Raw genomic sequence first — 56,493 nt, forward strand, 5'->3', positions numbered from 1 at the left:
AGACAACATGATCAAGGCGCTGCGCTACGACGCCTGCCTGCTCGGCACCGCGGGCGGCGCCTGCGGCAACAGCGCATTGCGCAACATCCTGGCCCGGCGGGCACTGGCCAGCAAGACCCACCTGGCCTCCGAGCGGATCGTGATCACCAACGGCGCCACCGAGGCGATCAATCTGGCCTTGCGTGCGGTCACCCGCCCCGGCGACACCGTGGCCGTGGAGTCGCCGACCTTCTACGGTCTGCTGCAAATTCTCGAAAGCCTGAACCTGCGCGTGCTGGAAGTCCCGGCCTCGGCCCATACCGGGCTGAATCTGCAGGCCCTGCAACGGCTGCTGCAAGGCCCCGAACGGGTCAAGGCGCTGATCGTCATCCCCAACCTGCAAAACCCGTTGGGCAGCATCATGCCCGACGCCAACAAGGCACGGCTGGTGAAGCTGTGCGCCGAGCACGACACCGTGCTGATCGAGGACGACACCTACGGCGACCTGGTGGACACCGAGCAGCCGCTGTCCACGCTCAAACATTGGGATAGCACCGACAACGTGATCTATTGCGCCTCGCTGAACAAAACCCTGGCACCGGGCATGCGCCTTGGCTGGATCAGCGCCGGCAAATGGCACGACCGCGTGGAGATGCTCAAGCATACGCAGTCGCGCGGGTGCGAGGCGTTATCGCAACTGGCGGCCAGTGCGTTCATGAAGACACCGTCCTACGAACGTTACCTGCGGCGGTTGAGGAAAACCCTGACCGTACAACGCGAGCAGATGAGCGCAGCGATCACCCGTTATTTTCCCATCGGCACCAGCGTGACCCACCCGCAAGGCGGCACGCTGTTATGGGTGGAACTGCCTCGCCGGCATTCATCGATGACGTTTTTTCACGACGCGTTGAAGGCCGGCATCCAGATTTCACCTGGGGATATCTTTTCCAATGCCCGGCGTTTCGATCACTTTGTGCGCATTGGCTGTGGCGCGCCGTATTCGCCGCGGGTTGATGAGGCACTGCAGACGTTGGGACGTATCCTGAAAAATCAGGGTTGACCGCGACCCTGTGGGAGCGAGCTTGCTCGCGATGGCGGTGTGTCAGACACATCAATTTTGAATGTACTGACGCCTTCGCGAGCAAGCTCGCTCCCACAGGGTTGTAGGTGATCTTCAGAGCGGATTCTGGTGCAGGCAAATGATATGCGGGTCGTCATTCCAGTGCGGAAAACGCTCGGCGATCAGCGGGTCGTGGCCGGGGATGACATGGTCTTCGCTGTCGGCCAGACGGTCGATCTCGGTGAAGGCTTCAAGGGTTTGCGCCAGGTCATCGAGGATCGGAAACGGACTTCGCCCGCGAATGTTGGCCCACAAATGCGCCGCATCCGAGGCCAGCACAATCCAGCCGCGCTCGGTCGCTACCCGCACCACCTGACTGCCCGGTGTATGTCCGCCTACCGGATGCAGGGTCACGCCCGGAACGACCTCGACAACACCGTCGTGCAAACGCATCCGCCCTTCGAACAGCGGCGGCAACGCCGACATCACGTCCTCGACTTCGTAGGTTTTGTTCACCGTGCGATGGACCATTTTCGGCCCGGTGCAGAAACGCAACTCCGCGTCCTGCAAATGCACGGTCGCCTTGGGGAACAACCCGAGGTTGCCGGCATGATCCCAATGCAAATGGGTAAGGATCAGGTGCTCGACCCGGGCCGGATCGATGTCCAGTTGCCGCAGGGATTCTTCCGGCAGGCGATACATCTGGCGATTGCGCCGGTGCGCCGTGGCCGGCTGAAAACAGGTGTCGACCACGATCACCTGCTGTTCGTTGCGGATGACCCAGAAGTAGTAGTCCAGCGGCATCGGCGCATTCGGATCACCGCAACAGGCGTCGTAGAGAAAATTCTCCCTGGCAGTGCGCTGGGCGTTTGCACCGACACGGATGGCGAACACTTCGTACACAGGCGTGGACATAAGCACCTCCAGGTTCAGGCGACCGCCGTGGTTTTGAGGGTCGGACGAAAGTCGAAATCGATCTGGTCGCTGATGCCCAGGTCATGGGCCAATTTATGCAGGCCACTGTAGTCACGCATGATGGTCGCGTTCCTGTTGCTCTCGCGGGTGTCGGCAATGATCAGCGCCGCCTCCTCGACCCCGAGCTGCGTCAGAATCGCCTCCCACATGGAGTAGTCCTGAGCGATAAAAGCACTCAGCGCCACTGACAGGTTGCGTGCGAAAAACTCCCGTTGCGTGGGCTGCATGTTGGCGTACATGACCTTCGCCACTTCGGCCAGCACCTTGCTGTGGGCGTACTCGTCGCGATTGTGCAGTTCGGCCACCCGGCGGTTCTGCGGCTGGATGGTCTGGTCATCTGCCAGCAAGTCCAGATAGGCGTTGACGCTGATCTCGGCCACCACCGCAAACGTGATCGCCGCCAGATCCCGCTGCCATTGCTCTGGCAGTGCTTCACGCTGGGCTTTAAGACGCAGGTAAGTGACGGAGGGTGGCAAGTCCAGATCCTGGTCCAGCGCCCGATCGAGTTTGGTCCGTTCGATGGCGCGCAGGTGCATCAGCGTGTGGTAGTGCTCGTCGATCAGGGTCTGTTGCATGGCCTCGCGAAAATGCCAGTCATCCTTGCCCAGGTACTGATTGGCGATGACACTGAGTGCCGGGTTGACCACGTGTTCTTCGGCGGTGACGGTGCGCAGGTTGTAGCCGATCCAGCCCCAGGTCACCACGCTGCTTTTGAGCTCGTCGCTCAAGGCCTGGAATTTCGGATGATGGAAGAACGGCACCATGCACTCCGGGTAGTCCGGCCGCGCGGGATCAAAAACTTCTTCCACCTGGCCCCTGTCCGGCGAACACACCGTGGCGCGCTTGGTCCAGGCCTGGTTGAGCCGCACGATCAGTTGATGATCGACCTGGGCGATCTCGATTGCTGTTTGCATGACGCGATACCTGTAAGGCGCGTACCCGCCAGGGGTACGCCAAAAGTATGAAGGGTGACGGAAATATCAGGCCAGCCAATAGCGGGTCAGGTTGCGCGCCGGGTCAGTGTAACGACTGCGGGCGTGAATCATCCGCCAGTTATCCCAAATCAGCAGGCATCCGTCGGGAATCAGCACCGGAACGTTGTGCTCGACGAAATACGCTTCGCCGAGCACGGCAAACCTGGCCAGCGGCGAGGTGTTGTTGGTCACCAGTGATTGCTGCAACGCTTCCTTGGACGGGTTCACGTCGCCGTAGTGAAACTGGTTGTAGCTGAAGCGGAAAATATCCCCGTCTTCCGTAGGCGTGAGGATGTACTCCTTGACCCGCCGCTGTCCCGGTTCACCCGGTTTGGCGGTGGCGACAAACTCTACCGGCGTGTCATCCAGCCACTCACGCAGTTCCGGTTCACTGCGCTCCAGGGACTTGAGAAATTCGTAGCCGTCCACCAACCCGGTGTGCCCCCCACCGCACCTGGCCTGTTTATGGCAATGCAACGCCAGATAGCGTGGCGGCGGCCCGTACACCGGCGCTTCAGTGTGCGGGCCGATGCCGTTCATGCTCTGGGAATACGGCAAGTCTTCGTAACCCGGCTTGCGGGTAATGGCAAAGGCCGTCTGGCCGTTGAACTGCGGAATGATCCGACCGAACTCCTGCAAGGTGCCTACGACATCATCGGCAAATTCGTCCGGGATCAGCACCGTCCAGCCCAACGTCGACAGTTCTTCGTGACGATGGCCGAGCGAAATGCAAGGTTGAGACGCAACAATCCCTTGGTCTGACATGGTGAGATTCCTGGCGGGTTATCCGGCGTTGACGGTTGAGGTGTAAGCGGCGATGAAGTCGCGGCAGGCGTCACCCGGTCGATAGTGCTGCTCATCGATGCTCTGCACCGGGGTGATTTCGGCGGCGGTGCCGGTGAGAAAACACTCATCGAAGTCGCCAAGCTCTGTAGGCAAAATCGTGCGTTCGACCACCTGGTAGTCCAGCGCTTTGGCCAGTTCGATCACGGTCTGCCGGGTGATGCCGTTGAGGAAGCAATCCGGCAGCGGCGTATGCAGCGTCCGGCCTTTGACGAAGAACACATTGGCGCTGGTGGCCTCGGCAACGTGGCCGCGCCAGTCGAGCATCAGCGCATCGTGGTACCCCGTGTTCTCGGCGTCGTGCTTGCTCAGCGTGGCTATCTGGTAATGCCCGGAGGCCTTGGCCTCGAACGGGCTGCTGCTCGGTGGCGGGCGGCGCCAGCTCGCGGTCTTCAAGCGGATACCAGCCATGCGCGCCGCCGGGTCGAAATAGCTCGGCCACTGCCAGCACGCGATGGCCACATGCACACGGTTGAAACGTGCCGAGGTGGAGATCATCTCGCTGCCACGCCAGGCCACCGGGCGCAGGTAGCCGTCGGCAACCTTGTTGCGTTGCAGCAGTTCATGGCTCGCCGCTTCCAGTTCAGCCATCTCATAGGGGATGGCAAAATCCATCCATTGCGCCGAACGATACAAGCGTTCGCTGTGTTCGCGCAGCTTGAAAATCCTGCCGTTGTAGACCCGCTCGCCTTCATACACGGTGCTCGCGTAATGCAGGCCATGGGTCAGCACATGCAACTGCGCCCGGGACCACTCGACGAACTCGCCGTCGAGCCAGATAACGCCCTCGCGCTGATCAAACGGGATACTGCTCATATCCATATCTCCCCATTGTTCGTGAATTTTCCTACGCCGTTTCCAGCAACACGGGTATCAATTCCGGCACGGCAGTGAGCTCGGTCTGAAAGAAGAACGCACGCTCGCCGAAGGCCGGTTGCAAGTCGTCGAACCAGGTCACTTGCGGATCGAAGCGCGCGTAGAACGTGCGCAACACCCATTGCGGATTGCGTGCCTGGAGGAACTGCAAGACGAAGACCTTTTCCCCGGCGACGGTCTCGATGCCGTTGATCAACACCTTGCCGTAGAAGGTGCTCATGGACGGCCCGCGCACCGTTCGCGCCAGCCCCGATACCGTGCGGTACGCCGCCTGGAAGATCTCGAAGGCCCGGGCCAGCGGCATCTCGAAGTAGTGGCTGGGCCCGGTGTCACGCTCGACGAACATGTAATAAGGCACCGCCCCGAGCCGCACCCCTTCGGTCCACAACGCCGCCCAGTCAGCGGGGTTTTCGTTGACGTGGCGGATCACCGGCGCCTGCATGCGCACCGTCGCGCCCGTCGAGCGAATACGCTCGATGGCCTGGCGGGCGATGACCTGGCGGATCTCCACCGGGTGGTTGTAGTGGCCCATGATCGACAGGTTTTTCCCCGCCGCGACGATGCGCTGGAACAGCTCCAGCAGCTCAGGTGCATCCTTGTCGCTGACAAAACGCTGCGGCCAGTACGCCACGGACTTGGTGCCGATGCGGATGTTCTTCAGGTGTGGCAAATCCAGCAGCGGCTCGATGTAACCGGCCAGGGAGCGGGTGTTCATGATCATCGGGTCGCCGCCGGTAATCAGCACGTCGGTCACTTCGGTGTGCACCCTCAGGTAACTGACCAGCTCCTGGGACTCACGGGCGTTGAACTTGAGCTCTTCCTCGCCGATGAACTGCGCCCAGCGGAAACAGAAGGTGCAGTACGCGTGACAGGTCTGACCGGCACCGGGGAAAAACAGCACGGTCTCGCGGTACTTGTGCTGGATGCCCGGCAGGACCTTGCCGTTGAGGGTGACTCCGTTGTGGGTCAACTGCCCGGCCGGATGCGGGTTCATGCGCCGCCAGATCGCCTCGATCCGACGCTTGATCGCCGCGCTGTCATCCTGCTCGATCAGTTGTTTGAGCGAGGCATATTCCTCCGCCAGCAACATGTCCTTGTGGGGAAAGGTCATGCGCAAAACCGGATCGTCGGGGATGTTGTTCCAGTCGATCAGCGTGCCCAGCACGTATTCGTTGGTGCGAAACGGCATGACCCGAGCCACCACGGTCATGGCCTCCTGCAACGCCGGCGTCAGCTTGTGCCAGTACGGTGTGTCGCGGATGGTGCGTGAGTTATAGGGTTTGTAGCGTTCGTGCTCCGACAGTCCTTGCATGGCCGCGCTCCTGGTGATTGCCCTGAGTGTTGTTACGCGATGGCCGGCGCTTTGCGCTCTATGTCCATCCACGCCCGAACGCTGTCGCGATCCCACTGGCGACGCACATATGCCGCGAGCCGTGCCGGCACCGGATCGCCGTTGGCAACCAGCCGGTTGAGCATGATTGCCAGGTCGGTGTCGGCAATGCTCCAGTCACCGAACAGATGCTCGGCGCCCTCTTCCAGCAAATGCCCGGCGACGAAGAACAAGCGCTCGACGGCGGCTTCGGCCTCGTCGGACAGCACGGTGTTTTTCTTGCCGAAGTACACCAGGTCAAACGGGCGCTCCTTGCGCACCACCAACAAGTCACTGCGCAACCAGGCCTGCAATTGACGGGCACGGGCGCGCTGGCGGATGTCCTGCGGATAGAGTTTTTTATGCCCCGGGGAGAGTTCATCAAGGTATTCGGCAATCGCCGATGATTCCGACAAGGCAAAATCGTCGTGAACCAGCGTTGGAATCTTGCAGGTCAGCGAAAGATTGCGATAAGTCGCCAGATAGTTTTCGCGTGCTTTTAGATCGACAGTAACAAGTTCAAATGAAAGCTGCTTTTCCTTGAGCGCCACAAAAGCCGACATCGCAAAAGCGCTGACATGATCGGCGCCGACATACAGTTTTAGCTTCCTGTTATCCATAGAACACTCCATTCACTGACTGCAGGGATTAACGTGCATTGGAAGTGATCGTAGTTAGTTGGATGAAAGCTGGATAGATACAGAATTTGCCTGTTTCAATCGATACAGAAAGTTGTTTTTTACCGACATATACGCAGCGAAAATCCCGGCAATAGCGCTGTAAAAGGCGATACCGGTGGCAGGTCTGAAAAACAAAAAAAGGGAGCCGACGATGGTTGGCTCCCTTGGCTGATGCGCTGGGAAATTACGGCTGGGTGGTGATCAGGCCATGGCTGTCGGCAAAGTTCGAGAGCAGTGCCATTTGCGGCATATTGCTCATGTTCAGCATCGCCAGAGGCTCGTATTTACTGGTGTTGACGAAGCCGTGTCTGGTCCACGCCGGTACCAGCAGCACGTCGCCGCTGCTGACGTCGACCCCATCGGCATCGCCGAGGGTCAGCACGCCACTGCCGCACTGAATAACGAACAGATGCCACCAGGAATGGGCATGACCGTTGAGCGTCACACCGGGGTTGAGCCATTGCATGGCGATCGCCATGCCAGGCGTCACTTCACAGCCTTCAATGCTCTTTTCATGAGCCAACGCGACAATATCAACGTCGCTGGCTTCAAGGGTCTGGCGCATATCCGTCAGTTCAGTGCCTTTCCATACCTTGGGACTTGGCGCTCGATGGTGCAGGCTTTGACGAAAGTCCTTATATGAAAAAAACGCACCTTGAAAGTTATCCATTCGCACGTCCTTTCTTATTATTTCCCATACTTTAGCGCTAAACCTTAAGTTAACGGCTCAGCGCTGTAAAGTCTGGAAATAACTTATAAAACCGATGGGCGCAAGGCGGCAATCATGTCCACTTCTATCGCGGCATTCTTGGGTAACTGATAAACACCGACCGTGGTGCGGGTATGTTTGCCGGCATCGCCCAGTACATGGCTGAACACATCCGAGGCGCCGTTGGCCACTTCGCTCAAATCGACAAAGTCCGCCGTGGACTTCACATACACCGTTACCCGGATCAGTGACTTGATCTTGTCCAGGGAACCAATGGCATCGACGATCAACGCCAGCCCCCGCATCGCACTGATGCTGGCGGCCGCCTGCGCATCAGCCATGGTGAGATCCAGTCCGACGCGGCCGGGGTAATGGATCTTGCCGTTCATGCGCGGCACCAGGCCGCTGATGTACAGCTCATCGTGATGACGGATCAGCGGCGCGTAATGCCCGCCTGCGGTGTTTTCGCCGTAAATGTCATAACCAAACTCTTTGGCCAGGGCGATGAAGCGTTCATCGCAGGTCATGTGCTGGATCATTGATCGAACCCTCTTGATCAGTAATGCAAAAAACGGGTGCTTGCTGGCTCAACACACGGCGCGAGTGACCGGTGCCAGGCAAGTCACCTCGATGCGTGACTCAATCACCTCGGCCAGACGCAACAGGTCGTTGCTCAGTTGCCCGTAGTGTTCGTTGAACAACACGATGTGCCCGATGAATGAGAAGTTGTCCTTGACCTGCGCGCTGACCGAGTCACCGATACGCTTGGCGTACTGGCCTTCCACCAGTTCAATGCGCAGCGAACGGGCCACGGTGGCGATGTCGGGCGTTGCCCGCAGGATGCCGCCGGCCGGCGCCCGCAGCAGGCGAATGCCGCAGTAGCCGCGGGCCACTGGTTCATGCTGTTCGGTCTTGCCTTCCACCGCCCAGCGCACCCAGCGTTCCCACGGATCGAAATTGACGAAGGCGCGTTTGGCCAGGTCCCAGATGTGCATGCCGCCGGGGCGCATGTTGGTTTCCACGGCCGAGGTCAGGTTGTCGCTGCGCAGGAACACTTCGTTGTGCCAGGCACCGTTGTCCTGGGAGACCAGCGCCGACATGTGCCGGCCAGCCGCCATCAGCCGCGCCTGCACGTCCACCGACAACGGCGCAGGCACCACTTGCTGGATCTCGGCGCGGTAGGCGCCTTCGGTGGTGGTTTTTTCCGTCACCCAGGTGCTGCCGGCCACACAGTCCCAGCTGTATTCACGGGCGTTCTGCACCAGCGCTTCAAGGACGATGCCGCCTTCGCGGTAAGGCTTCAGGGCCAGCCAGGCGTCATCGCATTCCGACGGGTGATGGATGACGCGACAGCCCCGGCTCGCACCTTCGCAGGCCGGTTTGATGAAGGCCTTGCCGCCCAGTTCGACGACGCGCTGGCGCAGTTCCGACAGGTTTTCGACCCGCGCGGAAAACACCGGCCGGTAATCTCCGGGGGAGTTGCTGGCCGCCGCTTCGAGCCGACGGAAGATCTGCTTGTCCAGGCCCGCCCGCGCTTCTTCCGGGGTAATGCCCGGCAGGCCGAAGTGAGTGGCCAGCGCTGCACCGAGCAGCACGCCGCGATCGGAGAACGGCAGTATGCCGATCAGCTTCCAGCTGTCGGCATTCAGGCATCCCACCACCAGTTCAAGGGACGCCGCCACATCTTCTTCCGCCAGCGAAGTGCTGCAGACGTGATCGGCCACCTGGTCGTCATGGGGCTGGATTTTCTCGACCAGCAGGATGAGCCTGGCGTTGTAGAGCGACTTGCACAGCTCGCGCAGTTTCTGGATGTCGTGCACCCGATTGCCGTTGTAACCGACCACTACTACACATGAAGTCGTATTCATAATGCCCCTGACCTGCAAAGTGAAAACCGCAATGGCAATGACTCAGTCATGCAACGACGCATTGGATTTACGGTTGAGCCAGTACCAGGCCAGGATCCCTGCGGCACCGATGGCGGCCAGTACCAGCGCGTTGTACGGCGCCGGCACCACCCGCATGATCAACACGGTCAGCCCGGCCCCGACGCCCAGGGACACTTCCTTGACGAACATGTTGTTCTGTTTGACGGAGAAGTAATCGAGGTAGCTGAAGGCGCATTCGGCAATGGACAGCAGCGCCACCCAGACCAGCGCCCCGGCGAGGGTTTCGACGTGGAACGCGGCAGGCGAAGACAGCACCGCAAAACCGCCGACGATGATCCCGATTACCGCCACGACCTTGTAGCGCCCGGTGCGCTCGATCAGCTTCATCACCGGCACTTGGGCGAAGACCACCACGGCGCTGTTGAGGATCAGCATCAAGCCGTACCAGGCCGGCAACTCGCCGGTCTTGAGCAGGATTGCCTGTGGCAGGATCGAGAACACCCCGAACAGCTTGATGCCCATGATGATCCCGGCGATCACCCAGGGCAGTTTGTTGCCCCAGTTGCTGCCGACCTGAGTGGCCGGGCGGGCTACCACCGGCTCGGTGGTGAATGTCGCGCCGAGGGCGATCGGCAGGCACAGCAACACGAACGCCGCCGCGCCGAGGAAAAACATCGTCGGCGTGAGAAGCGGCGACAGCAGGATCAAACCGGCCACCAGGCTGCCCATGTTCATGGCCACGCGGTTGTAGGCCGCGCCTTCCTTGGTCTGGGCCGCTTCGCTCTTGATCAGGTAACCGGCAATGGCAATGCCGTAGGCAAACAACGCGGCAGCAAACATCACCATGCCTTGATTGCTGGTCAACGCCAGCAGTACCAGGCCAAGGCCGGCACACAGCAGCGTGACGCTCAGGGAACGACGGCCAAGTACCAGTAAAGTCAGGGGCAACAGCAGCAACAAGGCGCGATATCCAAGGGCCAGGATGCTGTTGGTGGCCGTGTCGAGCCAGACGTTGGCCTTGCCCAGTACCGCGAACAGCGAGACGGCGGTGATGATCCGGATCGTGAATAACCGCAGGTTAATGACCGGTTTAGCCACCGCGACCGTTGTTTCGACACTCATGCAGCACCTCAGGAACCGGGTGAATGCCCGCCGACAACGGTGGACACTCAGAAAAGTCTGTAAGGGCATGGTAGAGAGAGAGGCGTGTCCTGATCAGGGCAAGTTCGTATAGAATCCAACGAACTTTACTGCCGGAGAGACCAGTAAAATGCAGGTTCAACGTGCAGTCATTGCCGCCATTGAATTCCAGCCCGGCGCGCCGCTGGTGCAGCAGATCGTCGATCAGCTGACGCATGCCATCAGCACCGGGGGCCTGCCCCACGGCGCCAAGCTGCCGCCGATTCGCGAACTCTCCGACTTGATGAACGTGGGCAAGTCCACGGTGGTCGATGCCCTGGACCGCATGCGGGCCAAAGGGCTGGTGGTGTCGCGCCAGGGCTCCGGGCATTACGTGCATCGCTCCGAAGCGGCGCTGAAAAGCGGCACCGGCCCGGACCTGCAACCCCAGGACACCCTCAGCGTGATTCGTCGCGCCTTGCTGCTGGACAACGGCGCGTTGCGCCCCGGCTGCGGTTTTCTGCCGACCTCGTGGCTACCCGCCGAAGAATTGCAGAAAGCCGTGCGCAGTACCCTGCGAGCAACGTCGTTGCGCATGGGCGAGTACGGCGTGGCCGGCGGTTACTTGCCGTTGCGCCAGGCCCTGCGGGTGAAACTGGCGACCTTCGGCATCGAAGCGCCGGTGGACCAGATCATCACCACCGCCAACACCATGCAGGCCATCGACCTGCTGATGCGCCTGCTGGTCAAACCCGGCGACACCGTGCTGCTCGACGACCCCTGCTACTTCAACATGCACGCCAACCTGGCGCTGCACGGGGCCAAGGTCATCACCATCGCACGGGATTGCGACGGTATGGACCTCGACGCCTTCGAGCAACTGCTGATCGCCCACAAACCCGTGCTGTACATGACCAACAGCACGCTGCATAACCCCACCGGCCACTCGTTCACCCCGGCCCAGGTTTACCGCTTGCTGGAACTGAGCCACCGCCATGGCTTCCACATCGTCGAAGACGACCTGTACTGCGACATCCAGCAACGCCGCACCCCGCGCCTGGCCGCCAGCGGGCTGGACAACGTGAGTTATGTCTCCGGCTTCTCCAAGACCCTGACCGCCAACAGCCGGGTCAGCTACACCGTGCTCTCGCCACAATTGGCGGCGCGGATGGTCGCGTTGAAAATGGCCTGCGGTGGTGTGACCTCAGAACTGGCGGAGCAGATCACCTGCACCATGCTCAGCGACGGCAGCTATGCCAAGCATGCGCGGCGCACGGTGGATCGGCTCTATGAATCGAACAGTCGTGTGGCCAGTTGGTTGGCGGAGGCTGGGTGTTCGCTTTCCTCGCTTCCCGGAGAAGGGGTGTTTATATGGGCGCGGTTGCCGGACGGCCTGCATGCCGAAAACCTGGCTCGCCAGGGGCTGGAGAACAATATGGTATTGGCGCCGGGCACCTTGCTGAGCAAAGGGCCGGATGCCAGCCAGTTCCTGCGCTTCAATGTGGCGCACAGTGACAGCTTGCAGGTGCGCGAGCGGTTTTTCCGGTTGCTTGATAAACAAAGCAAGTAACCGACGACCACCGATCTTGTGGGAGCGAGCTTGCTCGCGATGAGGCCGTCACATTCAAAATTGATGTTGCCTGACACGCCGCCATCGCGAGCAAGCTCGCTCCCACAAGGGTTCAGCGTCGTACCCGATATCAGCGATAACGTGGTGAAGGTGCTCGATACCCCCTGTAACAACCGCGCATGAATGAAAAAGCCCCACCGTTCTCTCGAAAGGAGGGGCTTTGCGCTGCAGGCCGTTTCAATTTTTGGGCCAAACGATGCAGCCTCTTCGCTGCAACCAGAGCTCAGGAAAACATGGCGCGCTGCTCAGCTTCGTAATGCCGGGTCTGAAAAGGCATGAGGGCTTGGGCTTTTAGGCCGAGGCCCTCACTCAACCCCCAAGAGACAGCGAGTTCATCACGGCGTCGACGCAGTGGCGTGACGGTTTGTAGCACCACGGCTTGCACGGAAGTCGAATGTGCAAAAAGCTCGAGGACATTGAGCGTTTCCGACACCCGGAGATCGGACAAGCAAGTAAATCGAGTGAATCGCTCGAGCAGATAGCCAGCGCGCCGAACCTCCACTTCGTCAGTGTGACGATTCAAAAAAGCGGTTACCTCGCTTTCAAGATTTGAGTCCGAGTACCAGACAGCTTTGGCGGCGCTCACGAGAGCAGCGTCATCCGCTTGATTTAAAGGTCTTTTTACCAGCGTGTCCAAGGCGGATGAGAGGACGTGGCCGCTATGGGGCTTCGTCATCTGTGCTCTCCAGATAATCATGCAAAATATTAGTGAGAACGGAGATTGGTGGCTCCTTGTTGCCAACATATACATCAATCGCCTGCAATGCCAGTCGACGGAACTCGGTAGTCAAGATGAAACCAGCCCTGAGAAGTGCCTTGATATCACCAATGTCCTGATCGGTCGCTCTGCCCAGTTTGGAGATGGCAATGTCGACAGGTGCTGCGATATGAACGTGCAGCGGGGACTCTATCGGAAACGCTTCAATAGGAAGGCTCCGCTCCCAATAGTCCTCATGTATTGGCCCAAAACTGGTGTTGTATTGCAGGTCGTAGTTCAGCTCCATCAATCGACCGGATCGCTCATCAACAAACTGTTCGGGTATCTCTGCGAGCATGGTTTGCAGGTGTAAACCTTCGGCAACATGAGCCTCATAAATCTCGGCATCGACGTCGGTGGAAACGCGATGATGGGTATAAAGGTGAACAGCGCAGCCACCGAAAACGATAATTTTGACGGCCCCTGGTCCTGCGTTCTCTAGCTCCAGTTCCGCTTCGACAGATTTGAATATTGAAATCAAAGCCTGCCCCAACGCTGTTTCCGTATTAACACGCGGGGTGATTACCTCTGGTAGCTCCATCGTAGATCCTCTGGGATGCTCGTAATAACGGCTCCCGAGGCTAGATAGGCGACTTCCGACCCTCAACCTGAAAAACCCGTGGGAAAGTTCAGGCAAATCCGTAAGCATTTTTGCCGGTCAGGCCCCCTATCGTAAGAGGCCTGTCAGTCCGCGTCGCGGCCATAGCAAGCAGGCTCGCGATGGCGGCAACGCGGTCCCGCAGAAAGCACCCAACAAAAAGCCCCGCTCTTCTCTCGAAGGCGGGGCTTTTCTTTACAGCATCCGACGCTTAAGGCGCGTACGTCAGCAACAACTCCGCCGGCACTTTGAAGTCCAGGGACATCATCACGCTCAACGCGGTAATGGTGAAGATCGAGAACACGAACAGCTTGCGTGCCCAGACCGTGTCATCCACTGCCTTGTAGCCGGTCCAGGCCATGTACAGCCAGTACATGCCCATGGCGGCGGCGACGGCGAGGTAGCTCATGCCGGCGTAGCCGCTGAAGGTCAGCATCAAGGTCGCCACGAGGAACGCCAGGATGTAGAGCAGGATGTGCTTCTTGGCCACCTGGATGCCGCGCTTCACCGGCAGCACCGGAATCGATGCGGCCAGGTAATCGTTGAAGCGGAAGATCGCGATGGCGTAGGAGTGCGGCATCTGCCACAGGCTGAACATCACCAGCAGGGTCAGCGCGGCCATGTCGAAGGTGTTGCTGACTGCGACGTAGCCAATCACCGGCGGCATGGCGCCCGACAGACTGCCCACCAGCGTGCCGTGAACCGACTTGCGCTTGAGGTACAGGCTGTAGAAGCCGACGTAGATCACGAAGCCGATGACTGCGAACAGTGCGGCCAACGGGTTGGCCACCTTGTACAACAGTGCAACGCCGGCGACACCCAGGACGGTCGCGTAGATCAGGGCCAGTTTCAGAGAGATCAAGCCCTGGACCAGCACCCGGTTCTTGGTGCGTTCCATCTTCAGGTCGATGTCGCGGTCGATGCAGTTGTTGAACACGCAACCGGAGGCAACCACCAGGGACGTGCCGATCATGGCGGCCAGGAAGATGGCCAGATCGACATGCCCTTTGGAGGCCAGGAAAAATCCGCCTGCCACAGAAAGCACGTTACCGAAAATGATCCCCGGTTTGGTGATTTGGATAAAGTGCTTGAGGGACATGCGGACTTACCTCACTTCGCCATCATGAACGTGTGGATGCTGAACATGATCCACAGCGACAGGCCAACCAGCAGGACAATCACGATCGCGGCGAAGACAAACGCAATCACGTTGTTTCGCTGCGCGGCCGAACGGTCCAAGTGCAGGAAGTACACCAGGTGCACCAGCACCTGGACGATCGCGAACGCCAGGACGATCAACAGGGTGATCGACTTCGGCAGTGTCGGGTACATCACCAGACCGAATGGAATGGCGGTCAGGATCACCGACAAGATGAAGCCGATGACGTACGACTTGTAGCTGCCGTGACCGGCGTTGTCGTGGCCATGGTGGGAATGAGCTGGGTTAGCCATTTACATAGTCCCCATCAGATAAACAACGGTGAATACGCAGATCCAGACGACGTCCAGGAAGTGCCAGAACAGGCTCAGGCAGCTCAGACGGGTCTTGTTGGTCGAGGTCAGGCCATGCTTGTTGACCTGATACATCATGATCGCCATCCAGATCAGACCGCTGGTCACGTGCAGACCGTGGGTACCGACCAGGGTGAAGAACCCGGACAGGAAGCCGGAACGGCTAGGGCCGTAGCCTTCGGAGATCAAGATGTGGAACTCATTGATCTCCATGCCGATGAAGCCCAGGCCGAACAGGAAGGTCATGGCCAACCAGCCCAGGACCTGCTTCTTGTTGCCCCGGTAGAACGCCAGCATGGCGAAGCCGTAGGTGATCGAACTGAACAACAGCAGAGCGGTTTCGCCCAGCACGTATGGCAGTTCGAAGATGTCGTGGCCCGACGGACCACCCGCTACGTTGTTAACCAGTACCGCGTACACCGCGAAGATCGACGCAAACAGAATGCAGTCGGTCATCAGGTAGAGCCAGAAACCGTATACGGTCATCTCGCCCGAGTCGTGGTGGTCATCGTGCCCATGGTCACCATGGGCGTGTCCAACATTGGTCACTAAATTCGACATGGTTTAAGCCTGTTCCAACGAGGTTTCAACACGGGTGGCGGTGGCCGGGATTTTCCCTGCCGCTACCAGGCGCTTGTGCTGCTCGGCTTCGATGCGCTCGATCACGTCGACCGGCACCATATAGCCTTGATCATCACGGGCCGCGTGGATCACGAAGTAGATCACGGTGCCGGCCAGGCTAGCGATTGCCAGCCACCAGATGTGCCAGATCATCGCGAAACCGAACACGGTCAACAGCGCGCCCATGACCACACCGGTGGCGGTGTTGTTAGGCATGTGGATCGGCTGGTACTTGGCCGGAGCCTTGTACGCGGTGCCGTTTTCCTTGGCTTCGGTGAACGGGTCGATGCAGTCGGCTTTCGGCAGCACGGCAAAGTTGTAGAACGGTGGTGGCGACGAGGTCGACCATTCCAGGGTGTGGGCATTCCACGGGTCGCCGTGTTCGCACATGTTTTCCGGCTTGTTGCGGTCACGCACGCTGACGTAGAGCTGGATCAGCTGGCAAGCGATACCCACGGCGATCATCACCGCACCGAACATGGCGACGTACAGGTACGGCACCCACTCAGGGTTGGTGGTGGCGTTCAGACGACGGGTCATGCCCATGAAGCCCAGCGCGTAGAGCGGCATGAACGCGACGAAGAAGCCCGAGATCCAGAACCAGAACGCAGCCTTGCCCCAGCCTTCGTGCAGCTTGAAGCCGAACGCTTTAGGGAAGTAGAACGCGAAACCTGCGATGTAACCGAATACCGCACCGCCGATGATCACGTTATGGAAGTGCGCGATCACGAACAGGCTGTTGTGCAGAACGAAGTCAGCACCCGGGATGGCCAGCAGTACGCCGGTCATGCCGCCGATGGCGAAGGTCACCATGAAGCCCAGGGTCCACAGAACCTGGCTGGTGAAACGCAGACGGCCCTGGTAGATGGTGAACAGCCAGTTGAACAGCTTCACACCCGTCGGGATGGAAATCAGCATCGTCGCCAGACCGAAGAAGGCGTTGACGCTGGCACCCGAACCCATGGTGAAGAAGTGGTGCAGCCAAACCATGAAGCCCAGGATCGAGATCGCGCCCGATGCGTAGACCATCGAGTGGTGGCCGAACAGTTTCTTGCCGGTGAAGGTCGAGATGACTTCGGAGAAGATACCGAACGCTGGCAGGATCAGGATGTACACCTCAGGGTGACCCCATGCCCAGAACAGGTTCACGTACATCATCGGATTGCCACCAAGTTCATTGGTGAAAATGTGGAAATCCATGTAACGGTCAAGCGTCAGCAGAGCCAGGGTAGCGGTCAGGATCGGGAACGAAGCCACGATCAGGACGTTGGCCCAGGTGCAGGTCCAGGTGAAGATCGGCATGTCCATCAGCTTCATGCCAGGGGTACGCATTTTCAGCACGGTGGCCAGGAAGTTGACCCCCGTCAGCGTCGTACCCAGGCCGGATAGCTGTAGCGCCCAGATGTAGTAATCCATCCCCACGCCAGGGCTGTATTGCAGACCCGACAGCGGCGGATAGGCAACCCAGCCGGTCTTGGCGAATTCGCCGACGCCCAGGGACAGGTTGATCAGCACCACACCGGAAACCAGCAGCCAGAAGCTCAGGGAGTTCAGGAACGGGTAGGCAACGTCACGCGCGCCGATCTGCAGCGGCACTGCAAGGTTCATCAGGCCGGTGAAGAATGGCATCGCCATGAAGATGATCATGATCACACCGTGGGCGGTGAAGATCTGGTCATAGTGTTCAGGTGGCAGGTAGCCAGGCGAACCCTCGGTGGCCATGGCCAGCTGGGTACGCATCATGATGGCGTCGGCAAAGCCGCGCAGCAGCATGACCATGGCGACGATGATGTACATCACGCCGATTTTCTTGTGGTCGACCGACGTCAGCCACTCGGTCCACAGGTAGGTCCACTTCTTGAAGTAGGTGATTGCAGCGAACAGCGCCAGACCACCGAGCGCGATCATGGCGATGGTCACCATTACGATCGGCTCGTGGAACGGGACTGCTTCCCAACTTAATTTACCAAACATCGTTTACTCCTCTGCCCCGGCAGCTGAATGCGAGTTCATGTCCATTCCTTGCGTAGCGGCCACTTCTTTCTCTTCTTTCTCGTGCTTCACTTTCGGACCCGGTTTCATGCCTTCGTACTTGTCGACGATGGTCTGGAACAGGTTCGGCGTCACCGAGGAGTAGAGCTCGACTGGGTTGTTCTGGCTTTGCTTGGCAAGGGCTGCGTATTCAGCTTGTTCAAGCTGCTTAGGTGCCTTTTTGACTTCACTTACCCAGGCGTCGAAATCTTCCTGGGAAGTTGCGATCGCTTTGAATTTCATACCGGTGAAACCCGCGCCGCTGTAGTTGGCGGAGATACCGTCCATCTCGGCGTTCTCGTTGGCGATCAGGTGCAGCTTGGTCTGCATGCCCGCCATCGCGTAGATCTGGCCGCCCAGCGCAGGGATGAAGAACGAGTTCATCACGGCGTCGGAAGTGATCTTGAAGTTGATCGGGGTGTGCGCCGGGAACACGATCTTGTTGACCGTGGCGATGCCTTGTTCCGGGTAGATGAACAGCCACTTCCAGTCCAGCGCGACCACTTCGATGGTCACAGGCTTGACGTCGGATTCCAGCGGCTTGTACGGGTCAAGGGCGTGGGTCGACTTGTAGGTGACGTAACCCAGGGCAATGATGATCAGCACTGGAACAGCCCACACCGCGATCTCGATCTTGGTGGAGTGGTTCCATTTCGGGGTGTAGGTAGCGTTGGTGTTGGACGCGCGGTATTTCCAGGCGAACAGGAAGGTCATGATGATGACCGGAACGACGACCAACAGCATCAGCAGCGTTGCGGTGATGATCAGGTTTCGCTCATCCAGACCAACCTGGCCCTTGGGATTGAGCAAGGTCATGTTGCAGCCTGACAGCAACAACGTGCCGATCAGCGGCAATAAGCCTAGTAGTCTGGGGTACCTGTTTTTACTCATCTCACGACCTCTAAAGCAGCTTGCGCAATGCAGTTGGGTTTTGATCGCCAACACTTCACCCTGCCAAGGGTTGGCATTTTTCTTGGATTGAATAAGGGCATGCCCGTCGTGCGTCAGACGCTGTACGACAAATCCCGGGCCTGCGGTGAGTTCTTATTCGAATACGTGGTCAAAGGCCTTGTTACAGACCAATTCCATTTGGTGCGGGTAATTGGAGGCTCCGACACCTGGGAATCGCATGAAGCCACCAGACCTCTCGACACCCTGTTTCTGCTCACCCCTGGTTAAGATTTGAGCAGTGCCGGGAATTCAGTGCGGGCGATTGTAGATATGTAACGTTCCATAAACCATGTCTCATCCCGAAATAATTTTTATCCGAACCGGCAACAATCATTAACCGTTTTCGCAAAAGTGGCGCATCTTATCGAAATTAATTCTCAACAAAAACACCAAAATAAGTAGGTCTTCCACCCACGGTTCAGACAGTATCGTGTCCCTCTTCTCGGCCCTTGACCTTGCCCAAGGCCCGATATGACGGGGGCTCTGGCCATTCGCCAGAGCCTGTTAAAACTGCCTGTTCGTGCCCGCAATGGAAAAAACCGGAAGCCTGCAAAACAAGCCAATTTCGTTACGTTTCCATGCACCAATCCGGCCTTCTCGAACGCCCTGCGGCGCTCACTCTGTGACAACATGTCGCACACGTGTCGCACCCTTGATTGCCACCCGTCACAGTCTTTTTACCCGGCCTCTGAAATGTGCTCTGCAAGACAAAAAAAACCCCGGCCCTCTCTTCGAGGACCGGGGCTTTTTTGTCCGACAATAGGAGGCGGCAGTTGACCTCAGCGCAGGGTTTTGCGGTTACGCGAAGTCAGCAACGGCACCAGCACCACGATCAGCACGAAGGCAACCAGCGCCCACTGCGCCAGCGACAGACCGAGGATCGGCGGGTATGGCGTGGAGCAGAAACCATCGACCTGGAAACCCAGCGGGAAGATCTTCGCCAGCGGCAAGTCATCGACAATCGGTTGCAGCACATCGATGCCGCAGCTGACCGCCGGATAGAACTGCGTATAGACGTGATGCCCGGCAACGCCTGCACCTGCCACTGCACAAATCACCACCAGGGTTTCAAACACCGTGATGCTGCGACGGCCGCGCATGGCCGCGCCGATGAAGGCAAAGATCGCGATCAGCAGCAACGCGTAACGTTGCAGGATGCACAACGGGCAAGGGGCCTCGCCCAGAACAATTTGCATGTACAGCGCGCCGCCGATCAGCGCCAGGCAAATGATGCCCAAAAACACCAGGTAGCGCCGTTCACGCCCCAACCGCATGGATTCATCGCTCATCGCGTTTCCCTTCAATATTTCGATTGCCCGTCAGTCTACACGCTGGCCCGGACCTTTGAGAGTCTGGCGCATGTGAGGGGGATTCGGGGGGAATAGACGATAAGGCGGTTAAGAAGGGATTAACTTTCTGACTTTTTTCAGTTCAGGACCGAGGTGAAGCAATCGCGGGCAAGCCACGCTCCCACAGGGGGGTATGTCGTTCACATCAATCCGGATCGACACAAATCCCTGTGGGAGCGTGGTTTGCCCGCGATGAAGGCGACGCGGTGAGCCTGCTGACCCACCGCGCCAACCCCTTACTCCAGCGCCGCTGCCGGCCCGAAGAACTCATAACGGCTTTGCTTCTCCGGCACACCCAATGCTTTGAGGTGGCGTTTGATCGCGACCATGAAGCCTTTTGGCCCCAGGAAGTAGGCATCCAGATCGCGCTCTTGCGGCAGCCATTGATGCAACTGCTGCTGGCTCAACAACCCCATCTTGTGCGCCGCCGGGCTCACGCCGTCGTCCTCGGAATAGCAGTAAAAGCGTTTGAGTTGCGGATGACGCTCAGCCAGGCCATCGATCCAGTCGCGGAAGGCATGGACGCTGCCGTTGCGCGCGCAGTGGATGAAATGCACCGGCCGCTGGGTTTCCAGCGCCGCTTCGAGCATCGCCAGGGTCGGGGTGATGCCCACGCCACCGCTGATCAGAACCAGTGGCTTGTCGCTGGCGGTCAGGACGAACTCGCCCGATGGCGGGAACAACTGGATGCTGGCGCCGACATGCAACTGGTCGTGCAGGAAGTTGGAAGCGCGGCCACCGGCCTCGCGTTTGACGCTGATGCGGTACTGGCCTTTGTTTGCCAGCGCCGACAGCGAGTAGTTACGACGGATCTCTTCACCGTCGAGGATCAGTTTCATGCCGATGTACTGGCCGGGTTCTGCCAGCAGGATCGGGCCTTTGTCCGCGGGTTCGAAGTAGAACGAAGTGATCTCGGCGCTCTCCTCGACCTTGTCTGCCACGATGAATTCCCGCGCCCCGCGCCAACCGCCCGGTGCCTGTTCCTTCTGGTCGTAGATGCTGGTTTCGGCACCGATCAGGATGTCCGCCAGTTGACCGTAGGCCGCGCCCCAGGCCGCGATCACTTCAGGAGTGGCGATCTCTTCGCCCAATACTTCGGCGATGGCCCGCAGCAGGCAGCTGCCGACAATCGGATAGTGCTCCGGGAGGATCTGCAGGGCCACGTGCTTGTTGATGATCTTGGCCACCAGGTCGCCCAACTGGTCGAGCTGGTCGATATGGCGCGCATACATCAATACGCCGTTGGCCAGGGCACGCGGCTGATCACCACTGGCCTGGTGGGCCTGGTTGAACAGCGGGCGGACTTGCGGATATTCGGAGAGCATCATGCGGTAGAAGTGCGTGATCAGCGCCTCACCACCGCTTTCGAGCAGCGGCACGGTGGATTTGACGATGGCACGGTCTTGAGCGCTCAGCATAAGGTGACTCCTGGTCTTCTTGGGTTGCTAACGGACTACCCTATGCTTATCAGCTTTCGTGCCAACTATTTAATCGTTATAAATCAATAACTTAATAACTGAATAGTCATTTAGACACTGCCTGGTTTATAGTCATACCGACTACACGGAGTCACTATGACTGCAAAACCCCTGCTCACTGCTCTGCTGCCCCTGGTCGCCGACCTGTCCCGCGAACTGCCCGAGGGTGAGCGTTATCGCCGCCTGTTGGAAGCCATGCGCGCCCTGCTCCCGTGCGACGCCGCCGCCCTGCTGCGCCTTGATGGTGAATGGCTGGTGCCGCTGGCCGTCGACGGTTTGAGTACCGACACCCTCGGCCGGCGCTTCAAGGTCAGCGAGCACCCGCGTTTCGAAGCGCTGCTCAGCGGCCCCGGCCCGACCCGTTTCGCTGCCGACAGCGACTTGCCTGACCCCTATGACGGCCTGGTCGATGGCCTGGATGATCATCTGGAAGTCCACGACTGCATGGGTTGCCCGTTGTTCATCGACGAGCGCCCATGGGGCCTGCTGACCCTCGATGCCCTCGACCCGGAGCGCTTCGAACCGATCGAACTGGATGCCCTGCAAGCCTTCGCCAGCCTCGCGGCCGCTACGGTCAACGCCGCCGAGCGCATCGAGCGGTTGAACAACCGGGTCGAAGATGAGCATCAGCGCGCCGAGGTCTACCGCCAGGCCAGCGGCCAGCAGAATCGCGAGATGATTGGCCAGAGCAAGGCCCACAAGCGCCTGGTCGAAGAAATCAGCCTGGTGGGCGGCAGCGACCTGACCGTGTTGATCACCGGCGAAACCGGGGTCGGCAAGGAGTTGGTGGCCCAAGCCATCCATGCCGCCTCGCCCCGCGCCGACAAACCAATCATCAGCCTCAACTGCGCCGCGCTGCCCGACACCCTGGTGGAAAGCGAGTTGTTCGGCCATGTTCGCGGCGCCTTCACCGGGGCGATGAACGACCGCCGTGGCAAGTTCGAACTGGCCAATGGCGGCACGCTGTTCCTAGATGAAGTCGGTGAGTTGTCGCTGACCGTGCAGGCCAAGTTGCTGCGGGTGCTGCAAAGCGGTCAACTGCAGCGACTGGGTTCGGACCAGGAGCATCAGGTCGACGTGCGCCTGATCGCGGCGACCAACCGCGACCTCGCCGAAGAAGTACGCAGCGGCCGTTACCGCGCCGACTTCTACCATCGCCTCAGCGTGTATCCGTTGCTGGTGCCGGCCCTGCGCGATCGCGGGCGCGATGTGCTGCTGCTCAGCGGTTACTTCCTGGAGCAGAACCGCTCGCGCATGGGACTCAACAGCCTGCGCCTGAACAGCGACGCCCAGGCCGCGTTATTGGCCTACGACTGGCCCGGCAATGTGCGCGAGCTTGAACATTTGATCGGCCGCAGCGCCTTGAAAGCCCTGGGCAATTGCAAGGAGCGGCCAAAGATTCTCAGCTTGAGCGCAGCCGACCTCGACCTGCCCGGCGCCAGCGTTGAAACCGCTGCCGAGCAACCCGCCATCGCCGCTGTGGCGTTGGTAGCAGGTGATTTGCGCGAGGCGACCGAAAACTATCAGCGCCTGTTGATCGGTGCCTGCCTGGAGCGGCACAACAACAACTGGGCAAGCGCGGCCCGTGAGCTAGGCTTGGATCGGGCGAATCTTGGGCGGATGGCCAAAAGGCTCGGCATGAAGTGATGACCCCATCGCGAGCAAGCTCGCTCCCACAGGATGTGTGAACGACGACGATCCAATGTGGAAGCGAGCTTGCTCGCGATGGCGTCTTACTGTTCACCGCAATTGTTAAAGCCTGCCCCAAACAAGTCGATAACCCGGCATCGAAGTCATTGGCGATCCCTGGATTGCCCGTCACCTTTTTCCAGAGAAGGTTTATATGTCCTCCACCAAAGCCCGCGCAGACTCACTTTCGCTTCTGCTGTTTACCTTGCGCAGCGGCAAGCTGATGGCGATCAACCTGCTCAAGGTCAGTGAAATCATTCCCTGCCCGCCGCTGACCAGGCTGCCGGAGTCACATCCCCACGTCAAAGGCATCGCCACCCTGCGCGGTGCCTCGCTGTCGGTGATCGACCTCAGCCGTGCCATTGGCGAGCGTCCGCTGGAAGACCCCAACGGCGGCTGCCTGATCGTCACCGACGTCAGCCGCTCCAAGCAGGGCCTGCACGTACAGGCCGTGAGCAAGATCGTCCATTGCCTGACCACCGACATCCGCCCGCCGCCCTTCGGCTCCGGTGGTTTGCGTGCCTACATCACTGGCGTGACGTCGGTCGATGGCACCCTGGTACAAGTGCTGGACATCGAAAAAGTCATCCATGGCATCGCCCCGGCACAAATCGAAATGGCGCCGACCGAACTGAGCATGGAAGACGCCGAACTGCTCGGCAACGCACGCATCCTGGTGGTCGATGACAGTCAGGTCGCCTTGCAGCAATCGGTGCACACCCTGCGTAACCTCGGCCTGCAGTGCCATACGGCCCGCAGCGCCAAGGAAGCCATCGACTGCCTGCTGGACCTGCAAGGCACCGCGCAGCAGATCAACCTGATCGTCTCGGACATCGAGATGTCGGAGATGGACGGTTACACCTTCACCCGCACCCTGCGGGAAACCCCGGATTTCGCGCATCTTTATGTACTGCTGCACACCTCGCTGGACAGTGCGATGAACGCCGAGAAAGCACGACTGGCGGGGGCGAACGCGGTGCTGACCAAGTTTTCTTCGCCGGAATTGACCCAGTGCCTGATCACCGCGGCCAAGGCTGTCGCCGAACAGGGTTATTGAGTGTTGACCGAAGAATTCTGCTGGCTGATGCGGCGCGACCTCTCTGTCGTCGTGCCTCCCCCTGATTGGCCAACCGGCCTGCAACTGAGCGAATACCGCCCCGAACTGGGCGCCGCCGTGCACCGGTTGATGGAGTTCGGTTATCTCGACGGCGGTGGTCGCGTAGCCGCGCTGGACATGTGGCAACGGCAGTTCGAAACCGATCCGGAATATGACCCGGCCCTGTGCTTCATTGCCCTGGATGCCGAGGAAGTGGTCGGCGTTTGCCAGTGCTGGACCAGTGCCTATATCAAGAACCTGGTGGTGCACCCGCGGTTTCAGGGGCAGGGGTTGGGGCGTGCGCTGTTGTTGCAGGCGTTCAAGGTGTTCCAGCAGCGGCATGAAGGTTTCGTGGACCTGAAGGTACGTGAAGACAACCTTCGTGCGCGGCGCTTGTATGAAAACGTCGGGATGCGCGCGATCCGCCGGGAGCCGGTTCCGCTCTGATGCCGCCATCGCGAGCAGGCTCGCTCCCACAGTTGATGTGTGTACACCGTCCAATGTGGGAGCGGGCTTGCTCGCGAAAAGGTCAGCAAAGTCTCCATCTACCTTTCAGGCATACTCCTGCCTTGGCCACTCAGCCCAAGGAAGCCTGAACCATGAAAGCTGCGCCCCTGATTCTGTTCTGCCTCACCGCCCTCGCCTCCCAGGCCCACGCCTCCAGCCCCGACGCCTGGGCCACCTACGACAAAGCCGTACTCACCAGTTGCACCAAGGCCAGTGGCCTGAAGGACAGCAAACCGGTCGGCAACGCCGCGCAGTTCGATGACCGGGTCGGCTACACCGCGCTCCTGCTCCAGGGCCAGTACCCGCAAAAGCACATGAAAGGCGCACAAGGCACCGAGTTGTGCCTGTACAACAAAAAGAGCAAAACCGCGTACGTCACCGAATGGGACTCCATCCGCCCGGCCGGCAAGGCAAACTGACTGGCGCATAATTTGCTTCGATAGCGGCTTTTGCGGCGGCATTCTGTCGCCGCTTCATGCCCTGTGACGCGAACGAACGCTCGATGAATACAACATTTTCCTGTGTAGGCTGCGGCAAATGCTGTAACGACCACCATGTGCCCCTGACCCTGGGCGAAGCCCGGATGTGGGCAGCCGATGGCGGTCAGGTGATCGTGCTGGTGGAAGCGTTTCTGGGCAATGGCCTGGGTCTGCCGGTGCACCAACGGGAACACGCCGAACGCCGTTCGGCGGCAGTGCGCAGCGGTGAATCCGAGGTGTACGTGGCCATCACCTTCGCCGCCTACAATGTCGGTCCCTGCCGAAATCTTGACGAAGACAACCTCTGCCGCATCTATGAACGCCGCCCGCTGGTGTGCCATATCTATCCGATGGAAATCAATCCGCACATACCTCTGAACACTGCCATGAAGGAATGTCCGCCTGAGTCGTGGGAAAAAGGACCGGAGCTGATTGTCGGTGGTGAGCTGGTCGATCGGGAATTGTCGGAACTGATCCAGCGCTCCCGTCAGGCGGATCGTGATGACATTCCGATGAAGGATGCAATTTGTGCGCTGCTGGGGATTCGCACCACAGCCCTGAAGGGCGACGGGTTTACCGCTTATCTGCCGGATATGGCGGAATTTGCCGCGATCATCGACGACCTGGCCGGGCAAACGTTGCCGCAGTGGGGCAGTGAATGGTGGTTTCATGTGTCGGGGGATGATATTGCCGGGCAAGTGCTGGCCGCAGGTGCGCAAGTGACGGCGGATGCGCTGACGAATTACTCGTTTATTTCGTTGCGGGCGACTTGATCCGGGATTTGCAGTGTTTGTGCCGGCCCCTTCGCGAGCAAGCCCGCTCCCACTGGAGGAATGCATTCCAAATGTGGGAGCGGGCTTGCTCGTGAAGACGGCAGATCAGTCACCGCAGACTTAAGAACTCAGCGCTTACCCATCGACCGACGAGTCCCCGGCGGTGCCATGCCCGGCGTCTTGGTGTGGCCGTTCTTGGCGCCGTTCTTGTACCACGGCTGGTTGGAACCCTTGGCGGCCGCCAGCTCACCCGGCTTGAACGGGAATTTGAAGGCCGGGATCTCGGCTTTGGATTCGCTGTCGGCGCTGGAGTCGACGCTGTCTGTCAGCTCTGCCTGCACGTCGTTCAGGGCGTCGGCGACCGGCGGTTGTTTCGGGGAAGTCATGAAAGCTCCGGGTGGTGCATGAAATGTCGGGCCCGGTGAGCGGGCCGCATGCCACAGTATAAGAAGTGCGGCAGTATAACTGGATGGAGCACGACAAGCTGCAAGCTTGCATAGACCGCCTGACGACTCGCACAAATCCCGCGAAGAATGTTAGCGTGCTCATCATTCTTCACCGCCCGACGAGCCCGCCCACCCATGAAAAAGACCGTCCTTGCATTCAGCCGCGTCACTCCACCAATGATCGAACGCCTGCAACAGGATTTCGACGTCATCGTGCCGAATCCGAAAAACGGCGACATCAACGCCCAATTCAACGAAGCCCTGCCCCACGCTCACGGCTTGATCGGCGTCGGTCGCAAACTCGGCCGCGCTCAATTGGAAAACGCCACCACGCTGGAGGTGGTATCCAGTGTCTCGGTGGGCTACGACAACTATGACCTGGCCTACTTCAACGAACGCGGGATCATGCTGACCAACACGCCGGATGTGCTCACCGAAAGCACCGCCGATCTGGCGTTTGCCCTGTTGATGAGCAGCGCGCGCCGCGTCGCCGAACTGGATGCCTGGACCAAGGCCGGGCAATGGCAGGCCACTGTCGGTGCGCAGCTGTTCGGTTGCGATGTGCATGGCAAAACCCTGGGCATTGTCGGCATGGGCAATATCGGTACGGCCATCGCCCGACGTGGTCGCCTGGGGTTCAACATGCCGGTCATCTACAGCGGCAACAGCCGCAAGACCGAACTGGAACAGGAGCTCGGCGCGCAGTTCCGCAGCCTTGATCAACTGCTGGCCGAGGCCGATTTCGTATGCCTGGTGGTGCCGCTCAGCGAGAAAACCAAACACTTGATCAGCCATCGTGAACTGGCGCTGATGAAGCCAAGTGCCATTCTGGTGAACATTTCCCGTGGCCCGGTGGTGGATGAGCCGGCACTGATCGAAGCACTGCAAAACAACCGCATTCGTGGTGCCGGGCTGGACGTTTACGAAAAAGAACCGCTGGCCGAGTCCCCACTGTTCCAGTTGAAAAATGCCGTGACCTTACCGCACATTGGCTCGGCCACCCATGAGACCCGCGATGCCATGGCCAACCGTGCCCTGGCCAACCTGCGCAGTGCGCTGTTGGGGGAACGCCCACAGGACCTGGTCAACCCGCAAGTCTGGAAGGGTTGAAAAAAGGGCAGGCGTTAAAAGCGCCTGCCCTTAAATGCAAAAAATAAAAACAATATCACTCTAAACCTGTAAAAAAACTGTCTGAATACACACCCTGCAATTCAGTCAATAAACAAATAACAAAACCACCCGCTAGACTCTCCTTACTTTTCCAGACACAACGGAAACAACAAAGGAGATCACCACCTTGAATCAACTTACGACAAATCAAGTCATACGCTTCAGCAAAGCTACACTAATGTTATTCATAAGTATTTTTGGATTGCTGGTGATGTACAGCAACGTTACGGACTACGCAACCAACTACGAAAACATCAGTAACATCCTGAGCATGGAGACCACAGATGACGACGAGAAGTACACCTACAGGGCCATTACCTCGCAGATACTCCATCACCGCATCTACTGGCTCATCATTACACTCGAGGTTATCTACACGCTCTTCTTCATGATCGGAACCTGTTATCTTTATAAAAACATGAGTAGCAGCGCTGAAGAGTTTCACGAGGCCAAAAAGCCCGCGATCATAGGATTACTCATTGCGCTCTTGCTTTACTATGTCGGCTTTCAAGTTATCGGCGTGGAATGGTTCAACATGGACCAATCACAAGCCTGGAATTACAAAGACTGGACCCGGCATATTGTCGATTTCATACTACCGCTGCTGATTTATATTGCGATCAAAGTCGAGCGCTGAGGACTTCAGCGCTCGATGAACGTCATCTCAAGCGAGCTTGCTACTCCCTTGTACCAAGCGTGGTTTGGGCTTGCGAAACACCAGTACGTTACCCGACATCACCAATACCAGCCCCAACAGCGCCGGCATCGTCCACTGATAACCCTCGGCGAACGCTGACACGTTGAGTGCCACCACCGGAAACAGCACTGTGCAGTACGCAGCCCGCTCTGGCCCCATGCGGCCGACCAGGGTCAGGTAGGCGGTGAAACCGATCACCGATCCCGGAATCACCAGGTACAACAGTGACCCGATGTAACGCGTGCTCATCTCCATGTCGAAGGGAATGCCTTTGACCAGGCACCACACGGTTAGCATCGCTGCCCCGTAAGCCATGCCCCAGGCATTGGTGGTCAGCGGTTTGAGACCAGCCTTCTGTTGCAGGCTCGAAAGCATGTTGCCCGCCGAGAAACACAAGGTGCCGCACAGGGCCAGACCGAGGCCGAGCAAGGTTTCCGGGCTGGCGGTATGCCCGGCCAGCTCCGGCCAGAACAGCAGCCCCAACCCAAGCAGGCCCAACGCACCGCCCATCAGCACATTGCGGGCAATTCTCTGACCGAAGAACACCCGCGCGTTGAGGGCATTCCACAGGGTGGCGGTGGAAAACACCACGGCCACCAGACCGCTGGGAATCCACTGGCTCGCGGTGAGGAAGCACATGAAGTTGACGCAGAACAGGCACAAGCCCTGAGCCAGGCAGATCAGGTGCCCGCGACGGTTCATCACTTGCAGGCGTCGGCTGAGCAGCAGGATCACGAACAGCACCAGCGCGGCGAGGCCGAAGCGATACACGATCGACACGGGAATGGCCACCACGCCCAGTTGCCATTTCAAGGCAATCCAGGTGGTACCCCAGATCAGCACGGTCAGCAGGTACAAAGAAAGGTTCATGACTAAGGCTCCTCGCTAGGTGCCCAGTGTCCGGCGCCACGCCTGGGCGCACTTGCATAAACTTGCGCTTTTGTCCGGCGACAGGCTGGCAGGCGCACGTCTACGGAGTAGGATGCAAGGCGTTGGATGCAGGTGTTAGAGAGTAACGATCATGGCTGCACTGGATACTCTACAAGTCTTTCAAGCCCTCAACCGCTCGCCGAATGCTCGCCTTGAGCACAGCGCCGAGCTCGGTGACGGCTTGTCTGCAGCCTTGTGGAGCAATCACCACGACGCTCAGGAATACGAAGCGCCCAGCCACCACACGTTGTCCTGTTACCTTGCCGGCGGCACCGGCACCTTTCGCCGCGACCAGCCCGGCAACAAGGGTGGTCCGGACAAACTGTGCATCCTCCCCGCCGATCACCAGTCAGGCTGGGTGATCAATGGCGATATTCGCCTGGCACACCTGTATTTCAGCCCCGAACAATTTGCCCTTGGCTGCGTCACCCTGCTCGATCGCGAGCCACGGGAAATGCAGCTGCGCGAGCAGACCTTTCTCGATGATCCGCAGCAGGCGCTGCGCTTTCGGCAGTTGGTCGCCTTGAACTGGGACGAGCCGGGCGAGCGCCTGCTCACCAGCAGCCTGGCTCACGAACTGCTCAGCCATGCCCTGCTCAGTCAGGTCAACGTGCGTCAGGGCTTGCGCCTTAAAGGCGGGCTGGCCGCGCACCAGCGCCGGCATCTGGTGGAGTTCATCAACAGCCATCTGGACGAGGCCATCAGCCTCGGTCAATTGGCGGCGTTGTGCGCGTTGTCCGAATACCACTTCGCGCGGATGTTCCGCGAAAGCTTCGGCTTGCCACCCCACCAGTATGTGCTGGCGCGGCGCCTTGACCGGGCGCGGGAGTTGCTGCGCACGACCTCGCAGCCACTGGGGGAGATTGCACTGGCTTGCGGTTTTGCCAGCGCCAGCCATTTCACCAACCGGTTTCGCCAGACACTTGGCGGGACGCCCGGCGAGTATCGACAGGCGTTTTTGCGCTAGGCCCGAGCTTTTTTGTGGTCTGCATGACCCCCTTCGCGAGCAAGCCCGCTCCCACAGGGGAATGGGGTAGTCACAAAACCGGTGAGCACCGCCAAACCTTGTGGGAGCGAGCTTGCTCGCGATGAACGATGACACGGTCTATCGTCAGAACTCCAAGGTGCTCGACAACGTCACCTGCCGCGAATCCCCCATCGACACAAAGAACCGACTCGCCGCCGAGGTGTAGTAGGTGCGATCGAACAGGTTCTTCACGTTGAGCTGGAACTTGACCTTCTGCCCTTCGACCCTGGTGTCGTAGGTGGCGAACGCATCGGCCACGGTGTAGCTCGGCAGGTCGAAATCGTTCACCGCGTTGCCCGCGCGCTCACCCACATAACGCGCCCCGGCGCCGACCCGCAGTTGATCACCGCCAATGACGCTGCCGAAGTCATAGACGGCCGACAACGAGCCGCTGTTCTTCGCCACGTTCTGCAACTGATTGCCTTTGTAATCCGGGTCTTCGGTGACTTCGGCATCGGTATAGGCGTAGCTGCCGATCATGCTCCAGCGATCGGTGAGCTGACCGCTCAGGTCCACTTCCAGGCCACGGGAACGCACTTCACCGGCGGCACTGTAAATCGTGGTCGGACCTTCGGCGTTGGCCACCAGCACATTGCGCTTCTTGATGTCGAACAGTGCGATGTTGCCGGTAACGCGGCCCGGCAGATCAAGCTTGGCACCCAGCTCCCAGGACTTGGCTTCTTCCGGAGCGATACCGCCGTCAAGCACGGTACTGCTGCCGCTCAATGGCGCGATGGTCGAGTTGGGTTTGAACGACTCGGTGTAGCTGCCGTAGAACGACAAGGCATCGGTGTATTTGTACACAAGGCCCGCGCGCGGCACCCATTTCTGCCCGTTGCTGTCGGTGTTGGCGTGGAACGGTACGCCTTTGCCGGCGTACTGGTCGTACGCCTGGAAACGCGCGCCGGCCACCAGAATCCACTGGTCGGTGAGGTGGATGGAGTCCTGAAGGAAGACCGAATCGCTGCGCAGTTCATCGGTTTGTGCGCTGTCGGGCGCACTGACGGTGGTGCCCGGCACTTCACGACCATAGACAGGGTTCACGTAACTGAATGTGGTCAGGCTTTTCTGGCGGATCAGGTCTTCGCGGTAGATCTTGCGGTACTCATCGTCGATACCGAACAGCAGGTCATGCTGCATGCCGAGCACATTCACGTTGCCTTCGAGGCTGGCGGTGGTGAAACGGTCGGTGCTGATCGCATTCTGGGTGCCGTCCATGCTGCGGGTCAGGGTGCCCTTTTTGGTGTCGATGGCGGTCACCCGCACCTGGCTGGCATCGTAGGTTTCGCGGTTATAGCTGTAGCCGAAATGGGCTTTCCAGTTGTCGTTGAGCTCGTGATCGGCCTCGAAGTGATAGAGGTCCGAGCGCCCTTCCATGTTGTTGAACGGTTCGTCGAGACGCTCGTTGCGCGAGATGTCCAGCGGATGGTTGGTCCGTGGATCGATCAGTGTGCCGCGGTCGAACGGTGTGAGGAATTCGCGGTGCTCATAGGAGAACAGCAGCTTGGTGCTTTCGCCGTACCAGGCCAGCGACGGCGCGATCAGGCTCTCGCGATGCACACCGAAGTTACGCCAGTAATCTTCGTCTTCGTAGTCCAGCACCATGCGGTAGGCCAGTCCGGAATCGCCGAGGGCCCCGGTGCTGTCGAGGCTGCCACCGCTGCCGTTCTTGCCGTCGTCATAGCTCGAACCGCGCGCGGTCAGCGCGTTGTACCGCTCAAGCTCGGGCTTCTTGCTGACCATATTGACCACGCCACCCGGATCCTGGATGCCATAGAGCAACGAGGCCGGGCCCTTGAGCACTTCGACCCGGTCCACGCTGGCGTTGAGGCCACGACCCTGCACGATCGGCATGCCGTCGCGCATGATCGAGCCGTTACGGTTGTCGCCAAAGCCACGGACCATCACCGAGTCCTGGGTGCTGCCCAGGGTGTTGGCCTGGGTGATGCCGCTGACATTGGCCAGCGCGTCATCGAGATTGCGCGGCGCCTGGTCGCGGATGACCTGGGCCGGAACGACGTTGATCGTCTGCGGGATCTCCTGTACGGGGGCCGAGGAGCGCATCACTGAAGTGATGGGTGGCGGTTGATAGCTCATGGAGTCATCCATCACCGAGGTGATGGTGGTCGCGCCCAGGTTCAACGCCCCTTCAGTCGGCCGTGGTTCCAGTGCAATGGTGTGGCCGTCGGTGCGACGGAACGTCAAGCCCGAACCGGTGAGCAGACGTTGCAGAGCCTGTTCGGCGCTCATCTGGCCATTGATGGCCGGCGCATTGAGACCGTACGGTGCCTCATCGGTGTAGACGACGCTGATGCCGGTCACTCGGCTGAAATCGCTCAGGGCCTGGGGCAACGGTTTGGCGGCCAGCGCGAAATTGAATTGCCCACGCGACTGACTGCTGCCTGCCTCTGCGGCCAACGCTACGCTCAGCGGCAACAAGGCCAATGCCGAAAAGCTCAACGCAGACACACCCAACCATTGTTTGACCGAACCCGATTTTGCCCTGGACTTCATGACTCATGACCTGTGTAGAACCGCAACGGATGCGAATGACTCGCAGTTTCAGTCACTACACGGATGGCAATCGGGTTTACCTCAGCAAAAACTTTAAAATATTTTTACTTGAGTGGTTGGGTGTCTGATCTGCCGTCATCGCGAGCAAGCTCGCTCCCACAGGTATTGAGTCGGTCACAATATTGGGGCAACACGTAACCCTGTGGGAGCGAGCCTGCTCGCGATGAGGCCGGTCGCCTCAACGCAAAATAATCAGATGCCCCAAAACCTGATGCTGCTCAAACCCCAACACCCCCTGCAACGAACTCAACACCGCCTGCGGGTTCCTGCTCGGAAAACTGCCACTGACCCGGCGCCTCGCCAATTCATCATTGAGCAACACGATCCGTCCGGGGTAATAGCGCGCCAAATCCTGTACCACATCGGCCAACGTCGCCTTGTAGTAATTGAGCCAGCCCTGGCGCCATGCCAACTGCGCTTCGCTGTCCACCGAGTGGAGTGTTTGCGCCGAGCCTTCGCCATAGGCCACTTGCTGGCCGGCGGTGAGCACTTGCTGATCGGCTTTCTGGTGCGCCGTCACGCCAACCCGTCCCGACAGCACCGTGACCTGTGCACCGTGGGGCTGCAAACGGACTTCGAACTGCGTACCCAGGACCCGCGTCTGGCCTTTCTCGGCGTCCACCACAAACGGCTCGCCGGTATGGGTAACGCTGAAAAAGCCGGCGCCGCGGCGCAGTTGCACATGCCGCTCACCGCGACTGAAATCCACGGCGATGGCACTGTCGGCATCCAGTGTCACCTGCGACTGATCGGCCAGGATAACGGTGCGAATTTCCCCCGGTGCCGAGACGTAATCCGCCCCCAGGTCATCAATCCAACGCATAGGCTGCCAGCCTGTACCGACACTGATCATCAACAGCAGACACGCGGCCATCGCCAGCGTACCGGACCAGCGCCCGAGCGTGCTGCGCCGCGGCTTGTCCATGGCGTTGAGATAGCCCTGCAAGGCAAAAGCGTCTTCATCGGCGAGTGTGCGCGCCGGTCCTTCGCTCAACTCCCACAGGACCTGCGCCCGGGCATAGGCCTCGGCATGGGCGGGGTCGGCCTGCAACCATTGGCTGAACGTCGCCTGGTCACCGCTGTTGGGCTGGTCATGCAACAGGCTCAGCCAGGCCAGCGCGGCCTGCTCCTGCGCCGGCGTCGGGGTGACGCGTTTGAAGTCGTTCACGGTGCTGTCCCTGGCGTACGCGGTTCGGGTTCCCGAAGGCTGGCCTTGCAGGCTTCGAGGGCGCGCATCATATGTTTTTCCACGGCACTTTGGGACAAGCCCATGGCCTTGGCGATCTCGGCGTATTTGCGGCCGTGAATGCGATTGAGCAAGAAGATCTGCCGCGTACGCTCCGGCAAGGCGCGCAATGCGGCTTCGACATGGCGCAGATCGTTGCCCGCCTCCAGCGCCGCTTGCGGTCCGCTGCCATGGCTGTCTGGTGATTCCACCATCAAACCTTCGCTGGCCCGGACCCTCGTGCCTTCACTGCGCAAGTGATCGATGGCGATGTTGCCGGCGCAGCGCAGCAGGTAGGTGCTGAGTTCCTCGACTTGCACCAACGGCCGCCGCCAGAATCGCAGGAACAAATCCTGTACCAGGTCAGCCGCCGTCGCCCGACAACCGACACGCCGGCTCACCAGTGCTTCCATTTGCGAACGCTGGGAGAGAAACACCTGGAGAAAATGCGCACGGTCCCCGCGCAGTGGATCGCGCTCGATATCGCGGGGTTCGGGGGCGGAGTGATCATCGTTCATGTTTCGACCTGAAAACCGGGGAGGCCACGACAGCGTCAGGGGACCGGAAAGGCCGCAATATTAATGATAAATATTCTCATATGCAAAAGGATCGGGTGCAGCCCTTTATTACGCCCGTTGGTTGCACCAATGGCATGGCCATGGAATCCAAAAGCCACCGAAAACAAAACGGGCCTGCAATGCAGGCCCGTTTTCATGGGAAGGTAAAAAAGTGAATCAGGTGTCAGCCGTTAAGTGCTGCCTGTTCGTTCTCAAGAAACTCTTCTTCCAGCAGATGGTCGGCATGGGCGGCACTCTCGATGGGCACCACATTGGCTCGTTTGCCGCGTAATTTGCCGAACATATGCTCCAGCGCATGTTCAAGTTTGGTAGCCGCTCCGTCGATCGCCTGCTCCATGGTGGAGGCTTTATGGGTGACGGAAATCGGTTGATGGCCTTTTGGCCGCGCCTCCAGCTGGCAGCGCATGTCGTGGGGACCCGGCTTGTCGCCGTTCTCGTCCCGCAGGTGAACCTCGACTCGTGTCAGGTCCTCTTCGTAGCGTTCGAGCGTGCTCTCAATGGTCGTACGTACCCACTCCTCCAGTCGTTTACTGCCTTGAATATGGTTATCGCTATTGACTTGGATTTGCATAGTTCATCCCTTATTTCAGCTAGCTCGCGAGAGGCCGGTCAGCTAAGCCCTTGGGCGTCATCACCGTGACCTCTTACTTACACAATCGGTCTGTACGCTGAACAATTCAACCCCCTAAAAAAGATAAATTTTCAATCGCAAAAAAAGCCGGACAACCGGTAAAAGCGCTGTTAAGGTCGGGAGTTGGGTCGCCCTGCTCCTACGTAATAATTGCTCACATTTGCCGCTCCCCCAACGGGTGCAGGCTGCGAAAAGCACCCGCCTCCTCCACCAACCAATCGTGCACCGCGCGCACACCCGGATGGCTCAACGCCCCGGGTGCGTAAAGCAGCATGTAGCGCTTGTGATTGGGCACCGCCAGGCCGAACGGCACGATCAACGCCCCGCGCTCCAGCTCATCGTTGAGCAGTGTCCGTCGGGCTATCGCCACCCCCATCCCGGCGATGGCCGCTTCGATCGTCAGGTGATTGCGATTGAAGGTATGCCCGCGTCGCACATCCGCCCCCTCGAAGCCGATGGCATTGAGGTAAAACTCCCATTCCGCGTACTCGTAGCTGCCGCGCCAGGCGGTGATGTCGTGCAGCAAGGGAAAGTGCATCAGGTCCGCCGGACCATGCAGCGGTGGACGACCACGCAACAGGCTCGGCGCGCACACCGGAAAAATCTGTTCATCAAGCAAGGCTGTGGATAACAGGCCCGGATAACTGCCGTCGTTCAGGTCGATCGCCAGGTCGAAGTCACCTTCATGCAACGGCACGCTGCTGTCCTCGGCCACCAGGCGCAACTGGATGTCCGGAAAACGCTGCTGCAAACGCGGCAGTCGCGGCGTCAGCCATTTGCTCAGGAACGACGGAATCGAACGCACCCGCAGAATCCCGCTGATCATGCCCGCGTCCAGTCGCCGCAATTCCGAGTCGATGCTGCCAAAGGCCTCGTTGACGGTAATGGCCAGGCGCTGACCCTCTGCGCTCAGCTCCACTCCGCGGGCGCGGCGGTGAAACAGGCGAAAGCCCAGGCGTTCTTCCAGCTGGCGGATCTGCTGGCTGACCGCCCCCGGTGTGATGTGCAGCTCTTCGGCGCAGCGGGTGAACGACAGGTGCCGCGCGGCACAGGCAAACACGTTCAGCCAGACATACGTCTGGGCGTGTAATTGACGGCTCATCGTTTAGTCCTGCTAAAGGATGTCTTAGGAATTTTCGTTGGTCACGCAGGCTCGTGACAGGCAGTATCGCCCAAATTGCGCTTGTCCTACAGAAATGGCAGCGATTTCCCTTCCATTACGTGTACAGGCTTTAGCATGGCTATCAGTGTTTTCGATCTCTTCAAAGTGGGTATCGGCCCGTCCAGTTCCCATACCGTCGGTCCGATGCGCGCTGCCGCAACCTTTGCCCAAGCGCTGGTCGATCACGGTTTTCTGGCCGACGTGCGACGCGTGGAAATCCGTCTCTATGGTTCTCTTTCAGCGACCGGCGTCGGACACGCGACGGACCGCGCCTGCGTCATGGGCCTGATGGGCGAATGGCCCGACCGCATCGATCCAACCACCATCGACAGCCGCATTCACACCCTGCGCGAAACCGGCAAACTGTGCCTGGCAGGCGTTGCGCAAATTGCCTTCGACTGGCAACGCGATCTCCTGCTGCTGGACGAAAGCCTGCCCTACCACCCCAACGCCATGTCCCTGACAGCCTTCGGTGAAACCGGCGAGCTGTTCGAGCAGACCTACTACTCGGTGGGCGGTGGTTTTATCATCGAAGCAGCCGAAGCCGAATCCGGGATCGCGCCGGCCGGCGACGTGGTGCTGCCTTACGATTTCTCCAGCGCCGCCGAACTGCTCAAACTCTGCAACGAGCACGGGCTGCGAGTGGGCGAACTGATGATGGCCAACGAACGGGCATGGCGCAGTGACGCGGAAATCCGCCAGGGCCTGTTGCATATCTGGTCGGTGATGCGCGAATGCGTCGAGCAGGGTTTGCGCCACGAAGGCATCTTGCCCGGCGGCCTGAGTGTTCCGCGTCGAGCGGCGAAACTGCATCGCAGCCTGCAGGAAATCGGCAAGCCGAATGTCATTACGTCCACCTTGTCAGCGATGGAATGGGTCAACCTGTACGCCCTTGCCGTGAACGAAGAAAACGCGGCCGGCGGGCGCATGGTCACGGCGCCGACCAACGGCGCGGCGGGGATCATTCCGGCGGTGCTGCACTACTACATGAAATTCAATGCCGATGCGTCTGACGATGACGTGGTCGCATTTTTCCTGGGTGCAGCTGCCGTCGGCATCCTGTGCAAGAAAAACGCTTCGATCTCCGGAGCCGAAGTCGGCTGCCAGGGCGAAGTCGGCTCCGCTTGCGCCATGGCCGCCGCAGGCCTGGCAGAGGTGCTTGGCGCCACCCCGGAGCAGCTGGAAAACGCCGCCGAAATCGGCCTGGAACACAACCTCGGCCTCACCTGCGACCCGGTGGGCGGACTGGTGCAAGTGCCGTGTATCGAGCGCAACGCGATCGCCGCGGTCAAGGCCATCAATGCCACGCAAATGGCCCTGCGCGGCGACGGCAAACACTTCATTTCCCTGGACCGGGTGATCCGTACCATGCGCGACACCGGGGCCGACATGCACGACAAGTACAAAGAGACGTCGCGGGGCGGACTGGCAGTGAACTGGGTGGAATGTTGACCGTTTTGGAGGCACGTCGAGGTTAATTGCCCTGAAACGTGCAGAAAACGCGCCCCCCCGTAGGAGCGAGCTTGCTCGCGAAAAACCCTCAGGCGCCGCAAACCATCTGGTTTGACGCGTTATCGTTCACGACCATCGCGAGCAGGCTCGCTCCTACAGAACGTGTTTTTTGTCCGACAATTTTCCGGCATGGGCCTTGCTACTTCCATGCTGGAACAATGATGGCGAGATGGCCGGTGGTCTGGCGTTGCGAACCAACCCGATCATGGCCGGTCAACAACTGCACGTTCAATCAGGCGGTGACGCATCATGGACAACCCTTTCCAGCTCATTACCGATGCCTTTGCAGCGGATTACCAGATCAACCTGAGCATTCAGGGCCTGGACGGCCGCATCATGCTGACCCTGTCCAACAGTGGCCGCGTGGTGGCCAAACGCATGATCAGCGCCGAACAACGCAATGACCCCGAGCGCCTCAAACGATTGGTGCAAAGCATTCAGTTCGGCATTGCCATCGAGCAGGGCCACTGCGCCGTGGCCATCCTCGAATCAATGACCGACGGCGGCACGCGCAACCTGCCCCCACCAGCCAGTGACCGCCACCGACCCACCATGGGGCTTTAAAGCTCGCCCTTTTCTACTTCCGGATGTTCACTGGAGCCCTTACCTGTTTTGCGGTGCGGGTTCTCAATCTTCACCGAAGGAAATTGCGACGAAGCGTAACGCACCACCAGAATCGCAAACGCCAACAGCAGAATCCCGCCGCACAGGTAGATGATCCCCAGGTCCGGCGGGTTGTGGTGCGATACGTTGGAAATCAGCAGCCGCGTCAGCGCGGTGATCGCCACGTAGATCAGGAAGCGCACGGGCATGTGGTTGGTCTTGAAGTAAATCCCGACCATCGCCCCCAGTTCCAGGTAGATGAACAGCAGCAAGATGTCATCGATCTTGATGTGCCCTTCTTCGATCATCCCGAGAAATTCCATCACCGCCGCCCATGCGGTCACCGCACCAATGGCGAACAGCGCCAGGTAGTGAAAGGTTTCGACAAACAGATTGCCCAGGGACTCGGCCAGTTCATGCACGTTCTGCCGCAGTTTTTCGGCCCAGTTGATTTTCACGATGATGCTTCCTTAGGTCGGCTCGACCGGATGATGCGGGTTGGACGTGACGGTTTTTCTGCATGCAGAAAAAAGGCCAGCCCATGATGGCGAGCCGCTCGGGATTGTGCGCCGTGGCGTTTGGTCGCACCTGTGCAGCGCCCCGCCTGACAAATCCCGAATCCGGTCTACATTAAAAAGCCACTACCCAAAAGGCAGGGATTCGCTTATCCTTTAGCTGTATATAGATACAGTAGTCGAAATCGACAACCAATGTGAAGGCATGTGAGGTGGTGAATGGCCGTCGAAGTGGTATACCGCAGCAGCCGAGATCTGGAGCGCTTGTTCATGGATAAAGCCGAAGCTGACCGTCATGACAAAATGCTGGAACTGGCCGAATTGCTGGCTGAAGTGTTGCAAAAAGCCGTTCCGTCCCTGACCGAGCAGCAAGTGGAAGAAGCCGGGATCTACATGGCGAAAAATCGCGACGTGTTCGCCAAGGCGTTCAAGAGCCAGCCGGACGCCCTGTCCGAACTGCTCAGCGCACCGGTTGAAGTCGCACAACCTGTTGCGGCAACCGAGGTCGTTGAGGCCGCTGAGCCGGTCACCCCGGCCAAGCCTGCCAAGGCCCCAAAAGCCGCCAAATAGGCAAAGCCCGAATTGAACAGGCCCTGAGTCGAATGACCCAGGGCCTTTTTCATGCCTGTGGAAAACTCATGCCAGTTTCACCGGTACAACACCTTCTCCGCCAACTCGTCAGCCACCCGCGCGGGGGAGCGTTTTTCCGCCTGGGCGTGGGCGAACACTTCAGTCAGGCGCGAGCTGATTTTCGACAGGTGCGCGGTGATGGTCGACAGTTCCTCGCCGCGGTGCTTGAGCGACACGTAAATCAGTCCGCCGGCGTTTATCACGTAATCCGGTGCGTACAGGATGCCGCGACGTTCCAGTTGGTCGGCAACATCCAGATGGGTCAGCTGATTGTTCGCCGAACCGGCCACTGCCGAGCAGCGCAGTTGCGTCACGCTGTGGCTGTTGAGCACCCCGCCCAAACCGCATGGCGCAAGAATATCGCAAGGCGTGCTGAGCAGTGCGTCGTTGGCGATGGGGTGAGCCCCGAGTTGCTCCATTGCCAGTTGCACCTTGCCGTGATCGATATCGCTGACCAGCAGTTCGGCCCCGGCAGCGTGCAACTGTTCTGCCAGGGCATAACCAACGTTGCCCAAGCCTTGAATGGCAACGCGCAGGCCTTCGAGGTTATCGCTGCCCAGTCGCGCCATCGCTGTGGCGCGAATGCCGGTGAATACGCCCATCGCCGCGTGTGGCGCAGGGTCGCCCGCCGCGGTGGTGCTGGTGACATGCTGGGTCTGCTGGGCGATGCAATCCATGTCCGCCACTGAGGTGCCACTGTCGATGGCCGTGATGTAGCGCCCGTCGAGCTGATTGATACAGCGCCCGAAGGCTTCGAACAGCGCCGCGCGGTTGGCCACATGAACGGGGCGAATGATCACCGCCACGCCGCCGCCCTGGGCCAGGCCGGCCAGTGCCGCCTTGTAACTCATGCCTTGGGCAAGGCGCACCGCATCCTCGACCGCAGACTCGTCGCTGGGATAGGCAAGGTAACGACAACCACCTAGGGCAGGCCCCAGCCGGCTGTTATGAATGGCAATGACCGCCTTCAACCCGGTGACCGAGTCAACGCTCAGATGCAGCGATTCAAGGCGAGTGCTTTGCATGAGAGCGAACATCGTAGGGCTCCCGAATCACTTCTTGTAGTCGCCAGTATAGGCTTGCGCCCAAAAATTGCAGAAGCGCACCGGAATAAGCACGGCCCCGATGCAGGCTTTCGGAAATAACTCGTGGTCGCTCTTGTACGGTACTGGACGAATGCCGGAGAGGGGGCTAAAACGAGGCATTGCCCGGAGATTTTGATGACCCCGCGCCAATCGTTCTTCGCCTGTCTGCAACGTTCACCGCCCGCGCTGTTCGAGGCGGCACTGTGGATTGCGGCCGAGCACGACAGCGAGGTGGAACCGCAAGCGCTGCTGGCCGATTTCCAGGCGTTGCAACAACGGGTCAGCGGTGGCTTGCCGATGCTGCCGGTCAGTGAACTGGCCCAACCGCTGCTGCGGCGCATGAATGACCTTGGCTTCGCCCAGGACGACTTCACGCCATTGCGCCCGCAAGTGGCACTGCTCGACAAGGTACTGGAGCGCCGACGAGGACAACCCTTGACGCTGGGGCTGATTGCGCTGGAGTTGGCCAAGGGCCTGGAAATTCCCATGGTCGGGGTCAACTTCCCCGGGCATTTCCTGCTGCGGGTGCCGGGTGCCGATCATTTGCTCGACCCTTGCGGTGGCCGTCGCCTTTATCCCAACGATTGTCGGGAGTTGTTGAACCGCCAGTACGGCCCGAACATCAAGCTCAGCGCCGAGCACCTGGAAACCGCCGAGCCAGTGCAGATGTTGCAGCGGCTGTCGCGCAACCTGCGCCAGTTGTACCTGTCCCACGACGACGTCATCAATGCCTTGATCGACGCCGAACGCGTCCTGGAACTGGGCAACGCCAGCGCCGCCGACTATCTGGCCCGGGCCAGCCTGTACCAACGGCTGGACTGTCCGAACGCCGAGCGTTTTGACCTGGAGCATGCGCTGCTGCTCAGCGACGATCCGATCCAGCGGATTCGCTTGACGGAGCGGCTGGGGCATTTGCCGCCGAACTCCATCGTTCACTGATCACAAATCATTGTGGGAGCGAGCCTGCTCGCTCCCACATTGGAACGGTGTGAGGTTTCAGGGCGTGTCTGGCTGGTTCGCCGGATGCGCCTTGATGAACGCCGGGTGTGTCGCCGCCAATGCCGCCACTCGCCGGATGCGTGGATAAGCCTCAAGAGAAACATTGAAACGCTCGGCCGCGTACAGCTGCGGGATCAGGTAGACGTCCGCCAGCCCGGGTTCGGGGCCGAAGCAGTAACCGTCATCACCGATCAACTGCTCCACCGTGGCCAGCCCCTGGCCGATCCAGTGACCGATCCACTCCACCACCTGCGGTTCGTCGTGGCCCGACTGGCGCAGCCGATTGAGCACGCTGACGTTGTGCAGCGGGTGCACATCGCAGCCGATCACTGCCGCCACGCCGCGCTCGTGAGCACGGGCAGCCAGGTCTTTGGACAGCAGCGGGACCTGTGGATAACGTTCCTCCAGGTACTCGATGATCGCGGGAGACTGGATCAGCAACTCGCCTTCATCGGTGCGCAAGGCCGGCACGCGGCCCTGCGGGTTGATGCCCAGATAAGGCGGCTGACGATGCTCGCCACCCTGCGGTGCGATCAGGTTGACTGGCAAGGATTGATAATCCAGGCCCTTGAGCGCCAACGCGATACGCACCCGGTACGAAGATGTCGAACGGTAGTAGGTATAGAGTTCCATGCCCCGCTCCTGTTAGCGCGCCGGCAGCACTTTGCCGCGGCATTCGCCGAAACCGATGGAAGCAAAACCGTCGCGGCGGCAACGGCCGCGCAGGATGATTTCGTCACCGTCCTCAAGGAATTTACGCACCTCGCCCGAGGCCAGTTCGATCGGCTTTTTACCGCCTTCGGTGATTTCCAGCAGGCTGCCGAACTGACCGCTCTGCGGCCCCGACAACGTGCCCGAGCCGAACAAGTCACCAGCCTGCAATTGGCAACCATTGACGCTGTGGTGCGCGACCATTTGTGCCACGGTCCAGTACATGTGCCCGGTGTTGCTCAGGGTCAGGCGATGAGCTGGCAGGTTCTGTTCACGCATGGCCTCGGTGAGCAGCAATACTTCCAGTTCGATGTCGAACGCGCCAGCGGCCTGGTCGCGCTTGTCGAGCAGGTACGGCAGCGGCTGCGGATCGCCTTGGGGACGTGCCGGCTGGGCACGACGGAACGGCTCCAGCGCTTCGGCGGTGACCACCCACGGCGAGATGCTGGTGATGAAGCTTTTCGACAGGAACGGCCCCAGCGGCTGGTATTCCCAGGCCTGGATGTCCCGTGCCGACCAGTCGTTGAGCAGGCAGAAACCGGCGATGTGGTCGGCGGCGTCGCCAATGGCAATCGAGTCGCCCATGTCGTTACCCTGGCCGATCCAGATGCCCAGCTCCAGTTCGTAGTCCAGGCGCGCGCAAGGGCCGAACGTCGGTTCGCTCTGACCGGCCGGCAGCGTCTGGCCCTTCGGGCGGCGCACATCGGTACCGGACGGGCGAATGGTCGACGCACGACCGTGGTAGCCGATTGGCACGTACTTGTAGTTCGGCAGCAACGGGTTGTCGGGACGGAACAGCTTGCCGACGTTCTGCGCGTGCTCGATGCCGACGTAGAAGTCGGTGTAATCGTTGATTTTCGCCGGCAGGTGCATCTCGCAATCTGCCGCCAGCGGCAGCAGTTTTGCACCCTGGGCTTCGATCTTGCCGTGCAGGGTACTGCCCTCGGCGAACAGTTCCAGCAAACGCTCGCGCAATGCGACGCGAGCCTCGCGGCCCAGTTCGAAGAACGCATTCAGCTGGCCGCCACGGGTGGCCTCGACGGCAGCCTTCGCGGCGCCATCGAACAATCCGGCCTCAAGGGCCGCTTGCAGATCAAAGATATGCTCGCCAATCGCCACGCCACTGCGCGGTGCCGAGCCGTTGAGGCTGAACACGCCCAGCGGCAGGTTTTGCAGGGGGAAATCCGCGTGGCCGTTGGCGGATGCAACCCAGCTGCGAGTGATGGAAGTCTGCGTCATGGGTTATCTCCGGGTCGGGTCGAAAGTGGCGGGCAGCGTAGCCCAGCAGGCGTCGTAGGTGTTTTGCAGTTGCGGGCAATCGAGGGCGAAACGGCTTGGGCGCAACACCTGGCTGGTCTCGAACATGAACGCCATGGTGTTGTCGATTTTCGCCGGCTTTAGCTCAGCGTTGATCGCTTTGGTGCAGGTCTCGCCGTCCGGACCGTGGGCGCTCATGCAGCTGTGCAACGAAGCACCGCCGGGCACAAAGCCTTCGGCCTTGGCGTCGTATTCGCCCTGGATCAAACCCATGAATTCGTTCATCAGGTTGCGATGGAACCACGGCGGACGGAAGGTTTTCTCGGCCACCATCCAGCGTGGAGGGAAGATCACGAAGTCGAGGTTGGCCAGGCCGTGAACGCTGGTCGGCGAGGTCAGCACAGTGAAGATCGACGGATCGGGGTGATCGAAACTGACGGTGCCGATAGTGTTGAATCGGCGCAGGTCATATTTGTACGGCACGTTGTTACCGTGCCAGGCGACCACGTTGAGCGGCGAATGATTGAGCTCGCAGGCCCACAACTGGCCGAGGAATTTCTGCACCAGCGTGGTGGGTTGTTGCAGGTTTTCGTAGGCCGCCACCGGGGTCAAAAAGTCCCTCGGATTGGCCAGGCCATTGCTGCCAATCGGCCCCAGGTCCGGTAGACGCAGCGGTGCGCCATGGTTTTCGGCGACGTAACCGCGAGCTTGCGGGTCGAGCAGTTCGATGCGGAATTTAAGGCCGCGAGGCAGTACGGCAATTTCCAGCGGCTCCAGTTCAAGCACGCCCAGTTCCGTGGCGATGCGCAGGCGCCCCAGTTCAGGCACCAGCAACATCTCGCCGTCAGCATTGAAGAACGCGCGCTCCATGGAACGGTTGGCGCGGTAGTTGTAGATGCTGATCCCGGCCGGTTTTTCTGCGCCCGAGTTGGCGGCCATGCTCACCAGGCCGTCGATGAAGTCGGTCGGCTCGGCGGGAATGTCCAGCGGGTTCCAGCGCAGGCGGTTGGGGGTCACCTCACCCAGCGGGCCACCGGTCAGTTGCCGATCCAGTTTGAAGAATGCCGGATGATTGGCCGACGGCTGAATGCGGTACATCCAGGTCCGCCGCGCTTCACTGCGCGCCATGGTGAACGCCGTGCCGGAGAACAGTTCGGTGTAAAGGCCGTACGGGGCTTTTTGCGGGGAGTTCTGGCCGACAGGCAGTGCGCCGGGCAACGCTTCGCTGCTGAATTCGTTGCCGAAGCCTGACTGGTAGGCCAGCGCTGGCGTCGTTGAATCGGGGTTCATGGAGCCTCCTGAACAGGGAGTCGGCAGTGGCCGCTCGCTCTGTTGCAGAGGTCGAGGCACGCCTGGGTTGTTTTTATCGTAATTTGATTACGCATAACGTAATTTGATTGGTATTGACCGTCAAGCTATAAAGACGCCCATTCGTCCCGGGATCCCAGCCACCATGGAAAAAACCAGCGACAACAACGGTAAACAGAAAGTCCGCTCGGCCGAGGTTGGCACCGACATCCTCAAGGCTCTGGCCGAGTTGTCGCCTTCGACTTCGCTGTCGCGCCTGGCCGAACACGTGCAGATGCCGGCGAGCAAGGTTCATCGCTATTTGCAGGCCTTGATCGCCAGCGGATTCGCCGAACAGAACGCCGCCACCAACCATTACGGCCTGGGCCGCGAAGCCCTGCGCGTAGGGTTGGCGGCACTCAACAGTATGGACGTGCTGAAAGTCGCCGCCCTGCCCTTGGCTGAACTGCGCGATGACTTGAACGAAACCTGTTTCCTGGCGGTGTGGGGCAATCAGGGCGCGACCGTGGTGCATATCGAACCGGCGGTGCGTGCGGTGACGGTGGTGACACAACTGGGCTCGGTGTTGCCCTTGCTCAGCTCTTCGACGGGACTGGTGTTTGGCGCCTACCTGCCTGCGCGTGAAACCGTGGATCTGCGTGAACAGGAACTGCAAAACGTTACCGCCCACGCCTTGGCGGATGATCAGGCCTACGCAACGATGTGCGAACAGATCCGCCATCGGGGCCTGCATCATGTGCATGGTCTCTTGATGCCCGGAGTGGATGCCTTGTCGGCACCAGTGTTCAACGCCATGGGCAGGATCACGGCAGTACTGACCGTGGTCGGGCCGACCTCGCTGTTTCATGCCGATGAAAACGGCCCGGCGGCGCAGCGGTTACTGGCTGCGACGCGGGCCGTCAGTTGGAGAATGGGCTACGAAAGTCCCTGAGTATCAGATCAGGAAATCCGGAGCAATTTCGATTACAAGGTCACTGATGTCCTTGATCGTGAGTTGCGGATGCAAATCAGATTCCCGGGAACTGTAGGCGATCGAATAAACACCCAGTCCTTCGCCGTGATAGTAAGGAATTTCATCATGTTGAAAATGAGCAAAGATATCTTCGGCCAGACTTCTGGATTGAAGTATCTTTCGCCCGTCCGACTCAGTCACAAAGCTGGTCAAGTACACATTATCAATATTGATTTCCGGGATCTGATACTTTAACGCTGCGTGGACCTGCTCGATACCAGAAACCTTGACCGAGCGTTTTGAGAGGTTGATTGAGGGCGCATCGGTCAACCAACGGACGGTATCCATTACTATTTCTTCAAACTCTAGCAAATCCAGCCCTTTAACCTGATACTCCGGCTCGAAAGAATAACGCCGTTTGAAGATTCCATTGATAACCTGGACATAAGTAGGCAGCGACTCTTTCTCAACCCACTCCAGCGTCTCATCGAATAACGTCCTGGACTCAATGACGTCGGCGTCAATACTCTCACCCAACGTATTCAGATAGGTCGTGAACGGGTTGATCCCGAGTTTCCCCAGGCGTTCAACCAACAGCACCTCGACGGCGAAATCCGCACGAATACGCTTCAATAGAACAATTTTACTGGTAGAAAAAAAACTGTCACTCATACAGACTTCCTGTCACGTTAAAGAACCGAGCATCCTGCTCGAACTGTCGTTCAACATACTGACATCGCAAACACTTGCTTGTTTGTCAGCGCCGACGACCATACTAATCAACACAGTTATTTATGCACGCGACCATATGTTTTAATTCATTTCCCGACTAAAAACCAACAACTACCAGGCCTGCATTATCAATCCCAACTTCTTTGCCATGGCAACTGCCTGTGTACGCCGTTCCACACCCAACTTGCTGTGAATGCGCCGGGCATGGGTTTTCACCGTATGCAGCGAAATGAACAGCTGCTCGGCAATTTGCTGATTGGAATTACCCTGGGCAATCAGGCCGAGCACTTCCAGCTCCCGACAACTTAGCAGGCCGGTATCCAGGGCCAGCGCGGTCACCGTCTCCTCGCCTTGTAAACGACAGATCAGGTTCGGCTGGCGCAAGTTCAAATCACGCAATGCCTGTTGTCCCTGACAACGCTTGACCAACGCCAGCCCGGCCTCCAGCGCTGCGTGAGCCGTGTCCGGCTCACCCGTCAGGTCCGCCACTTCGCAGATTGCCAATTGCAGCTCCGTTTCCAGCGCCAGCATGGCGTGTTGTTGCGCGTGTTCGAGTAACGCCCTGAGTCGATCCAGTGGACGTTGCACCAGTTGCAGTTGAGTCTCGGCCAACACCAACTGGTATTCGATACGCGCAATCAGTTGCAGCGTGGCCGGCGGTGCCTGGCGCGCGTTGGCCCCACGATAATGACGCAAGACCCGGGTCAGCGCTTCCCGGGCCAGCTCCGGGCGTCCTTGTTGCAGCCAGAAATGACTGCTGATTTGCAGCAGCACGCCGCGATAAACCGTGTCGGGGATCTGCCGTTGCTGCATCAACCGTTCGGCCTCGCGCAGACGATCAAATGCATGGGCGTAATCACGTTGGTTGGCCGCCAGTTGCGCCTGCCCGAGAAACCCGTACAGGACATGCTTGTCCTGACTGTGGAGGCAGTCATCAAGGCCCGCCTGGAAACATTCACCCGCCAATTCATCCAGGCCCTGGCACAAGGCCAAGCGCCCACGCCGCAGGGCGATTCGTCCCAGCAGCGGCGTCGGTCGATCAGCCTGCCGTCCGAGCATTTCATGGATGTCGGCCAGCAACTGCCCTGCTCGCCGCGGTGCGCCACGCTGCTCCAGCAACTGCGCATGATCGAGTTCGAGCAAGCCTTCAAACAGCAACGAGCCTTGCGCCCGCGCCAGGCACAGGGCATCACGATTGAAGGCCTGGGCGGCATCGAGGTCGGCGTTGAGCAGTGCCTGCTGGGTCAGCCCGGACAGACACAACAACCGTGCGGGCCACGCCTCGGTCGCCAGTTCGTCCAGCGCCTCGATAAAATGCGCCCGTGCCGCCGGCAGGCGTCCCTGCAAATGCAGCAACCAACCCTGTTGCGCCTGCCAACGCGCCAGCAGTTGGCGTTGCAAGGATGCCGTCGGTTGCGGGGCAAATCGGGACAGTTGCCCAATGCAGGCAGCCGCCTGCTCGAAACGCCCGGCAAACAGCAACGCCGCGGTGATCAACCCCACCCGTTGCGGCGTGCCCAGGGTCAACTGTTCACCCAGCTGCTCGTGCAGTTTGAGTAACCAGCTGACGTTCTGACGCTTGAACAGATGCTCAAAACTGAAGTGTTGCAACAGGCTGACCGCGACCTCGTGCTCTTGCGCCAGCAACGCCTGCTCGAAGGCGCCCTGCCAGTCTTCTTCGGCGCTGAACCATTGGCACGCGCGGCGATGCCAGGACCGCCCGGCCGGGGTCGGTTCTTCACGCATCTCCCGGGCCAGTGGCTCGAAGACCCGCAACCACTCGACGGAGTCTTCCCAGGGTTCAATGAAGCAGCCCATGTCCTGCAACGCGTGCAACCACTGCGCGCCCTCACCCGTGCCGAAAAGATGCTCGCACAAGCTGGCGTTGAAGCGTGGCAGATGAACCAACACCTTCCAGACCTCAACCAACTCCGACGGCAAGGTGTTGAACAACTCGTGTTGCAGATAATCGAGCAATGTCGCCGAACGCCCCTGCTCACCCGACCACGGACAACCATTGAGCAATGCGATCCGCACGCCAGCGCACCAGCCACCACTGCGCTGAGCCACCCTTTTGGCGGTTTGTGCCGCCAGGGCCGGCTCGACATGACCGAGCAACTGCCCGACCTCGGCCTCGGTAAACGCCAGCGTCCGGCCTTCGCACTCGTACAACTCATCATCGAGCAGCAGCCGCGGCCAGTTGCAGGGCGGTCGTCGACGGGAGCTCAGCCACCAGGTCAGCGCCGGGCTGTCGACAGCCAACAGGCGATCGAGCATCCGGTCGAGTTCCGGATTGGGTGCTCGACAGTAATCATCGATAAACAGCCAGGTCGGTGCCTGTAATCGGGCCAGATGCGCCAGCAGCCCGGGCTCATCCGTCGAGGGCAGACCCAGCGCTTGCGTCAGGCGCAATAGTAAATCGGCTGCACTCAACCACGCCCCCGCCAGCGGCAGCCAACAGATCCGAGCGTGCTCCGGCGCCCGCAGCAGGCATTCGGTAAGCAACGCGCTCTTGCCACTACCGGCCGGTGCGCAAAGCAACTTCACCCGAGCGGTCGAAACCAGCATGGGCTCGATCAGTCGCTCGCGGGACAGATGATGGGACGACAGTCGGGGCAGGAAGCCAGGGCGGTCCAGACAGTGCGTCATTGCAGTCATTGTGGTGCGCCTTTTTTATAATTCTGGCGCCACCCTAGCCCCCTCCCGAGCGCTTGTTGAAGAAGTATTCAACACACTGATCGACCGCTATAAAAAAGGTGACCGCAAAGTCACCCTTTTGTGTAAGACCCTGTAGGAAACCTACCTGACTCCCGTGCTCCGCAAGGCTGCTGGAGTGTAGTCCCCCGCTTTTGCATCGATATTGAATTCGAAGCTGCGTTTCTCTTCGTTCTTCATTCCCAGGGCGATATAGCGACCGGCGATCAAGTCATAGAGCGCCTCGACGGTGTAGGCCGGCACCTGGTGATCGTAGTAGAACTGAGCATGCCCTTCGGCGACGCGCCAGAGTTGACCACGCCCGTCGTAGTGGTCGGCCAGCGCCACTTGCCAGCTGTCTTCGTCGATGTACATGTGGCGCTTGGCGTACACGTGACGCTCGCTCGGCTTGACCGTGGCGACGACTTCCCAGACACGGTGCAACTCGTAGCGGGTCAGGTCCTGATTGATGTGCCCGGCCTTGATCACATCGGTGTACTTGAGGTTGGGCGAGTCGAGCTTGTAGCTGTTGTAGGGAATGTACATCTCCTTCTTGCCGATCAGTTTCCAATCGTAGCGATCCGGCGCGCCGGAAAACATGTCGAAGTTATCGGTAGTGCGCAGGCCGTCGGATGAGGTGCCGACACCGTCATAAGCGACCTGCGGCGCACGCCGTACCCGGCGCTGGCCAGCGTTGTAGATCCAGGCCTTGCGCGGTTCCTTGACCTGGTCGAGGGTCTCGTGGACCAGCAACACGTTGCCCGCCAACCGAGCCGGCGCGGTCACTTCCTGCTTGAAGTAGTTGAGGACGTTATCGTCGCTGCCCGGTTTCAGATCGCTGAGCAACGACGGCACGGCGACTTCGTCCTTGAAGCGGATCACCGTGAAGTCGCCATTGGACTGCGGTGTTGCCTGGGTGATGGTGCGGCGCAGATTGCCGCCGTGGTAACGGGTGACATGGTTCCAGATCACTTCCACGCCATTCTTCGGAATCGGGAATGCGTAGTAGCGATTACCAGTGAAGTTGGCCAGACCGTTACCCTCGTTGATCGGTGTTACGTTCAGCGCACTGCGCTTGGCCGACTCATAGATTTCTGCCGGTAACGCCACGGTGCGATGGCTCGGGTAGACCGGAATCTTGTAGGTCTCTGGATAGCGTTTGAACATTGCGATCTGGCCGTCGGAGAGCTTGTCCTTGTACTTGTCGACAGTCGCCGCGGTGATCACGAACAACGGCTTTTCGCTGGCGAACGGGTCGGCCAGGAAACCTTTGCTGTCCACCGCGCCAGCGTTTTTCGGGATACCGCCGGTCCAGGCCGGAATCGAGCCATCGGCATTGCCGGCCTTCTCGGCACCGAGCGGTGTAAGGCTGGTGCCGAGCGTGTTGGCTTCTTGCGGCGACACCGCCGCCATCACGTTGGCGGCCAGCAGACTCAGGGCCAGAACGGTGCCCAATTGCAGAATCATCTTGCGCATTGAATTCATCCTTTTCAGCCAGATCAGAAGTTCACACCAAAGCTCAACGCCACGAAGTCACGGTCGGTGAGGACGTTGTAGTCGCCGCCGAAAAAGTCGGTGTAACTGAGGCTGGCGGTATAGGTGTTGCGATAGTCCGCATCGACTCCGAGGCTGATGGCCTTGGCGCCTTCGTTGAACAGACCGTTAGGGCCATAGCCTGCGACGTCGTGGGACCACGAGAGGTTGGGCCTGACGTTGATCCCGGCGATGAGGTTGTTGTAGTCGAGGATGGCCCGAGCGCGATAACCCCATGAAGTCGAGGTCACGAAACCGTCGGTATCGCCGCCGAATCCGTACTGGCCATACACCGAGTCGCGGCCGTAGCGCAGCTTGGTACGTGCTTCCAGACCACCGACCCGAACCACCGCCGCCTCGCCTACCAGGGTCAGGCGATCTGCACCCGCGACCTGATCGATGAAGTGCGTCAGGGTGCTCTGGATCTGCGTCACTTCCTTGCGGCGATAACCTTTGTTGTCAGCCCCGGGTGACGTGGCAATCGGTGATGCCGCACCGCCCGCAATCGGATTGAGCATGGCCAGGGTCAGGTCATTGGTGTTGACCTGCACCGGGAGGTTGGGGCGGTAGCTGATTTCCCCGCTCCACGCGGTGCCGGTGGATAACGTGGTGGCGAAGCTGGCGCCGTAGAGGCGGATGTCCTCCGGGTATTCGAGGTAATACTGGCCGCGACCGAGCATCACACTTTGGGCCAGGCCTGAACCGGTGCCGGGGGCGATGCGGTTGGCGGTGGCAACGATTCCCGGAATGCTTGCCAGCGTACCGGGGCCGGCGGTGGTGGTCCCGACATTCGGTGAACGGCTGTGGTAGTTCATGAAGTACAGGCCGTACTCGGTGTCGTCCCCCAGCCAGCGCAACGCCGTACCCCACTGCCCGGAATCCCGGGCATCGCGGTCACCACCACGGGGAACGATCACCCCCTCCTTGCTGACCTCGAAGCCCTGGCCAAAGGCAGCCGCAATCGGCTGCAAGGGTGCAATGGCCGGGCTGGCGACGGTGTAGCCCTTGTTGCAGCCGTCCGCCACCACATCGACACCAAAGAAAGTGCCGCAATTATCGACGACCGTCTGGTCCCACTCCAGTTGATAGAAGCCTTCCACGGTCAGCTTTTCCGTCAGCCCCTGGGAGGCGAACAACATGTTGACCGGGATCAGGCCTTCCTTGATCTCGGCGCCAGGACGACGGAACGCGGACACGTCGACCGGATTGATGCTGTTGATCGAGTTGCCGATGAACGTGCTCTCCCCCCAACTGACCACCTGCTTGCCGGCGCGGACCGTGCCCGGCAAATCGGCGAGGGAGTAGTTGTGATAGACGAAAGCGTCGAGGATTTGTCCGCCTGAAGACTTGGCGCCTTCTTTGCGATTGTGATCGCTGATGTCCTTGAAGGGGCGGCTTTCATCCTTGAGTTCAAAGTCGTACCAGTACTTGCCTCGCACAAACGCACCGGTGTCGCCGTACTTCAGTTCGAGGTCGTGAATACCCTTGAAGATCTTCGAGAAGGTTTCACCTTTCTTGAAATTCAATCGCCCGTCGTCACCGGTCGAAGACTGGCCGGAGCCGCCGTTGACGATGCCCACCAGGGATTTATCCGCGTCACGCATGCCCCAGCTCGCGCCGACCGACAACGAGGAGTCGAACGTCCCCTCGATCTCCCCGATGTTGAATGAAAGGGCCTGCGCCTGGGCGCAACAGCCTAATGCGACCGCAACCGCCAGCGCCTGCGGTGTGAAGATGGCGCGCATTGTTGTTTTTGTCATGCGTCTTCCCCGGTGAGTGACAGAAGGCCTCACCCTACTGCCGGGCACCGGGGTCGATAAGCGCACCAAGGAGGTATTCGTGGTGTACCTCTAAAGGATGACTGGCACAGACGACGAGCACCCGAATCCCGACTGTTGCCGGGGCTGCAACAGTGCATGTCGGGAATTGGTATTTTTCCTACAGCGCCGAGGGCTTACTCTTACCTCACTGTCACAGTAAACCACCGCAGGCACCCTGTACCGGCCTGCGCCGTGACTGAAAGATTTCAGATGAATCGAGGATTCGGTTCGTCACCCTGTGTACACTGACGTTGATTTGTAGCTCCTGATCCAACGTCTTACTTTGGCCGCTGCGTTTGCAGCGGCCTTTTTTATGGGCGATGGTTTTTGATAATTAACAGCTGCCAGTCAGTGCCCCCCGGAGCATCCAGGTAAAACTTCGCACGCCTACATTTCTTTCAGAAAGTACCTACAAGCATAGGTAAACACCAAAAACACTCGAGTCTTTAAGTTGAACAGCAAGTCGGCGAACGACTTTTTATCTTCGTCCGACTTCAAACCTACTTATTGCGAGTGCAACCATGAAACCCATCAACTACAACCGGTATCGCTCAACCAGAAGTTTCAACAGTCGAATACGCTTTCTGATTCTTCACTACACGGCCGCTGACTTTTCAAGTTCTGTCAGTGCCCTGACTGGCCCCAATGTCAGCGCGCATTATCTGGTTCCAGATATCACGGACCCCAGTTACCTGAAGGCCGGCCATACCGGGCAGGAAGTTTTCAGCCTGGTGGATGAAACCTATCGCGCGTGGCACGCAGGTGTCAGTCAGTGGGGTAGCCGCAGCAATCTGAACGATACGTCCATCGGCATTGAAATCGTCAACCTGGCGACCGACAACAAGGGCGAATTCACCTTTCCGCCGTATCACCCCGAGCAGATTGCTGCGATTGAACAACTGGCGCTGAATACCCTCATGCGCTACCCGGATATCACGCCGACGCAGGTTCTGGGCCACTCCGATGTTTCGATCGGCCGCAAAAGTGACCCGGGGCCGATGTTTCCCTGGCGGGAGCTTTACTTGAAAGGCGTCGGCGCCTGGTTCGATGAAACCACTCGGGACGAGTATCTGCGCCAATACAACACATCGGGGGTTCCAACCCGAAGCGAGTTGCTGGGGCTGTTCAAATTCTATGGGTACGATGTTTCGGGAGCGTCTACGGAAGGCGGTTTTCAACAATTGGTGCGGGCATTCCAGATGCATTTTCGCCCGGAAAACTTCGATGGAAAAATGGACGCGCAAACAGCCGCCAACCTGAAGGCGCTGGTCGTCAAATACTTTCCCGGCTGACCATTGGCAAACGGCTTTACAGCCGACAAATGCAACAACCGGCAAGGTCAGTCAATGTGACCTTGCCGGTGGTATCAAAGCGTATATTTCTGCAAATTCCCCATCATTTCCTTCAGCGCTTCGATGTTGTCCTTCGGATGCGCCGCGCCCTCGAAGTCGCAGATCTGCTGCCAGTGCGCCGCCACGTCTTCCGGGGAGAAGCCGGCCCGTGGATCGAAACCGATGCCGAGGCTGCGCTCCCAGCGGACCTTGCCCATCCAGCCGCCGCCGACTTCGAACAGACCGGAGGTTTCCTGACAGTTCTCGCTGGCCAGGTACACCACCAGCGGGCTGACCAGTTCGGGTTTGAGCTGTTCGAAGACTTGCGGCGGTATCAGGCCTTCGGTCATGCGCGTGCCGCCGGTGGGGGCGATGGCGTTGACCAGGATGTTGTTCTTGCGGCCTTCGATGGCCAGGGTGCGGGTCAGACCATAGAGACCGAGCTTGGCCATGCCGTAGTTGGACTGGCCGAAGTTGCCATAGATGCCCGAGGTCGACGCGGTGAAAATCACCCGGCCGTAATTCTGCTCGCGCATGTGCGGCCAGGCGGCGCGGGTGACTTTGTAGGCACCTTCGACGTGGACGCGGTAAACCAGGTCCCAGTCGGCGTCATCCATTTTGTGGAAGGTCTTGTCCCGCAGGATCCCGGCATTGTTGACCACCACGTCGACGCGACCGAAGACGTCCAGGGCGTGCTGGACCAGTTTGTCACCGTCAGTGACCGAGTCGTGGTTGGCTTCGGCAATGCCACCGGCCTCGCGAATCTCCGCGACCACGCGGTCGGCGGCCGAGGCATTGGCGCCTTCGCCCTGGGCCGAGCCGCCAAGATCGTTGACCAGCACCCTGGCGCCCTGTTTGGCGAACAACAGTGCATGCGTCCGTCCCAGGCCGCCACCGGCTCCGGTGATGATCACGACTTTATCTTCGAAGCGCACAGACTCATTCATGGGGGGGACTCCAGCAGGCCAAGGGACAGTGAGTCCGAGTTTCAGGCACGGCGCAGCGGGTCACAATGAACACGGGAGAGGCTGAATGGTGCGCGATAAGGCTGGGGGATGATTGAAAGAGAAACAGGCATGAACCCTGTGGCGAGGGGGCTTGTCGGATCGCCGCATCGCCCCGTTCGGCTGCGAAGCAGTCGTAAACCGGCTAAACGCGTTATACCTGAATCACTGCGCCGTATGGTTTGGGGCCACTGCGCAGCCCAACGGGGGCAAGCCCCCTCGCCACAACAGTTCACCTTAAGGTTCAGGAACACGCCACCTTGCGCGGTGGCAAGAGCAATTGATCGCGAAACGCCAGGTAGTGCTTGAGCACCTCGCAGGGCGCCTCGATCTGCGGGTAGTGGCCAATGTCGGGCAACACTACCGTGTCCGCCTCCGGGATCAACTCCCGGTAACGCTCGACCATGTGCACGCCGGAGACCGGATCGACCCCGCCATCGATCACTCGCAGCGGCACTTCACCGCGTTGCATCGCGCTCACCCAGCGGTCGCGCCAGACGCGTCGCTCCGGGATGTAGCCGATCAATTTGTGCATGATCCGTGGCCCCTGATGGCTTTCGACCAGACTCCAGAAATCATCCATCTGGCTTTCACTGGGACGGGTTTGCGGACCGAAAATCTGCCGAAAGCTTCTTACCAGGCCATCACGGCTGAAGGCGCGGCCTATCATCCAGCCCAAAGGGCTGAGCAAGAGTTTTTGCATCAGTACCGGGCGGTGGGTTTCCGGAAACAACCCGCCATTGAGAAACACGCAACTGGCCAGTTCCACCCGCGACTCGTAATGCCGGGCCAGCAGTTCCTGAGCCACGCTGTCGCCGTAATCGTGGGCGAGCAGGTGCACTGGCTGCTCGACATTCAGGTGCTCAAGCAGTGCCTGTTGCAGATCCGCTTGCTCCAGCAGGCTGTATTCGTGATTCGCCGGTTTGGCCGAATCGCCGAAGCCCAGCATGTCGCAAGCGATCACGCGAAAGCGCTGGGCCAATGGCTGCCACAGGTAATGCCAGTCCCAACTGGCGGATGGAAAGCCGTGAATGAGCAACAGCGGCTCACCCTGGCCTGCTGCCCAGTAGCGGATGCTCTGGCCACGGAATACGAACGTCTGGCTGCGTTTGCGCCAGACACACAAGGGGATCTCGGCGAGCTCCATCAGAGTTTATAACCCGGGTCCAGTTTATCGAGTTTGCGCAGCAGTGCCGGCCAGGCCAGCGCTCCGCCCATTCCTTGAGCACTTCGGGTGACACCCGCGATCATGGCTTTGGCGCCGGCCAGAATCTGCGGTTCGATGGCGATCAGTTCAGCGGCACCGTTTTGCGCCATGACCTGAATGTCGCAGGCACGCTGAAAGGTGAACATCATCAGGAACGTATCGGCGATGGTGCTGCCGCAGGTCAGCAGACCGTGGTTATGCAACATCAGGAAATTG

General features: G+C 59.6%; 54 protein-coding genes and 1 pseudogene (2 of these 55 only partly in view). 17 read left to right on the forward strand and 38 right to left on the reverse strand.

Translation table 11 applies throughout. From position 1 onward, the window contains the following. Positions 1-1,039, forward strand: the 3' portion of a protein-coding gene (locus tag J4D25_RS10285; RefSeq protein WP_057716345.1) for a PLP-dependent aminotransferase family protein. 392 nt of this gene lie to the left of the window's left edge; 1,039 of the gene's 1,431 nt are visible here — the last part of the coding sequence; its start codon lies off the left edge, out of view; its stop codon occupies positions 1,037-1,039. A 114-nt stretch (positions 1,040-1,153) separates the two neighbouring features. Here J4D25_RS10285 and J4D25_RS10290 read toward each other — a convergent pair whose 3' ends face one another. The 10 genes from J4D25_RS10290 to J4D25_RS10335 all read right to left on the reverse strand — a co-directional run bounded on the left by J4D25_RS10290 (position 1,154) and on the right by J4D25_RS10335 (position 10,476). After that, complete coding sequence (locus J4D25_RS10290) at positions 1,154-1,954, reverse strand: N-acyl homoserine lactonase family protein (protein WP_057716346.1); 801 nt, start codon at positions 1,952-1,954, stop codon at positions 1,154-1,156. A gap of 14 nt (positions 1,955-1,968) precedes the next feature. Continuing rightward, a complete protein-coding gene (locus J4D25_RS10295) occupies positions 1,969-2,928 on the reverse strand; it encodes a diiron oxygenase (RefSeq protein ID WP_057716347.1) in 960 nt (319 codons plus the stop codon). A 66-nt stretch (positions 2,929-2,994) separates the two neighbouring features. Next, a complete protein-coding gene (locus tag J4D25_RS10300; RefSeq protein WP_057716348.1) occupies positions 2,995-3,753 on the reverse strand; it encodes a TauD/TfdA family dioxygenase in 759 nt (252 codons plus the stop codon). Between the two features lie 18 nt (positions 3,754-3,771). Beyond that, positions 3,772-4,647 carry a branched-chain amino acid aminotransferase gene (locus J4D25_RS10305; protein WP_057716670.1) on the reverse strand — a complete coding sequence of 292 codons (876 nt, stop codon included), beginning with the start codon at positions 4,645-4,647 and terminating at the stop codon, positions 3,772-3,774. A 31-nt stretch (positions 4,648-4,678) separates the two neighbouring features. Then, positions 4,679-6,019: a KamA family radical SAM protein gene (locus tag J4D25_RS10310; RefSeq protein ID WP_057716349.1), complete on the reverse strand. Its 1,341-nt coding sequence runs from the start codon at positions 6,017-6,019 to the stop codon at positions 4,679-4,681. Positions 6,020-6,051: 32 nt separating this feature from the next. After that, the gene (yfcF, locus tag J4D25_RS10315) at positions 6,052-6,696 is read right to left on the reverse strand and encodes a glutathione transferase (RefSeq protein WP_057716350.1); all 645 of its coding nucleotides are present in this window, start codon (positions 6,694-6,696) and stop codon (positions 6,052-6,054) included. Positions 6,697-6,940: 244 nt separating this feature from the next. Then, the gene (locus J4D25_RS10320) at positions 6,941-7,426 is read right to left on the reverse strand and encodes a cupin domain-containing protein (protein ID WP_057716351.1); all 486 of its coding nucleotides are present in this window, start codon (positions 7,424-7,426) and stop codon (positions 6,941-6,943) included. A gap of 83 nt (positions 7,427-7,509) precedes the next feature. Continuing rightward, entirely contained in the window at positions 7,510-8,004 is a 495-nt protein-coding gene (locus tag J4D25_RS10325; RefSeq protein ID WP_008018868.1) for a RidA family protein, read from the reverse strand. Positions 8,005-8,052: 48 nt separating this feature from the next. Beyond that, positions 8,053-9,333: an acetyl-CoA carboxylase biotin carboxylase subunit family protein gene (locus J4D25_RS10330; RefSeq protein WP_057716352.1), complete on the reverse strand. Its 1,281-nt coding sequence runs from the start codon at positions 9,331-9,333 to the stop codon at positions 8,053-8,055. Positions 9,334-9,375: 42 nt separating this feature from the next. Next, positions 9,376-10,476: a hypothetical protein gene (locus J4D25_RS10335; protein WP_057716353.1), complete on the reverse strand. Its 1,101-nt coding sequence runs from the start codon at positions 10,474-10,476 to the stop codon at positions 9,376-9,378. 148 nt (positions 10,477-10,624) lie between these two features. On the opposite strand from J4D25_RS10335, the gene J4D25_RS10340 reads away from it, so the two are divergent. Next, positions 10,625-12,043, forward strand: coding sequence for a PLP-dependent aminotransferase family protein (locus J4D25_RS10340; RefSeq protein ID WP_057716354.1), 1,419 nt, complete (start codon positions 10,625-10,627; stop codon positions 12,041-12,043). 283 nt (positions 12,044-12,326) lie between these two features. Here the strand turns inward: J4D25_RS10340 and J4D25_RS10345 are convergent, their stop codons facing one another. The 7 genes from J4D25_RS10345 to cyoA form a co-directional block, all read right to left on the reverse strand. Continuing rightward, on the reverse strand, positions 12,327-12,779 hold the full coding sequence (locus J4D25_RS10345; RefSeq protein WP_057716355.1) for a hypothetical protein: 453 nt from the start codon (positions 12,777-12,779) through the stop codon (positions 12,327-12,329). Further along, positions 12,763-13,401, reverse strand: a complete 639-nt coding sequence (locus tag J4D25_RS10350; protein ID WP_057716356.1) for a DUF6036 family nucleotidyltransferase — start codon at positions 13,399-13,401, stop codon at positions 12,763-12,765. Before J4D25_RS10350 ends, J4D25_RS10345 begins: the two co-directional genes overlap by 17 nt. A 268-nt stretch (positions 13,402-13,669) precedes the next feature. Continuing rightward, positions 13,670-14,557 carry a heme o synthase gene (cyoE, locus tag J4D25_RS10355; RefSeq protein ID WP_057716357.1) on the reverse strand — a complete coding sequence of 296 codons (888 nt, stop codon included), beginning with the start codon at positions 14,555-14,557 and terminating at the stop codon, positions 13,670-13,672. Positions 14,558-14,568: 11 nt separating this feature from the next. Beyond that, positions 14,569-14,910 (reverse strand): cytochrome o ubiquinol oxidase subunit IV, encoded by a 342-nt coding sequence (cyoD, locus tag J4D25_RS10360; protein WP_057716358.1) that lies wholly within the window; start codon positions 14,908-14,910, stop codon positions 14,569-14,571. After that, complete coding sequence (locus tag J4D25_RS10365; RefSeq protein WP_030128695.1) at positions 14,911-15,531, reverse strand: cytochrome o ubiquinol oxidase subunit III; 621 nt, start codon at positions 15,529-15,531, stop codon at positions 14,911-14,913. 3 nt (positions 15,532-15,534) lie between these two features. Continuing rightward, positions 15,535-17,565 carry a cytochrome o ubiquinol oxidase subunit I gene (cyoB, locus tag J4D25_RS10370; RefSeq protein WP_015093557.1) on the reverse strand — a complete coding sequence of 677 codons (2,031 nt, stop codon included), beginning with the start codon at positions 17,563-17,565 and terminating at the stop codon, positions 15,535-15,537. Positions 17,566-17,568: 3 nt separating this feature from the next. Next, entirely contained in the window at positions 17,569-18,513 is a 945-nt protein-coding gene (gene cyoA / locus J4D25_RS10375; protein WP_057716359.1) for a ubiquinol oxidase subunit II, read from the reverse strand. A gap of 27 nt (positions 18,514-18,540) precedes the next feature. Between cyoA and J4D25_RS10380 the strand changes: the two genes are divergently transcribed. Further along, the gene (locus J4D25_RS10380; RefSeq protein ID WP_057716360.1) at positions 18,541-18,801 is read left to right on the forward strand and encodes a hypothetical protein; all 261 of its coding nucleotides are present in this window, start codon (positions 18,541-18,543) and stop codon (positions 18,799-18,801) included. Positions 18,802-19,352: 551 nt separating this feature from the next. Here the strand turns inward: J4D25_RS10380 and J4D25_RS10385 are convergent. Next, entirely contained in the window at positions 19,353-19,862 is a 510-nt protein-coding gene (locus tag J4D25_RS10385; protein WP_057716361.1) for a disulfide bond formation protein B, read from the reverse strand. A gap of 296 nt (positions 19,863-20,158) precedes the next feature. After that, the gene (hmpA, locus tag J4D25_RS10390) at positions 20,159-21,340 is read right to left on the reverse strand and encodes an NO-inducible flavohemoprotein (RefSeq protein WP_057716362.1); all 1,182 of its coding nucleotides are present in this window, start codon (positions 21,338-21,340) and stop codon (positions 20,159-20,161) included. A gap of 156 nt (positions 21,341-21,496) precedes the next feature. On the opposite strand from hmpA, the gene norR reads away from it, so the two are divergent. From norR to J4D25_RS10415, 5 genes are all read left to right on the forward strand, one after another. Then, positions 21,497-23,047 carry a nitric oxide reductase transcriptional regulator NorR gene (gene norR, locus J4D25_RS10395; RefSeq protein WP_057716363.1) on the forward strand — a complete coding sequence of 517 codons (1,551 nt, stop codon included), beginning with the start codon at positions 21,497-21,499 and terminating at the stop codon, positions 23,045-23,047. Between the two features lie 196 nt (positions 23,048-23,243). Next, positions 23,244-24,146: a chemotaxis protein CheV gene (locus J4D25_RS10400; protein WP_057716364.1), complete on the forward strand. Its 903-nt coding sequence runs from the start codon at positions 23,244-23,246 to the stop codon at positions 24,144-24,146. Positions 24,147-24,173: 27 nt separating this feature from the next. Continuing rightward, on the forward strand, positions 24,174-24,632 hold the full coding sequence (locus J4D25_RS10405; RefSeq protein WP_057716671.1) for a GNAT family N-acetyltransferase: 459 nt from the start codon (positions 24,174-24,176) through the stop codon (positions 24,630-24,632). Between the two features lie 152 nt (positions 24,633-24,784). Continuing rightward, positions 24,785-25,111 (forward strand): hypothetical protein, encoded by a 327-nt coding sequence (locus J4D25_RS10410; protein ID WP_057716365.1) that lies wholly within the window; start codon positions 24,785-24,787, stop codon positions 25,109-25,111. 83 nt (positions 25,112-25,194) lie between these two features. Next, on the forward strand, positions 25,195-25,944 hold the full coding sequence (locus J4D25_RS10415) for a YkgJ family cysteine cluster protein (protein WP_057716366.1): 750 nt from the start codon (positions 25,195-25,197) through the stop codon (positions 25,942-25,944). 128 nt (positions 25,945-26,072) lie between these two features. On the opposite strand, the gene J4D25_RS10420 is transcribed toward J4D25_RS10415, so the two are convergent. Next, entirely contained in the window at positions 26,073-26,330 is a 258-nt protein-coding gene (locus J4D25_RS10420; RefSeq protein WP_057716367.1) for a hypothetical protein, read from the reverse strand. Positions 26,331-26,525: 195 nt separating this feature from the next. Here J4D25_RS10420 and J4D25_RS10425 point away from each other — a divergent pair, with 195 nt between their 5' ends. Both J4D25_RS10425 and J4D25_RS10430 read left to right on the forward strand, forming a co-directional pair. Beyond that, positions 26,526-27,500: a D-glycerate dehydrogenase gene (locus J4D25_RS10425; protein ID WP_057716368.1), complete on the forward strand. Its 975-nt coding sequence runs from the start codon at positions 26,526-26,528 to the stop codon at positions 27,498-27,500. Positions 27,501-27,687: 187 nt separating this feature from the next. Next, entirely contained in the window at positions 27,688-28,197 is a 510-nt protein-coding gene (locus J4D25_RS10430; RefSeq protein WP_057716369.1) for a DUF2165 domain-containing protein, read from the forward strand. 27 nt (positions 28,198-28,224) lie between these two features. On the opposite strand, the gene J4D25_RS10435 is transcribed toward J4D25_RS10430, so the two are convergent. Continuing rightward, on the reverse strand, positions 28,225-29,127 hold the full coding sequence (locus J4D25_RS10435) for a DMT family transporter (RefSeq protein WP_057716370.1): 903 nt from the start codon (positions 29,125-29,127) through the stop codon (positions 28,225-28,227). Between the two features lie 151 nt (positions 29,128-29,278). On the opposite strand from J4D25_RS10435, the gene J4D25_RS10440 reads away from it, so the two are divergent. Next, positions 29,279-30,154: a helix-turn-helix domain-containing protein gene (locus J4D25_RS10440; RefSeq protein WP_057716371.1), complete on the forward strand. Its 876-nt coding sequence runs from the start codon at positions 29,279-29,281 to the stop codon at positions 30,152-30,154. A 144-nt stretch (positions 30,155-30,298) separates the two neighbouring features. Here the strand turns inward: J4D25_RS10440 and J4D25_RS10445 are convergent, their stop codons facing one another. The 5 genes from J4D25_RS10445 to J4D25_RS10465 all read right to left on the reverse strand — a co-directional run bounded on the left by J4D25_RS10445 (position 30,299) and on the right by J4D25_RS10465 (position 36,324). Next, positions 30,299-32,728, reverse strand: coding sequence for a TonB-dependent receptor (locus tag J4D25_RS10445; protein WP_057716372.1), 2,430 nt, complete (start codon positions 32,726-32,728; stop codon positions 30,299-30,301). Between the two features lie 238 nt (positions 32,729-32,966). After that, complete coding sequence (locus J4D25_RS10450; protein ID WP_057716373.1) at positions 32,967-33,956, reverse strand: FecR family protein; 990 nt, start codon at positions 33,954-33,956, stop codon at positions 32,967-32,969. Next, positions 33,953-34,531, reverse strand: a complete 579-nt coding sequence (locus J4D25_RS10455; RefSeq protein WP_057716374.1) for an RNA polymerase sigma factor — start codon at positions 34,529-34,531, stop codon at positions 33,953-33,955. The genes J4D25_RS10450 and J4D25_RS10455 overlap by 4 nt, the downstream gene beginning before the upstream one ends. A gap of 223 nt (positions 34,532-34,754) precedes the next feature. Then, entirely contained in the window at positions 34,755-35,162 is a 408-nt protein-coding gene (locus J4D25_RS10460; protein ID WP_057716375.1) for an HPF/RaiA family ribosome-associated protein, read from the reverse strand. 214 nt (positions 35,163-35,376) lie between these two features. Further along, positions 35,377-36,324, reverse strand: a complete 948-nt coding sequence (locus tag J4D25_RS10465; RefSeq protein ID WP_057716376.1) for a LysR substrate-binding domain-containing protein — start codon at positions 36,322-36,324, stop codon at positions 35,377-35,379. Positions 36,325-36,459: 135 nt separating this feature from the next. On the opposite strand from J4D25_RS10465, the gene J4D25_RS10470 reads away from it, so the two are divergent. Further along, positions 36,460-37,836: an L-serine ammonia-lyase gene (locus tag J4D25_RS10470; protein WP_057716377.1), complete on the forward strand. Its 1,377-nt coding sequence runs from the start codon at positions 36,460-36,462 to the stop codon at positions 37,834-37,836. Between the two features lie 309 nt (positions 37,837-38,145). After that, positions 38,146-38,460, forward strand: coding sequence for a DUF3509 domain-containing protein (locus J4D25_RS10475; protein WP_057716378.1), 315 nt, complete (start codon positions 38,146-38,148; stop codon positions 38,458-38,460). On the opposite strand, the gene J4D25_RS10480 is transcribed toward J4D25_RS10475, so the two are convergent. Next, positions 38,457-38,957: a phosphate-starvation-inducible protein PsiE gene (locus J4D25_RS10480; protein ID WP_057716379.1), complete on the reverse strand. Its 501-nt coding sequence runs from the start codon at positions 38,955-38,957 to the stop codon at positions 38,457-38,459. The genes J4D25_RS10475 and J4D25_RS10480 overlap by 4 nt on opposite strands. 276 nt (positions 38,958-39,233) lie before the next feature. Here J4D25_RS10480 and J4D25_RS10485 point away from each other — a divergent pair. After that, positions 39,234-39,473 (forward strand): annotated as a pseudogene (locus J4D25_RS10485) (YebG family protein); the annotation flags it as partial. A gap of 188 nt (positions 39,474-39,661) precedes the next feature. On the opposite strand, the gene J4D25_RS10490 reads toward J4D25_RS10485, so the two are convergent. Continuing rightward, positions 39,662-40,681, reverse strand: coding sequence for a Glu/Leu/Phe/Val dehydrogenase dimerization domain-containing protein (locus J4D25_RS10490; protein ID WP_057716381.1), 1,020 nt, complete (start codon positions 40,679-40,681; stop codon positions 39,662-39,664). A gap of 183 nt (positions 40,682-40,864) precedes the next feature. Between J4D25_RS10490 and J4D25_RS10495 the strand changes: the two genes are divergently transcribed. Next, positions 40,865-41,668, forward strand: a complete 804-nt coding sequence (locus J4D25_RS10495; protein ID WP_057716382.1) for a SirB1 family protein — start codon at positions 40,865-40,867, stop codon at positions 41,666-41,668. A gap of 57 nt (positions 41,669-41,725) precedes the next feature. Here the strand turns inward: J4D25_RS10495 and maiA are convergent, their stop codons facing one another. From maiA to hmgA, 3 genes are read right to left on the reverse strand one after another with little or no spacing between them, the layout of a single operon-like run. Continuing rightward, positions 41,726-42,361, reverse strand: coding sequence for a maleylacetoacetate isomerase (maiA, locus tag J4D25_RS10500; protein ID WP_057716383.1), 636 nt, complete (start codon positions 42,359-42,361; stop codon positions 41,726-41,728). Positions 42,362-42,373: 12 nt separating this feature from the next. Beyond that, complete coding sequence (gene fahA / locus J4D25_RS10505; RefSeq protein WP_057716384.1) at positions 42,374-43,678, reverse strand: fumarylacetoacetase; 1,305 nt, start codon at positions 43,676-43,678, stop codon at positions 42,374-42,376. Between the two features lie 3 nt (positions 43,679-43,681). Beyond that, positions 43,682-44,986 carry a homogentisate 1,2-dioxygenase gene (gene hmgA / locus J4D25_RS10510; protein WP_057716385.1) on the reverse strand — a complete coding sequence of 435 codons (1,305 nt, stop codon included), beginning with the start codon at positions 44,984-44,986 and terminating at the stop codon, positions 43,682-43,684. Between the two features lie 163 nt (positions 44,987-45,149). On the opposite strand from hmgA, the gene J4D25_RS10515 reads away from it, so the two are divergent. After that, positions 45,150-45,935, forward strand: coding sequence for an IclR family transcriptional regulator (locus tag J4D25_RS10515; RefSeq protein ID WP_057716386.1), 786 nt, complete (start codon positions 45,150-45,152; stop codon positions 45,933-45,935). Between the two features lie 3 nt (positions 45,936-45,938). On the opposite strand, the gene J4D25_RS10520 is transcribed toward J4D25_RS10515, so the two are convergent. From J4D25_RS10520 to J4D25_RS10535, 4 genes are all read right to left on the reverse strand, one after another. Beyond that, the gene (locus J4D25_RS10520) at positions 45,939-46,628 is read right to left on the reverse strand and encodes a hypothetical protein (protein ID WP_057716387.1); all 690 of its coding nucleotides are present in this window, start codon (positions 46,626-46,628) and stop codon (positions 45,939-45,941) included. A 171-nt stretch (positions 46,629-46,799) separates the two neighbouring features. Further along, the gene (locus J4D25_RS10525; RefSeq protein ID WP_057716388.1) at positions 46,800-49,346 is read right to left on the reverse strand and encodes a LuxR C-terminal-related transcriptional regulator; all 2,547 of its coding nucleotides are present in this window, start codon (positions 49,344-49,346) and stop codon (positions 46,800-46,802) included. 141 nt (positions 49,347-49,487) lie between these two features. Beyond that, a complete protein-coding gene (locus tag J4D25_RS10530) occupies positions 49,488-50,858 on the reverse strand; it encodes a DUF1329 domain-containing protein (protein WP_057716389.1) in 1,371 nt (456 codons plus the stop codon). 23 nt (positions 50,859-50,881) lie between these two features. Beyond that, a complete protein-coding gene (locus J4D25_RS10535; RefSeq protein WP_057716390.1) occupies positions 50,882-52,675 on the reverse strand; it encodes a DUF1302 domain-containing protein in 1,794 nt (597 codons plus the stop codon). 581 nt (positions 52,676-53,256) lie between these two features. Between J4D25_RS10535 and J4D25_RS10540 the strand changes: the two genes are divergently transcribed. Beyond that, positions 53,257-54,027: an N-acetylmuramoyl-L-alanine amidase gene (locus tag J4D25_RS10540; RefSeq protein WP_057716391.1), complete on the forward strand. Its 771-nt coding sequence runs from the start codon at positions 53,257-53,259 to the stop codon at positions 54,025-54,027. Positions 54,028-54,101: 74 nt separating this feature from the next. Here J4D25_RS10540 and J4D25_RS10545 read toward each other — a convergent pair whose 3' ends face one another. The 3 genes from J4D25_RS10545 to J4D25_RS10555 form a co-directional block, all read right to left on the reverse strand. Next, positions 54,102-55,013: an SDR family oxidoreductase gene (locus J4D25_RS10545; protein WP_057716392.1), complete on the reverse strand. Its 912-nt coding sequence runs from the start codon at positions 55,011-55,013 to the stop codon at positions 54,102-54,104. A 301-nt stretch (positions 55,014-55,314) separates the two neighbouring features. Then, positions 55,315-56,217 (reverse strand): alpha/beta fold hydrolase, encoded by a 903-nt coding sequence (locus J4D25_RS10550; RefSeq protein WP_057716393.1) that lies wholly within the window; start codon positions 56,215-56,217, stop codon positions 55,315-55,317. Continuing rightward, a protein-coding gene (locus tag J4D25_RS10555; RefSeq protein ID WP_057716394.1) for a class II aldolase/adducin family protein crosses the window boundary here: on the reverse strand, positions 56,217-56,493 show its 3' end. The gene runs 506 nt beyond the window's last position; 277 of the gene's 783 nt are visible here — the last part of the coding sequence; the start codon falls outside the window, past its right edge — the gene reads right to left on this strand; the stop codon is at positions 56,217-56,219. Before J4D25_RS10555 ends, J4D25_RS10550 begins: the two co-directional genes overlap by 1 nt.

This window comes from Pseudomonas sp. GW456-L13 (assembly GCF_017350115.1).
Classification (GTDB): Bacteria; Pseudomonadota; Gammaproteobacteria; order Pseudomonadales; family Pseudomonadaceae; genus Aquipseudomonas; species Aquipseudomonas jessenii.

Bases quoted from the DNA above. Each gene is read 5' to 3' on its own strand.
- J4D25_RS10290 (WP_057716346.1), bottom strand. From the start codon at position 1,954: ATGTCCACGCCTGTGTACGAAGTGTTCGCCATCCGTGTCGGTGCAAAC.
- J4D25_RS10295 (WP_057716347.1), bottom strand. From the start codon at position 2,928: ATGCAAACAGCAATCGAGATCGCCCAGGTCGATCATCAACTGATCGTG.
- J4D25_RS10300 (WP_057716348.1), bottom strand. From the start codon at position 3,753: ATGTCAGACCAAGGGATTGTTGCGTCTCAACCTTGCATTTCGCTCGGC.
- J4D25_RS10305 (WP_057716670.1), bottom strand. From the start codon at position 4,647: ATGAGCAGTATCCCGTTTGATCAGCGCGAGGGCGTTATCTGGCTCGAC.
- J4D25_RS10310 (WP_057716349.1), bottom strand. From the start codon at position 6,019: ATGCAAGGACTGTCGGAGCACGAACGCTACAAACCCTATAACTCACGC.
- yfcF (WP_057716350.1), bottom strand. From the start codon at position 6,696: ATGGATAACAGGAAGCTAAAACTGTATGTCGGCGCCGATCATGTCAGC.
- J4D25_RS10320 (WP_057716351.1), bottom strand. From the start codon at position 7,426: ATGGATAACTTTCAAGGTGCGTTTTTTTCATATAAGGACTTTCGTCAA.
- J4D25_RS10325 (WP_008018868.1), bottom strand. From the start codon at position 8,004: ATGATCCAGCACATGACCTGCGATGAACGCTTCATCGCCCTGGCCAAA.
- J4D25_RS10330 (WP_057716352.1), bottom strand. From the start codon at position 9,333: ATGAATACGACTTCATGTGTAGTAGTGGTCGGTTACAACGGCAATCGG.
- J4D25_RS10335 (WP_057716353.1), bottom strand. From the start codon at position 10,476: ATGAGTGTCGAAACAACGGTCGCGGTGGCTAAACCGGTCATTAACCTG.
- J4D25_RS10340 (WP_057716354.1), top strand. From the start codon at position 10,625: ATGCAGGTTCAACGTGCAGTCATTGCCGCCATTGAATTCCAGCCCGGC.
- J4D25_RS10345 (WP_057716355.1), bottom strand. From the start codon at position 12,779: ATGACGAAGCCCCATAGCGGCCACGTCCTCTCATCCGCCTTGGACACG.
- J4D25_RS10350 (WP_057716356.1), bottom strand. From the start codon at position 13,401: ATGGAGCTACCAGAGGTAATCACCCCGCGTGTTAATACGGAAACAGCG.
- cyoE (WP_057716357.1), bottom strand. From the start codon at position 14,557: ATGTCCCTCAAGCACTTTATCCAAATCACCAAACCGGGGATCATTTTC.
- cyoD (WP_057716358.1), bottom strand. From the start codon at position 14,910: ATGGCTAACCCAGCTCATTCCCACCATGGCCACGACAACGCCGGTCAC.
- J4D25_RS10365 (WP_030128695.1), bottom strand. From the start codon at position 15,531: ATGTCGAATTTAGTGACCAATGTTGGACACGCCCATGGTGACCATGGG.
- cyoB (WP_015093557.1), bottom strand. From the start codon at position 17,565: ATGTTTGGTAAATTAAGTTGGGAAGCAGTCCCGTTCCACGAGCCGATC.
- cyoA (WP_057716359.1), bottom strand. From the start codon at position 18,513: ATGAGTAAAAACAGGTACCCCAGACTACTAGGCTTATTGCCGCTGATC.
- J4D25_RS10380 (WP_057716360.1), top strand. From the start codon at position 18,541: ATGCAGTTGGGTTTTGATCGCCAACACTTCACCCTGCCAAGGGTTGGC.
- J4D25_RS10385 (WP_057716361.1), bottom strand. From the start codon at position 19,862: ATGAGCGATGAATCCATGCGGTTGGGGCGTGAACGGCGCTACCTGGTG.
- hmpA (WP_057716362.1), bottom strand. From the start codon at position 21,340: ATGCTGAGCGCTCAAGACCGTGCCATCGTCAAATCCACCGTGCCGCTG.
- norR (WP_057716363.1), top strand. From the start codon at position 21,497: ATGACTGCAAAACCCCTGCTCACTGCTCTGCTGCCCCTGGTCGCCGAC.
- J4D25_RS10400 (WP_057716364.1), top strand. From the start codon at position 23,244: ATGTCCTCCACCAAAGCCCGCGCAGACTCACTTTCGCTTCTGCTGTTT.
- J4D25_RS10405 (WP_057716671.1), top strand. From the start codon at position 24,174: ATGCGGCGCGACCTCTCTGTCGTCGTGCCTCCCCCTGATTGGCCAACC.
- J4D25_RS10410 (WP_057716365.1), top strand. From the start codon at position 24,785: ATGAAAGCTGCGCCCCTGATTCTGTTCTGCCTCACCGCCCTCGCCTCC.
- J4D25_RS10415 (WP_057716366.1), top strand. From the start codon at position 25,195: ATGAATACAACATTTTCCTGTGTAGGCTGCGGCAAATGCTGTAACGAC.
- J4D25_RS10420 (WP_057716367.1), bottom strand. From the start codon at position 26,330: ATGACTTCCCCGAAACAACCGCCGGTCGCCGACGCCCTGAACGACGTG.
- J4D25_RS10425 (WP_057716368.1), top strand. From the start codon at position 26,526: ATGAAAAAGACCGTCCTTGCATTCAGCCGCGTCACTCCACCAATGATC.
- J4D25_RS10435 (WP_057716370.1), bottom strand. From the start codon at position 29,127: ATGAACCTTTCTTTGTACCTGCTGACCGTGCTGATCTGGGGTACCACC.
- J4D25_RS10440 (WP_057716371.1), top strand. From the start codon at position 29,279: ATGGCTGCACTGGATACTCTACAAGTCTTTCAAGCCCTCAACCGCTCG.
- J4D25_RS10445 (WP_057716372.1), bottom strand. From the start codon at position 32,728: ATGAAGTCCAGGGCAAAATCGGGTTCGGTCAAACAATGGTTGGGTGTG.
- J4D25_RS10455 (WP_057716374.1), bottom strand. From the start codon at position 34,531: ATGAACGATGATCACTCCGCCCCCGAACCCCGCGATATCGAGCGCGAT.
- J4D25_RS10460 (WP_057716375.1), bottom strand. From the start codon at position 35,162: ATGCAAATCCAAGTCAATAGCGATAACCATATTCAAGGCAGTAAACGA.
- J4D25_RS10465 (WP_057716376.1), bottom strand. From the start codon at position 36,324: ATGAGCCGTCAATTACACGCCCAGACGTATGTCTGGCTGAACGTGTTT.
- J4D25_RS10470 (WP_057716377.1), top strand. From the start codon at position 36,460: ATGGCTATCAGTGTTTTCGATCTCTTCAAAGTGGGTATCGGCCCGTCC.
- J4D25_RS10475 (WP_057716378.1), top strand. From the start codon at position 38,146: ATGGACAACCCTTTCCAGCTCATTACCGATGCCTTTGCAGCGGATTAC.
- J4D25_RS10490 (WP_057716381.1), bottom strand. From the start codon at position 40,681: ATGTTCGCTCTCATGCAAAGCACTCGCCTTGAATCGCTGCATCTGAGC.
- J4D25_RS10495 (WP_057716382.1), top strand. From the start codon at position 40,865: ATGACCCCGCGCCAATCGTTCTTCGCCTGTCTGCAACGTTCACCGCCC.
- maiA (WP_057716383.1), bottom strand. From the start codon at position 42,361: ATGGAACTCTATACCTACTACCGTTCGACATCTTCGTACCGGGTGCGT.
- fahA (WP_057716384.1), bottom strand. From the start codon at position 43,678: ATGACGCAGACTTCCATCACTCGCAGCTGGGTTGCATCCGCCAACGGC.
- hmgA (WP_057716385.1), bottom strand. From the start codon at position 44,986: ATGAACCCCGATTCAACGACGCCAGCGCTGGCCTACCAGTCAGGCTTC.
- J4D25_RS10515 (WP_057716386.1), top strand. From the start codon at position 45,150: ATGGAAAAAACCAGCGACAACAACGGTAAACAGAAAGTCCGCTCGGCC.
- J4D25_RS10520 (WP_057716387.1), bottom strand. From the start codon at position 46,628: ATGAGTGACAGTTTTTTTTCTACCAGTAAAATTGTTCTATTGAAGCGT.
- J4D25_RS10525 (WP_057716388.1), bottom strand. From the start codon at position 49,346: ATGACTGCAATGACGCACTGTCTGGACCGCCCTGGCTTCCTGCCCCGA.
- J4D25_RS10530 (WP_057716389.1), bottom strand. From the start codon at position 50,858: ATGCGCAAGATGATTCTGCAATTGGGCACCGTTCTGGCCCTGAGTCTG.
- J4D25_RS10535 (WP_057716390.1), bottom strand. From the start codon at position 52,675: ATGACAAAAACAACAATGCGCGCCATCTTCACACCGCAGGCGCTGGCG.
- J4D25_RS10540 (WP_057716391.1), top strand. From the start codon at position 53,257: ATGAAACCCATCAACTACAACCGGTATCGCTCAACCAGAAGTTTCAAC.
- J4D25_RS10545 (WP_057716392.1), bottom strand. From the start codon at position 55,013: ATGAATGAGTCTGTGCGCTTCGAAGATAAAGTCGTGATCATCACCGGA.
- J4D25_RS10550 (WP_057716393.1), bottom strand. From the start codon at position 56,217: ATGGAGCTCGCCGAGATCCCCTTGTGTGTCTGGCGCAAACGCAGCCAG.